Raw genomic sequence first — 45,964 nt, 5'->3', positions numbered from 1 at the left:
AGGACAGTGGCTCCTAGAAGAGTTGAGGGAACTAATACAAACCCTCGGCTCTGGCGACGGGGACAACAACCTTGACCCAGTCCCCGGTCGCCTCTACAGGGTCTGTCGGCTAGCGCAAGCCGCAGAACATCCCAAATTGAAAGCTCTCGCACTCATTGATTTTAAGGGACTGGGATGCTGTAGTTGCATTTGTCCATCATCCTGGACTACCACCTACCAATAATGAAGCTGAACGTGCCCTTAGACATGCAGTGATTGCACGGCGGATTAGCTATGGTACGAGGACTTTTGAAGGCAGTTTGGCTTATTGTTCACTTTTCAGCGTGATTGAAACCTGTCGGTTGAGAAAAGTAGATCCTTGGTCTTACATTGCCCAAGTAATTGCTCTCGGTCGTAAGGGATTATTGCCTCCTCCTATTCCCGTTGCTGCTTGAGGGGGGGAGTGAAAAGTTACATAAACACAGATAAATTTGTACCGATTCAGGCTAGGAAACGCTATATACACGCTTTTTGGCTTTGGCTTGGCTCAATTGTCTATTAATAATATCTATTCTCATTAAGTCTTAAAATACTACTCCAGTCTATAGTTCACAAATACTATTTACTGAAAATTAGTTAAGTACTAATGAACTTGTGACAGTTAGGGTGCGGAATGTGGGTTACTAGTTATGACACAGCTAAATAGTTTAGAACTCCCGGTTCGCCCATTTTTTGATGAGTTAGAAAAATAAGCAGTCAAAAGTATACCCAGCGAGCTATTTACAAAAGCACAGAGTAGGTATAATTTCGGGTTTATGCATACAGAACCTACAATTATAAACGAACGAGTGGATGATATTCCTGTACTGCTAACACAATTAGAGCGTATGGGTGTAAAGCAACTACTTGATCAGCACGGCGTTGCATAAATGCGGGATGATTTAAATTAATACGGGTATTTCCCAATACTTCAGATAATGAAGTAATAATCGAATTGAGTACTTCAGCATATCTACTGATTTAGAATAACATAATGTTTTTCGATGCAGTCGCGCTAGATAATGACGTAAACGGACAATTACCTTCAACTCTTGTCATGTATGTTTTGCTTACAATATGATCTCCCGGCTCAATAAAACTCGGATACACTTTCCATCCATCTGTGACATAGAAATAGCATCGCCAACAGCAAACAATGTCCCATAGAGGTTTGAATGTTTCCGCACTATGATCCCCCAACACCCAAGCCAGAATTCCTTGGCTAAAGTGGTTTACCGCTGTCCAAAGCCAAATTTTGTTTTTTTTTGAACCCACAAAAGTTTCCAATTCACTCAGCTTCAGCAACTTCGGGAATTTCAGATTCAGGTGGTGCATCGGGCAGTTGTTCACCAATCTGTTTAACCCAATAAATGATAGTTGTATGATGAACTCCTGTGGCACGCTCAATTGCACGAAATCCCATGCCGTTAACATACAACTTTAAACATTCAACTTTAATCTCATCGGAGTATCCTTTCGGTGGACTATAGACATCTATAAATTGACGACCGCAGTGGGTACAAATGTAATTTTGTTTACCTCTGCGCTTCCCATTTCTCCTAATCTCAGCTTTACTCACAGTATAGACATTGCACAGTACAATTCCTCAATTCATCCCTCTATTATGCAACGCCCTTGATCAGCACTTCCCCACACATGGAAATTGGCAAGGAGAAAGCTTAGGGAGTATAGCAGTAATTTGGTTGACGCATATACTTTCACAAGCTGATCATCGTTTAAACCATGTGCAAGGATGGGTAGCGAAAAGGTTAGAAACATTAAAAATGTTTGTTGGGGAAAAGTTAGAAGAATTAGACCTTACAGACGACCGTCTGCAATCGCTATTACGTTATCTTAATAGAGATGATGATTGGAAACGATTTGAGGCAGAACTTTCTGGAAACATTATACAAGTTTACGATTTAAATCCAGAAAAGATACGTTTAGATAGTACAACAGCTAGTAGTCACTGTGGCGTAAACACATTCGGACTATTTCAATTTGGTCATAGTAAAGACCATCGACCAGACTTGGCACAAGTCAAAATTATGCTATCGACTTTAGACCCATTAGGTCTGCCAATAGCAACGGAAATATTATCAGGAAATAAAGCCGATGACCCATTATATATTCCAGCGATTAACCAAGTACGTTCGACACTTGAAAAATCAGGAATGTTATATGTTGGTGACTGTAAAATGGCATCAATAGCAACTCGTACTCACATTGCTCTGGGTCAAGATTTTGATCTTTGTCCCTTAAGCGCTAAACAAATAACACGAGAAGAAATTGGACAATATCTTCAAGGAGTTTGGGATGGAGAGCAACAACTAACGACTATTGATTATGATTATGCGGATGGGGAAAACAAGCAAATTGCCGAAGGTTTTGAACGGGAATTAGCTCACACAGTTAAAGTAGATGGTAAAGAATTTACTTGGAAAGAGCGACAATTAATAGTACGTTCTTTTGCCATAGCAGAAACAGAAGAAAAGTCGTTGCGTGAACGTTTACAAAAAACCTCCTCTGCTCTCGAAGAATTGAGAAAGCCACGTCGCGGCAAGAAAAAATTAACATCCCTTGATCAATGGGAAGCATCTGTAGCAGCGATTCTAAAACGTTATCGCACTAATGGACTATTTAAAATTAATCTTCAAATTACAACAGTTCAAAAAACTACTAGGCGATATCTTGATAGACTACCTCAAACTGTAGAAGAAACATCCATTAAGCTAGATTTTGAGATTTTGGAATCAGCTGTTACACAACAAATTAAATTATTGGGTTGGCGTGTTTACGTTACTAATCAAACCTCAACGATCCTGCCTCTTAAACAAGCAGTTCGTTGTTATAGGGACGAGTATTTGACAGAGCGAGGATTTGCTAGACTCAAAGGTTTCCCCTTGTCATTGACACCAATTTACTTGCTTTCGTGTTGACCATATTACTGGTTTGATTCGACTACTTTCCATTGGTTTGCGTGTCTTAACCTTATTAGAGTTCCAGGTACGTTCTAGTCTTAAAGAAAATCAAGAAAAACTTTCAGGACTTTATACAGGTAATCCCAAGCGATCAACTGCACGCCCTACTGCTGAACGCAATTGCTGCTTTTAAAGAAATTACACTAATATTAATTGAGGTGAAAAATGAGGTGTATGCCCATTTAACTAATCTCTCTCCTTTACAGGAGCGTATTCTTGGTTTACTTGGGTTCCCCATCGCTATCTATACTCAACTTGATGGTCAATCTTTGACTCCTGAGTAGGATAAGAGTCGCTCGGACAAGCGTCAAAGGCTGAAACACCAAAATATTGAAATTTTGACAGCAGAAAATATCTGTTTTTAACAACTTAGAAAAGCACAACTTACTTTAAATAAAGAAAAAAACAAACCTAATTTTTACTCCTTATTTGTACACGGGCGCTTACCCAGGTAGGAGAACGTATTCGTCCGCGCTTCAGTGTGTATAAAATGTTTTATCTGACTCTTCGTACTGATTTGTAATTTCTGCCTTTACGCTTTTGCTCACTTTTATCTAACTCCTGAAAAAATAGGCGAACCGGGAGTTAGAACTTACTAGATAGGAAGATGTGAAAGCTTGATTTTTCCAATTGCTGATTACACCTTCAAGGTTGTATAAAACTTTCATAAAGCTCTTGACAACCACTGACATCTCCTGGTTAAATACTGGTATTATCAAGCTAAACAGATTTGTTTGATTGGGTCAGGGGCAGTCAAGTCAGCAGTCAAGCAAATAGACAGATGCACTACAAATTCTAATGCTTAATGGAAGCAGGAGAATATCTGCTGCGGTTTTAGCAGATTGCTGCTCCTATCTGTATGGGAAGCTGAGTGTTTGAGTTATCTACAACAGTGACATGCTTCCACTTGACTCTTAGGTAGCACAAAAGGTTTAAAGTTCTTTAACTTTATAAATATGAGTGGTATTATTCACGGTTGCAGTGGATTGTTGCAATTTAACCATGCTGAAATTCAGCGCAAAATAGTTCACCGAAAACTATTTGGGTTAGATGAATTACAAAACTATTTATTTCGATTTTGTAAGGCTATATTGACGGCTGATGCCTCTATGCTAAGTTATTTCAGTCTTTATGACCTTGCACCATCTGTTTTACTTTATGGACCACCTAATACGGGTAAGACCAGTTTGTGCTATTTTCTTTTTGACCAGATTAAGCAAGAAGTTACTAATGAAATTAACTTTTATACTGTTAATATTGGTCGAATGCTTGATCCGGCTTTAGGTCAGTCTTCACGCAACCTAGAGCAAATATTTCAAGAATTGAGAAAGATTTGCTTAGATGGAACATCAGTATTTTTATTATTAGATGAGCTAGATACATTCTGCATGAGTCGGAGTCGCGCTCAAGAGCATGATGCTGTTCGTAGAGCAATGGCAACTTTGATGCTGGAACTTGATCAACTTAACTCGGCGACTAACCAACGCTTTTTATTATTTGGAATTACTAATGTACCCCAGCTTTTGGACACAGCGGTAGTACGTAGATTTTCTTTGAAAAGGTCAGTAGATTCAAGTTTGTCAAGGGAAGAGTTCAAGCTATACGTTGATTATTTAAATCAACCACTTAAGGTTACACTTACAGAAAAGGAAGCTGATAAGCTATACGCTATTTATCAGCAACGTGAATTCACTGTTGGAGATATAAAGAGCTTGTATAAAGATTTATTAGTTGATAAATTATGTGCTGATAGCTCTATTTATATGCAGGAAAGATTGGTTGAAGTTTTTGAAAAAGGCTTTTCAACCCATCAACACTTGAAAGACGTATTTAAGGAGCTATCAAATGACTGATGAAGATAAGATGATTTACAAATTAATAGTACACAGAAACTTTATTGGCTGGGTTATAGACAAGTTAAAGGAAGAAGGTATTTTTGCTGAAAGAACAACTGGTAATAACCGCAATGGTGACATATTAATTATAAAGCCAGAGGATGCACCACGAGTACAAGAGATAGTCCGTCAGATTCAAAATAAATATAATAGTTAAAATTAATAATAAAACAATGTCTTATATTGAAATTAAGTCTCGTAAAATCATCGATGGAACCTTGGCGCAGAAAATTATAGATAAAGGAACCGTAGTATCAGTTTTAACTACAGGAAAAATTACTAAACAGGCTAAGGAAAAGTTTGACGCCGCCAACATAGCATGGGCAGAGAATATTCCTGAAAGAGAGTTTATGGAGCGTGAAGCTCAGGAGGAAGGCTAATGTTAGAAATCAGCTTTTATTCAAAAAACGGTCATCCACCGCATGATGTAGAATTAATAGATGAAATTTATGAGTGGTTGGCGAAATCTGATTTCTCTAAGATAGGCAAATCTGTACCTAGAAAAATTTTAATAGACGGTGAAAAACAGACACTACCTCTAGTTATGTTATCTAAAGGTAATCGTAAGAAGCTAAAAGCTTTTTTAGGTAAGGAGATTATCAGCGAATGTGACTCTGTGTTAACTAAGCTAGGAGACTCACCTTCAAAACAAGAGTATCAGGATGGAACTCAGCGACTTAGGAAGTTGCAAGAGTTGTTGAAGTGTGTAGATAACGAACACTATGACTATCTTCAACGAGTAAGTTAAATAATCAAGGCTAGAAAAAAATGCGCAAATACCCCTAAAAGTTATGCAAAAGCACAACTGAAACAGCAAGACGTAATGTGTGTCAAGTACCTAAAGAGTTACTTTTCCTCATTGTCCTCGTCGTGTTAGCGATCGCAATCTTCCATTTTCGCGTCGAGTTCACGGCGAGCAGCTACCATAGCAAGATTTATGTTTTATTATCACATTTTTATTAAATTATTTATGATTGCTTACTGTTGGATTTCCTTAACTAGTAACTGTTCGCGTTCTTCAATCCATGCAAGTTTTTTCAAGAGTTTTTGCTTGTAGATGCGTAGTTCATCTAACTGGTTTTGGAGATAATTAGGGTCGATTAATTCTTGAACATTTTTTATTTTTTGTTCTTCAGATATTGGGAGTCCTGATATTGCAAATTGTTCGATTTCATCTAGTTTTTTCCAATGTTCTAGTTGTGCGGGTGTTGGTTGATAGGTTTTCGGTTTTGACATATAACTATCCTTGGTTAATCAAAAGTTGATTTTCGTTTTTGTTCTTGGTCTAGAATAAACATCGATGCGGCATTGGATGTCAGTATCATTTCTCCAGAGCCGTTTGTTTCAATAAATTCTATCTCTTGATAAAACTTTTTGGCTGCTTGGATTGCTATTACTTTTACAATACCACCAAAATCTAGATTTTGACTTTCACGTACTATCCCTTCAATTAGTGATGTAGCTGCTCCTTTCTTTTTCTCTGGTTGTGGGTAGGTAATTGTATTCCAGGGACTATTAGTGAGTTTTTCTATCTCTAAGCAAGACAATGACTGTCCATCAATTTCTACTTCTGTTTCTTGAATGATGCAAGCTGCAGCTAATAAACCTTGATCATCTATTACACCTCTAAAATCTTCTCCTCTTTCTAATAAATCATTGTCAAGCTCTCTTACTTTTGAAATGCAATTGTAGAATGTGGTGTTTCTGGCATTTTCTTCATTACCCTGGTAGTAAATATTTACATAGTCTTTAATTTTTCTTTGCCACATAATCAAACCTTGTTGAAGTTCTTTTGTCGCACCTACAATATATCTAAATTCGTTCATTTTTGCTGTTGTTTTTGATAATCTATTTTACCAAATTAGGCTATGGCAGTCCTAAATCATGCGGTAAAACCAAAAATCCTGGTTTCTCGGAGAAACAGGGGGCAAGAGCGAAAAAACGGCGCGAGTGGCGCGTACTGCTTGACTATAAGTTTTCTACTCAAAGCTGTTTGGTAAACAAGTTGTGGGGTAGTTGGCAATTAAGTATTACAGTGGCAGATAGTAGGATCGCGATCGCCATCTTCCATTTTCGCGTCGATTTCACGGCGATCGGCTGCTACGTATTTCAAAAGCCTAAGTAACATAATAAGTGAAGCAATTTCGCTCTAAAAGCAAATCATGACAGAAAGAACGACGCGGCGTAATTTCATCATCACTAGTGTTGCTGTGGCTGGTGGTATAGTCGGAGGTACTGCTTTGCAAGAAAATGCGAGCAATACTGCTACTCCACCTGCAACAATGCCAGAAAGATTACTAGGAAGCACGGGTGTAAAAGTTCCGATTTTTGGATTAGGTGGAGCGGGACAAACGCCTCTATCCCAGGAAGGAAAAGAAAAAGATTCTGTGACAATTATCGAAAAAGCACTGCAACTTGGCATCCGTTATTTTGATACTGCCGCAAGTTATGGTCCTAGTGAAGATTATCTCGGAAAAGTTTTACCTGCCCATCGTTCAAAGTTATTTTTAGCGAGTAAAACTGATAAAAGAGATCGCGATGGTGCGTGGCGAGAGTTAGAGCGGAGTCTTAAACGTCTTCAAACAGATCATCTTGACTTGTGGCAATTGCATCACGTCTCTTTTACAAATGAACTTGACACCATCTTTAGTGCATCTGGTGCAATTAAAGCTATGGAAGAAGCGATGCAGCAAAAATTGATCCGGTTTACTGGCATTACTGGGCATCACGATCCGAAAGTGATTGCTGAAGGATTGCGTCGCTATCCTTTCCACACAACCCTGATCCCTGTAAATGCCGCCGATAAATATCACCCTCGTCCTTTCCTACCTGTAGTTTTACCAGTGGCGCAGCAAAAAAATGTCGGTGTAATTGCGATGAAAGTACCAGCTTACGGTAGGTTGTTCAAACCAGGTGGATTGCAAGGTATGGAACAAGCTATGGGATACAGTCTTTCTCAACCTGGTGTTCATTGTTGTGTAATTGCGGCTGAGACGGTTAAGCAATTAGAAGGTAATGTGAATGTAGCGCGAGCTTTCCAGTTACTTAATAAAAAGGAACTAGCAGCTATTGAGCAGCGTACTGCCAAAATTTGGGAAGATAGTACATTTTTCCGCGCATGGACATAAAATTATCTACTGGGTAGCATGGACAAAATTTCTTGCGCAGCACGATCGCACACCCCTACTTCTCCAATACTTTGCCGCATTTGCTGATAATCTAGCTGCATTTGCTGTCTACGTTCTGGATTCAACAATAATTCCATCGCGGAAAGAACAATATTCTCTGGAGTTGCTTTTTCTTGAATAAACTCTGGCACAATCTCCTTCATTACAACTAAATTAGTAGGTGAAGCAAAGGGGAAAGAAATTTTCATAATCTTTGTCCCCACCCAGTAAGTAAACGGGTGCAATCTGTACATTACAACTTGCGGCACATTTAACAGCGCTAGTTCCAAATTAACAGTGCCACATTTAGTAATTGCTAAATCCGCTGCCGCAAGTACTTCTTGTTGTTGCCCAGAGACAACGGTGGCTTGTAAACCATATCGTTGTACTGCTTCTTCAATCGGTTTTCGGTAAATTTCTAAAGATAAAGGAATCCAAAAATGTGCTTGAGGTACTTTAGCTTGAATTACTTGAGCCGCCTCAAACATCATCGGCAGCAGATACTTAATTTCTTGACTGCGAGAAGCAGGTAGAAGAGCGATACTTGTTACATCGTCCCCTATTCCTAACAAGGAGCGCGCCACTTCTCGACTAGGATAATCCTGAATTTTATCTACTAAAGGATGCCCCACCCACGTAACATTTGCACCTTGGTCTTGGAAAAATTGAGCTTCTGTAGCAAATATAGCTAATAACTTGTTGCTAATACTGATAATTTGCTTAGTATTACCCGAACTAATGGAACTAACCCAAACTTGTGGGGCAATATAATATACAACTGGTACTTGCGGTAGATGACGACGAATGTAACTACCGATCGCCAGATTTGGTCCCATATAATCAATCAACACCACCAAATCAGGAGGATGTTGCTTGAGGTAGGCGATCGCTTTTCGCTGAATTTGAAGAGTAGGTAAGATAAAAGGCAGCGATTCGAGAATGCCAAAAGAGGCAATACCAGTAGTATTACCCAACAAGGTACCCCCAGCCGCTGCCATCTTTTCGCCACCCAGCGCCACAATTTCTAACTCCACAGCTTGACGCTTGAGTGCTGCAATCAAAAGAGATCCTTGTAAATCACCGGACACTTCGCCAGTGCTAATAAATATACGCATGAGAGAAAAAGTGAGGAGTTAAAAGTTAATCGGTTTGTTACCTCGTCGCCTCGTTCCCAGTCTCTGACTGGGAATGCCCCTTGGGAGGCTCCGCCTCCAGTTCTGGCGGCAGAGCCGCAATGCAAATGCATTTCCTGGTAGAACCAGGAAACGAGATGAGACGAATGTATATCCAGTGAGCTGTCTTCTTACTTGAGCTTTGAGCCGAGAAATTTATTTCTCGGCGGACGAAAAAGCTAGTGTAAGATTTGTCATAACTCCTCACTCTTCACTAATAACTGCTTTGCCCTTACCTGGAATTAAGCCGCGTCTTCCTGGCATTTGAGAAAGTAGCAGAAAGCGACGCAAGTGCTGTAGATATGGAGTATCACCTAGCAATTCCAGTTGTTCCAAAGCTTCTTTAAAAGTTAAGTTAGAACGATACAAAAAGCGGAAGGCTTTTTTCAGCATTTGCAAATCGGTAGGATCGATACCAGATCTTTTCAGTCCGACAAGATTGAGGGTTCGCACTCGTGCCGGATTACCTTCTACCAGCATGTACGGTGGTACATCTCGGTTAATGCGTGCCATGCCTCCCACCATCGCTTGCCTACCGATATGTACAAATTGATGAACTCCCAAAACTCCACCTAGCCTAGCAAATGATTCTATATGAACATGACCTCCCAATGCTACAGAATTGGGAATGATTACATTGTTTTCAATTACACAGTTATGAGCTACGTGGACGTATGCCATCAGTAGGTTATTGTTACCAATTACCGTCGCTTCACTTGCACCAGTGGCGCGGTTGATAGTGACGTACTCACGAATTGAGTTGTTATCCCCAATTTTGACCCAACTGGGTTCTCCGACAAACTTGAGATCTTGGGGTTCCATGCCAATGGCAGCGCCTGCAAAAATTTGATTTCGCGCCCCAATTTCCAGAGGTCCCTCCAGTACAGCATGAGCGCCAATGATAGTTTCACAACCGACTTTCACATGCGCTCCAATCACAGCATAGGCACCGACTTGCACTGTATGGTGGAGTTCCGCATGAGGATGAATGACAGCAGTGGGATGAATAAGTGTTTTCAAAAGTGCATCTCCAAAACAGTATGCGTGCGAAGTATTGTAGAGACGTTCGGTTAGAACGTCTATTGAGCCGAAAGCGTCGGGTTAGCTTAATTGAGCGTGTGAGGGCGGCGAAAATTTAAAATTTACACTATGCTGTTGTGGCTAAAATATTTTCTTGATATCCTTGTTCAGGATTCAGTAAAGGCACATTTGGATAGTGCCAATACCACAACGTTTTTTTATTTAGCTAGAGAAAACATCAGTTCGCCTTCAGCAGCGAGCTGACCGTCAACTTCGGCACGACCTTGCATCTTACCGAAACGACGCTGTTTAACCCACAACAGTTCCACGGTCATTATGAGCTGATCTCCAGGAACAACTTCACGGCGAAAGCGGACTTTATCTATACCAGCGAATAGGAAAAGTCCGCCCTCGTACTCAGGTAATTGGGTCATGACTATCCCACCGACTTGTGCCATTGCTTCTACAATTAAAACTCCTGGCATAAGCGGACGCCCTGGGAAGTGTCCTTGGAAATGAGGTTCATTAAAACTAACGTTTTTAATGCCAACTGCTAGTTTTCCAGGAACATATTTAATTATCCGATCTACAAGCGCAATTGGGTAGCGGTGGGGTAGCAGTTTATGAATGTCTTCTACGGTGAAAACAACTTTATTTTCAGATTGGTTACTGGTGTCATCACCATCTGGCTGATGATGGGAAGATGCAGGTGTGGGAATTTCGATGGTGGCTTCGCTAACTGTTGTCATTGACTCTATGTAAGATTTTGGATTAGGGATTGGGAATGGCTAATTGTTAATGGCAAATCGTTACAATTAACTATTAGCCATTATCCATTAGCCATTGCCAAAATTTCTGTTGCCAGCTGAATGTGTAAGTTGTGACTGGCTTTGTAAGCTACAAAGTGAGCGCAGGGAAAAATTCCCAACAAACTCAAATCTCCTACTAAATCCAAGATTTTATGACGTACTGGCTCATTTGGAAATCTTAATGGTGGATTTAACCAGCCATCAGGTCCACAAACAAGAGCATTATCTAAGCTTCCACCTTTAATTAAACCTGATTTTTGTAGGTGTTCAATTTGATGTAGTAACCCGAAGGTGCGGGCGATCGCAATCTCCGCGACAAAGCTAGAAGAGGCAAGTTGGCGATCGCTACTGAGTGACCAACTGTGCCATTGATTCCCAATAGCAGGTAGCTCAAAATCAATCCCGTAGGTAAAGCGGGTTTCTTGTGCCGGAAGGGCGGCGACAAATGCATCGTCTTGACGTACCCAAATTGGCTCTTTAATGGTAAGCGGGGGAACCTCGTCACTACTTAGCGGCTGTACACCTGCACTAGCAATGCTTTTTGCCCATTCCAGCGCTGAACCATCTAAAAGCGGGAGTTCTGAACCATCAATTTCAATCCGGGCATTATCTATACCCATAGACGATAGCGCTGCTAACAAATGTTCTACAGTGCGCACACTCGCTTCCCCAGAACCTAACTGTGTCGAAAGAACAGTTTGACTAACCGCTGACACGGCAGCCGGAATTTCTGGAGTATCTGGTAAATCTACCCGCACAAAGTAGCGTCCACTGTTTGCTGCTGCGGGTAATATGCGCACGTGGGTAGTCACTCCGCTATGCAATCCTACCCCTATTTGCGTAATTTCCCTACCTATTGTGTGCTGTTGCATAAAATTTTACCAAAAAAAACTGTAGAGACGCGATTTATCGCGTCTCTACGAATTAAAATCTTTCGCCGATACCAAAGTTAATGCGGCTATCACCGTCGTCAGTGATACCATAGTCGATCCGAATAGGTCCGAGTGGAGACTGTACCCGTACTCCAAGTCCATAGCCAAAACCAGTACCGTTTTTATTAAGTACTTCCGATACTCTTGTGCCGGTTCCTAAGTCGCTACCGACATCAAAGAATAATGCGCCACTGACAACAGAGAAAACTGGGAAGCGATACTCAACAGATGCTTGAACGAAACTCCGTCCTGTACCTAATTGTCCTTCGTCATAGCCCCGAACTGAGTTACTACCACCAAGGGAAAAAGCTTCGTAAGGAGGTAAGTCGCCGATAATAGTTCCCGCTTGAATATTGAAAGCTAGGGCTTGTGGTCCTCTGGAAAAGTTAGTGAATCTCACCGGGAAATATTGACTGTAGCTACCTCTGAGCCTGGTGAGAAAAATGCTACCCAGTCCTACGGGTACTGATTGATCGATTCCCAAACGTAGAACAGAACCGCTAGTCGGTTGTAGGGGATTATTACGGCGATCGCGTGCTGCGCCTAATTGTAAAAACAGTAGATCGTCTCTACCTTCTCCAGATGCGCTAAGATCAACACACCGTTCTCTACGGATGACGGGATCATTACAATTATCTTCTAACCTTACCCGTCCAAACCTTCTGACATCACCTTCAGAATCTTGGACTGAAACTCTTTGATACTGCAACCCAGCAGATGCTGTCCACTCTGCATTTTCAAAGACATTTCTGGATAAAGGACGGCTAAAGGTAATACCACCACCTAAACGCACAATCCGGGGGCGATCGCCTTCCTCACTTGGATCGCCTTGGTTAAAGGTTTCAACATTAAAGTCATCGTCACCATCAAAAATTAGTGAAATGGATCGACGACGGAAAATGTTAGCGGTATAAGAAGTTCGATAGGGATCTCCTGCAATCCAGGGATCGGTAAAGCGGAAGTCAAACAGTTGATCGCGCACACCTATTTGTACATCACCCCCCAACTTCTGGTTCCTTCCGTTCAAGTTCTGCTCTTGATAACTGATGCTACCAAACAGTCCACTGGCGGAACTAATCCCCGCCCCTGCCCCGATAGAACCAGTGTTACGCTCAACCACGTTGACAATGACATCAACCTTGGTAGGATCTGTACCGGGGTCAAGGGAGACATTCACATCTTCAAACAATCCTAGACCAAATACCCGTTGTAAGTCTCTTTGTACCGTGTTACGGTTAAATACTTGTCCTGGCTTTAACTGTATTTCCCGTGTAATAATGTAGGGCTGTGTCCGTCCCCGAATTGGTTTGCCCTTTTCATCCGTTTCCTGACCTTCTTTATTGCGGTATCTAATGCGAACATTTTCCACCACCCCTTCTACAACTTGCAGGGTGACAACTCCATTCTCAGATACCTGAGGCGCTCCAACTACGTTTGCTAAAACGAAACCTTGGTCTTGATAGCGCTTGGTTAACTTCTTAATGCTTTCTTGTAATTCCCGCAGGTTGAGGATTCTACCATACTGCGGTTTAAATATTTCATCTACCGCGTTTGGTGGTAGTACTGACTGGATGTTTGTGCCGGGATTTGCTTGTACTTGCACCTTAGTTAACACAGGGTTAGGTCGGACAACAAAACCGATCCGCACACCCAAGGGAGTATCTTCTGGTAATGCTTGGACATTAGAAAAGAATCCAGTGGCAAAAATGGCGTTGATATCTTCTTGTAGTTGAGTGCGGGTTGTTGTTCGCCCTGCTTGGGTACGAATTACTCTGTAAATTTCGTTTTCTAATTCCGGTGATAATTGTCCTGTTTCCGCTCTGATCGAAACTTCAGATACTAGTACCCGCGTTTCATCGGCTGATTGAGACTCGTTTGGTTGAGTATTTTCTGGTTGTGTGGGTTCAGTGGGTTGAGTATTTTCTGGCTGTGTAGGTTGATCCTGAGGCGGTAAGTTAGGCGTTTGTTGCTGCGTTTCTGGAATAGGCGATTGCTGATTCGGAGCGGGAGCTTGTGGTATTTGTTGATTATCAGGAGGGGGAATATCTGGAACTGTGTTGGGGGGAGTTGTGGGATTTTGCGGCTGCGTTACTGGTTCCTCAATAGGCGATTGCTGATTCGGAGTAGGGCTAGGTTGTGGTATCTGCTGATTTGTCGCCGGCGGAATTTCTGGAACCCTATTGCTTGGCGGGTTTTGAGCAGTTGGTGTAGATATAACTACGTCTTTAGCTGTAGAGGTAGGTATAACTACGTCTTTGGTTGTTTTTGGGATAGTTGAGCTTAGCTCCAATACTTCTGGTGAAGTTACGGCTGTAACTCTTGACACCTCAACAAATTCATGCTTTTGATTATTCAGTAAAACTTCTTCTTTCTGTTGAGAATTGCTTGGGGTTTGTGCATTTGCATTCAGTGAGCCGCCAAAAGGCGCTGCAACTGCCACCACAGTTACTAAAAGGGGGGATAAGCGCATTTTATTTAGATTCCTCCTCAAGTCCACACACCAACGATTACGCGATTATATTGCGATCCAAAAAGTTAAGAATAAAATAATTCTTTCTTTTGCCTTTTTACTTTACTAGCCAGACGACAACAGGCATCCATTTAATAAGAATCCTTTATGTTTCTTTTTGATGAAAGCTGATTGCGATTAGCTACCTACTTTAGCGTGGAATCTACTACTTTTAATACTCTTTGTAAAACCTCCTGGTATGCATTCTCTACATTTCCTAAGTCTCGTCGGAAGCGGTCTTTATCTAGTACTCGACTATCGGGATCGCTGTTGAAGTTATCCCACAATCGGCATGTGTCTGGACTTATTTCATCTGCCAAGAGTAATTGCTGTTGTGAGTCCAACCCGAATTCTAGTTTGAAGTCCACTAAGGTAATGTCGCACCGCTGAAAAAAATCTTTGAGAAACTCGTTGACTTGTTTAGCTAGATGAGTAATTGTGTCAACTTGTTCCGGAGTGGCTAGTTGTAGCAGGTAGAGGCGATCGCTTGTCAACAGTGGATCTCCCAAAGAGTCATTTTTATAATAAAACTCAACCAATGGCTTTTTCAGTTCAGTTCCTAGTGGTAGTCCTGTTTGTTGACACAGACTTCCGGCGGCAATGTTCCTGACTACTACTTCTAACGGCAAAATTTTCACTGCTTTCACCCGCATCTGATTTGGTTGCGGAGAGTCAATATAGTGATTTTTAATACCATTTTTTTCTAACTCTTGAAATATCTGACTGGAAATGCTACAATTAATGATTCCTTTATCAACAATACTGCCGCGCTTTTGGGCGTTAAAAGCAGTTGCATCGTCTTTAAATTCAGTCAGTAAGATTTCTGGATCATCCGTTGTATAGAGGATTTTTGCTTTGCCTTCGTATAACTTTGTATGAACTGACATGGTAGAAGTTTAAGTTATGAGCGATCAACAACTTTCTGTTGAGCTTCACCATTTTATCAAGAAAGGCAAAGGGCAGAGGGATTTTATCTTTAGTCCTTTGTTACTTAGTTGCTATCATTCAGAAAAAACAAAGTTAGTAATCATTAACGCGAAGGCATAAACAATAATTAGTATAATTTTACACTTACTCATCAAAGGGTGTTGAGGAAAAAATGACCAACAAAGATGATTATCTCTATCCTCATGGTCGTTACTACGGTCAAGTCAAGCCAGAAAACTTGGTCTTTAATGCTAATTTGCAAGAATTTGCTCAGAAAATCAGCTACATATGCAGTTTAGAAACAGCAGGCAAGTTATATCCAGAAGAAGCTTACAATCAAATTAAAGCTCTTTGGAAGCAACTCAAACAGTCAAAAAAAGACCTTGGTATCGGTGAACACCCATTTGATAGCGATGATGGAAATGGTAACGATCAAACCAATGAGTAGTTCTCCCTCATATCTCTTGTACAGACGTTCCCGCAGAACTTCTGTACTAACTCCCAAAATTACCTAGTATTCCAAACACCATCCCAATATTTATCCGGAGGTTGCATCAGGTAATTATGGGAGCGTTGTAGGTGAATAGCAACGGCTTGATCGTGAGGTTGAATACTTTTAGCGGTTTCAAAATAGGTAATTGCTTGTCGAAAATTACCTTGTAAATAAGCAAAACGTCCGTTTTGATAGTGAGATAAAAATTCTTGGGTTCGTGAATCTAGGGGAGTATTGCGATCGCCAATCAATTCGTAAATTTTTACTGCTTGATTTTTCCCTTTCACCCGTATTTTATCTAATTCTCGCGCCCAAAGGCGATCGCTACACAAATTATAAGTAAATTCACTTAAAATTACGTCACAACCATATTCCTTGGTTACAGCCTCCAAACGTGAACTCAAATTCACACCATCGCCAATCACTGTGTAATCCATTCGTTTGTGTGAACCAATGTTACCCGAAACCACTTCCCCTGAACTTATACCAATTCCGATCCGGATTTGTGGCACATTTTGAGTCATGCGTCTTTGATTAAATTCTGCTAGGCGTTGACGCATATCTAACGCAGCTTCTACCGCCCGCCAAGCATGATTTTCTACGAGTGGTAGCGGCGCACCAAATACTGCCATTAAAGCATCACCAATAAACTTATCTAAAGTACCTTCATGGTTAAAAACTGCTTCCACCATTGTTTCAAAATACTGATTTAACAGCGATACTACCTCAGCAGCGCCTAAATTTTCTGTCAGTGTGGTGTAACCTCTAATATCAGAAAATAAAACTGTTACTTCCTTACGTTCACCTACCATTAACGCATCATCTCCCAATGCCATTACTTGTTCTGCTACATGAGGAGTAAGATAACGGTACATAGTAGTTTTCATCCGTTTTTCCCGACTGATATCTTCCAATACTACTAAGCCACCCCGCACCCCACCTTCTGGATTAGTTAAAGGATTAACGGTAAGATTAAGGCTACGTTCGATAGTTTTAACGTTGTTCCCACTTAGTAGCGCTCTTGATGGTGTCAGAGGTTGATTCCAAGGAATAAAAACATCTGGTTGGGTACTTGAGCGTACTGCCAGAATGTAAATACCTGTATCTTGTAGAGACGCGCCATGGCGCGTCTCTACACACAATTGCACTGTTAAACTTTGTTCTGGGACAAAATGTTTTGCTCCTGTTTTCAAACTATCTTCTAGCCGGAACTGTAAATTATCAATTGGTACAACTTCCCAAACTAGACGATTAATCAAATTTTGTTCCCATAAATGCTTGTTATTTTTCGCGTTAGCTTCTCCTAACGGACAACCTAGTAACTCCAATGCTGCATCATTAATTGTGACAATTCTACCCTCCATATCTGTAGAAATTACAGCATTAGACAAACTTTGCAGAATATCTTTTTGATACTGTTTTTCTAATAATACACTTTCAAAAAGACGGGCATTTTCTAGGGCAATTCCAGCTTGGATATTAAAAGCCCGCATAAATTCTTCATCCGATGCAGTAAAACTACCTTGCTGCTTATTAATTAGCTGTGTCACCCCGATCAATTCATTTGCCGAATTAAATACGGGTAAACATAAAATATTACGAGTTATATAACCAGTCTTTTTATCTGTAGTTGGATCAAAACGTGGATCTTTATAAGCGTCAGTGATGTTTAGTGCTTCACCAGTTGAGGCAACATATCCAGCAATACCTCGATTAGCAGGGATACAAATTTCCATCATTGTTTTCCCGTCAAGAGAAGCCACCTTAGTCCACAGTTCCCCCATTTCTTTACGATACAAAAATAGTGTGCTGCGGTCTGCCTGCATTAAAATCCGGGCTTGTTCCATGACTATCTGCAAAGTTGCTTCTAGATCCAGGCTTTGTCCTAGTGTTTGAGTTGCCCTCAACAAAGCTGTAGCACCCCGCTGATTGCGTGCTGCTACATAGAAAGACTGGCAGCTTTCTAATATAATACCAATAGAAGAAGCAAAGTCTCGAAAGCTCTTTTCATCTTCATAATTAAAAGGAATATTTCCGGCTTTATTTGCCAGTTGTACTACCGCCACAACTTGATTTTTACTACTAACAACTGGCATACATAAAATATTATGAGTCTTATAGCCCATTTGTTTTTCTAACTCTGGACTGAAGAGTGGGTGAGTGTGTGTTTTAGATATATTCAAATATTCAGTTGTACTGGCAACATATCCAGGTATACCTACATTAATGGGAATGCGAATTTCTAGAGGTTTTTGACTGTTATCTTGGGGAACTTTAGACCACAACTGATTTTTATCGTAATCTACTAAAAAAATAGTAGTATGTTCAGCTTGAAGAATCTGTCCAATTTTGAGTGTAATTGCTTCTAAAACTTTTTCTAGCATTGTTTCTAGAGCTTCATTATTAATCAAATCTATAGCTCTAAGAAATTGTTGAAATTCGGCAGTGATAAAATCAAGTAAGCAAACAAATTCGTTTACAGAAAGGTCTTTGACACGGCGTAGCAGAGCGTGAGTGCGATTAACTTGAGTAAGTTCAGTTAATGTAGCCAGGACGCTACCAGTATTAAGGAGTGTCATGGGGATGGGTAGATTTAAGATGAGCGATTTTAGATTCTAATTTCAATAATTGAGATTCACAACTAAAATCTACAAATCCGGACAATAAAGGTGAAAAAATTCACCTTTAATCAAAATCCTGTAGAGACGTTCCGCCGGAACGTCTCTACGGCATGAAATTTTTATGCCGCTTTTGGTAGTTCAGAATAAATAATTCTCTGATAGTACCCAACCAGTTGCTGTGCCGCTGCTGCCCATCCCCAACGTTCAGCATGACGACGAGCATTTTGACGTATAACTTCCCTTTCTGGTTTCCTTTCTAATAGGCGAACAGTAGCTGCGATCGCACTACTTACATCGGCTTCTGGCTCAAATAAATAACCATTAACTCCATCAGTAACAATATCGGGAATACCACCACTACGTGCTGCTACCACCGGACATCCCGCTGCCATTGCCTCTAGTAACACCAATCCCAGTGTTTCTGTACGGGAGGGGAAGATAAAAGCATCAGCGCTGGCAAAAGCAGAAGCTAAATCTGTCCCAGTAAGATAACCAACAAAATAGGTATTAGTCCCAGCAAAATGTTTTTCCAGTGCTTGACGGTGCGGCCCATCTCCCACTAATGCTAACCGTGATTGAGGAATCGCTTCTAATACCGGTTTAATGCGTTCAATTTCTTTTTCAGCAGAAAGACGCCCAACATACAGCAGTAATGGGTTTTCGGGATTATTTTGCGATAATCGCGCCCGCATTTGTTGAGAATACATGTCAGGATGGAATGATTCTGTATCCACTCCTGGTTGCCATAAATCCACTCTTTCAATCCCGTGATTTGTCAGTTCGTCCACCATCGGTTTTGAGGTACACAAATTCAATGCGGCTTGATTATGAGCTGCCTTGAGTAATTCCCACAACAATCCTTCTAGCATTGCCAAGCCGTAGTGCTGAAGATATTGGGGCAAATGGGTGTGGTAAGATGCTACTAAAGGTATATTTAATAACTTACTATAAAATATACCAGCTAATCCCAGTACGGCAGGGTTCACTACATGAATAATATCCGGTTGGAAATTTTCTAGTTCTTCACCAATTGATGGGCGAGGCAGTGCTAGTTTTAATTCTGGATATAGTGGTAAAGGAAAGCCTGAAACACCATATACTTTAGCTCCTTTGTGTTCTGTAATACCACCCTCTGGAGCAATTACTAGTACTTGATGGTGATTGCGTTGGAGATGGTCAATAATGTGACTCAAACGTGTCACAATTCCATCAACCTTGGGCAGAAAGGTTTCGGTAAATAGGGCAATTCGCATATTTAGTCATTAGTCATTAGTCATTAATTACTAGCTGGCTAATTGTTGATGGTTAATAGTTAATTGTTATTAACCATCAACAATCAACTATTAACCATCAACTATCTGTGCCACGATACTTTTGGCAGGATGTGGTGGCGATCTACTCGATTCTGGTACTTAATGGTAAAGTTTAAAAGTGAATCGAGTAGAGAATCAGAGAGATAGTGGGGTTGTAAACCCAAATCTAGGAGTTTAGTGTTTTTGGCGTTGAAGTAATGTTCTTCTTTCTCTACTCTGGGATTATTGAGGTGGTTAATTTCTACATTCAACCCCATTGCAGTTCCGGCTTTTTTCACCATCACTGCTAAATCGCCAACGCTAAATTGTTCGGTAAATTGGTTAAACACGCGGAATTCGCCTGCTTGTGCTGGGTTGGCGATCGCAATTTCTACACATCTCACTGTATCCCGAATGTCGAGAAATCCCCTTGTTTGTCCACCTTTACCGTAAACTGTCAGGGGATGCCCAATTGCTGCTTGAATACAGAAGCGGTTCAACGCTGTACCAAATACTCCATCATAATCAAGACGATTAATGAGCATTTCGTCCATTCCAGTTTCTTCGGTAAGAACACCGTAAACTACACCTTGATTTAAGTCGGTTGCCCTTAATCCCCAAATCCGACAGGCAAAGTGTATATTATGGCTGTCATGAACTTTGCTCAAGTGGTACATTGAACCGGGTTGCTTCGGATAAGGTAGGGTATCTTTACGCCCATTGTGTTCAATGGTGATGTACCCTTCTTCAATGTCAATATTTGGCGTACCATATTCACCCATTGTTCCCAACTTGACTAAGTGACAATCTGGGAAATCTTCTCGCATTGCGTACAGCAAATTCAAAGTGCCGACTACGTTATTCACCTGAGTTAAAACCGCGTGTTCGCGGTCAATCATCGAAAAAGGAGCCGATCGCTGTTCGCCAAAATGTACAATTGCGTTTGGTTCAAATTTGTGCAGCGCCTGTTTGAGAAACTCATAATTGGTAATATCGCCAATTAATAAGTCAATTGATTTACTCGTCAAATCTTGCCAACGCTGGAGACGTTGCTGAATTGACGTAATGGGGGTAAGCGTTTGCACGCCTAGTTCATTATCCCAGTGCCGCCGCACCAAACTATCTAAAATTCCAACTTCGTAACCTTGATTAGAAAGGTAAAGTGCTGTTGCCCAACCGCAATACCCATCACCACCAATAACCAGGACTTTCATTTTCACTAGTTTTTACTCGCTGATAGCTAAATCTATCAGGTTTGTGACCCCTAAAGATGAAGAATTCAGGAGTCTCCTATCTCCTATCTCCTGACTCCTGTCTCCTGACTCCCGTCTCATTTGTAAATAAATGTAACAATAATGCCGTCAAAACGTTTTAGTGTCTTGACAACTAAAAAATAAGCAGATAACGTAAGATACATACCCGGGTAAGACCGTTAAAGAGTAGTATGCAAACGAAGCAAAAGGTAACTTTGTATTTATCGCCAGAACTGCACAGAAGGTTGAAGATTCGATCAGCAATCGATTCAGAACCAATGTCAGAACTAGCAGAACGTGCGTTAGTGTTTTATCTAGCAAATTCAGAGCTAGTAGAAGAAACAGAAGCATCCTATGGAAGAACTCATAGAGTTTATTCCTGTCCAAATTGTGAAAGTTCTCTATTATTACGAGATGGTGAATTGGTAGCAATGGGTAAGTCAGGATTTACCACTGAGCATGTACCTATGGATGAAATAAGGGACGAAACACCCCAAAAGGGAGAATCAGAGTTAGTTCCTTGCTAAAAAATAGGGATTATGAGTGATAAGTTCATAATTCCACAGTATTTAAAAGCCTAAAAGCGATGTCTGAACTGTCTGTTAGTGGTCTCAAGTAGGTCGATGTATGAAAGAAGAGCTCAACGTCCTCATTCAAGCTCAATACCCTTTAATCTACCTTGTGACCTCCGAGGAAGAGCGGGCTGAGCAAGCAATCTCCACAATCGCTCAATCGTTAAAGCCTCTGCGACGAGTATACGTTTGGACAGTAACTCACGGCATCGTTGAGTACGGTCAACCCAGGAATGTCACTCAACACAACACAGTGTCGCCAGAAGCGGCGATCGAGTGGATTATTCGGCAAAGAGAGCCTGGTATATTTATTCTTAAAGATTTACATCCGTTTATAGATGCGCCGCCGACAACAAGATCTTTGCGGGATGCGATCGCTAGCTTCAAAGGGACGCAAAAGAACATTATCTTGATGTCACCCATGCAGCAAATACCAATCGAACTAGAGAAGGAAGTTGCTGTTTTGGACTTTCAGTTACCTGACATGGGTGAGTTAAATAAAGTTTTAACTTATCATCTCGAGCAAAATCGTGGACGCCGACTATCAACAGAAGCGCGGGAAAAATTACTCAGGGCAGCTTTAGGATTAACTAAAGATGAAGCGGAAAAAGTCTACCGCAAGGCACAGGTAACTTCAGGGCGTTTGACGGAAGATGAAGTAGATATAGTATTATCGGAGAAAAAGCAACTAATCAGACGCAATGGTATACTAGAATACATAGAAGAAGATGAAACCATTGAGGCTGTAGGTGGATTAGAAGAATTGAAGAAGTGGTTAAAGCAACGCTCTAATGCTTTCACAGAAAGAGCAAGAGAGTACGGTTTGCCCCAACCTAAAGGAATGCTGATACTAGGAGTTCCTGGTTGCGGTAAATCATTGATTGCCAAAACTACCTCGCGGTTGTGGGGTTTACCACTACTACGCTTAGATATGGGGCGAGTATATGACGGCTCAATGGTGGGACGTTCAGAAGCAAATTTACGCAACGCCCTCAGAACAGCAGAATCAATATCTCCAGTGATTCTGTTTATCGACGAGTTAGATAAATCCTTTGCTGGTACTACAGGTTCTTCTGATTCCGATGGTGGTACTTCCAGCAGGATCTTCGGCTCTTTCCTTACCTGGATGCAAGAAAAGAAATCGCCAGTATTTGTCATGGCGACAGCAAACAGGGTAGAACGCCTACCAGGCGAATTTTTAAGGAAAGGTCGTTTTGATGAAATATTCTTTGTGGATCTGCCTACTCCCGAAGAGCGTCAAGATATTTTCAAGATACACCTCACTAAGCGCCGAGACGATATCGCTCGGTTTGACTTGGAACAACTCGCGAAAATGTCTGATGGTTTTTCTGGGGCAGAAATAGAACAAGCGCTTGTGGCAGCAATGTACGAAGCTTTTGCCCAAGAACGCGAGTTCACCCAATTAGATATTATTGCTGCACTCAAGGCAACACTGCCGCTGTCCCGCACGATGCAAGAACAGGTAACAGCCCTCAGAGACTGGGCTAGACAGCGTGCAAGACCTGCAGCATCTTCCGTCGCTGAATATCAGCGGATGGAGTTCTAAAAGCTTTCCTCTGTAACAACAGAGGCAAAGGCTAGCGCCCAACGCTAGCAGTTATGAAAAAACCGCGTAATAGTGTAAACGCGGCGCCTAAAACAAACCGTTGTCCTTTTCTCAATCTTCTCTGGAGGAAACCCAAATGTCTCATTTTAGCACCCTGCGCACCAAAATCTCCGATGCAGAAATCCTCAAGTCTTCTTTACGCGATTTGGGTATCAGCGTAAAAACTGATGCTGATGTTCGCGGCTACAACGGTCAGCGCGTTCGTTCTGACATCGTTGCAGTTTTAGAAGGTGAGTACGATCTCGGTTGGTCTCGCAACAGCGATGGTTCTTTCGACCTCATCGCAGACCTGTGGGGCGTTGCTAAGAAGCACAACCAGACTGAACTAATTAACTCTATCAACCAGAAGTACGCTGTTAACAAAACTCTGGCTGAAGTTAAGCAACGCGGTCTGCAAAATGCCAACGTTAAGTTGGTATTGCAATAATTAATCTCTCTGCGCGTTCCCAAAGCTGCACGGGTTAACCTAAGTAATAGCGGTTAGCCCGCTTTTTTTCCCAGAAACCCAGTTTCTTAAAGAAACTGGGTTTCTTTCAATTCAATTCTGAATTTATCATTTTTTTATGGCAATTTAAGTTGCTGTTCATTCAATGGAAAATTAGACTTGTGTTCAAAATGAGCAAAATAGTTAACAATGAAAAGCTTTTCAGTAAAGTTTTAGAGACAGATGAAGCGGTAGTTATTAGCCAACCAGATGGTAAAAATGTTGTCTTGATTTCCGAAGCAGAATACAACAGTTTATTAGAAACTCTGTATTTACTTCGTTCACCTGCTAATTCTGCTCGTTTGCTCACTGCTCTGGAACGCGCAAAAGCGGGAATGATTCAGCCTCAAAATGTTAGAGAACTGTATGAGAAGTTTGGGTTAAACGAAGATGACGCGGATAGTGATATTGCCTTCTCTAGTTAATATTGCATTTACAAATGAGTAAATCAAGCAGATACATGGGATGCTGGTTTATTGATTCGTATGTATTTGCATATGTCTGTAATTTCTTGTGCTACTGTTGTTGTTCCCGCTACAACTGCTAATTTGGGACCTGGATTTGATTGCATTGGTGCCGCTTTAACTTTGTATAACGAGTTTAAGTTCACTAGGCACAATGAAGAAGGAGTAAAGATCGCTGTTACTGGTGCTGAGGCAGAGAAGGTAAAGACTGATGAGAGTAATCTTCTTTATCAGGCTTTTGTCAAGTTATATCAATATATTGGGCAGGCTCCGCCGCCTGTGAAGATGTCCATTAATCTTGGTGTTCCTTTGGCGCGGGGTTTGGGTAGTTCGGCGACGGCTATTGTTGGTGGGTTGCTGGGTGCGAATTTTTTGGCGGGTGAGCCTTTGAGTCGGTTGCAGGTGATGGAGTTGGCGATCGCTTTGGAGGGGCATCCTGATAATGTTGTGCCTGCTTTATTGGGGGGTTGTCGTTTGGCGGCGACGGGGTTGGGGGTTGAACCGCCAAGACGCCAAGAGCGCCAAGAGTGGGAGGTTTGTGAGGTTGGTTGGTGTAATTCGGTTGTTCCTGTGGTGGCGATTCCTGATTTTGAGTTGTCTACTCAGGAGGCGCGGCGGGTTTTGCCGAGTGAGGTGAGTCGTGGGGATGCGATTTTTAATGTGGCGCATCTGGGTTTGTTGTTGCGGGGGTTGGAGTCTGGGAATGGGGATTGGTTGCGGGCTGGTTTGCAGGATCGGTTGCATGAGCCTTTTCGTCGGGAGTTAATTAGGGGTTTTGATGCGGTGTATTCGGCTGCTGTTGCTGCTGGTGCTTATGGTTTGGTGATTAGTGGTGCTGGACCTACTCTTTTGGCTTTGACGGATCGATCGCAACAAGAGGCTGTGCGGGTGGCAATGGCTGCTGCTTGGCAATCGGAAGGTGTTGAGGTTGATGTGCGATCGCTCTCGGTTGATTTCCACGGATCAAGAATTTCTACTCCTGACTCCTGACTCCTGTCTCCTGCCTCCTATTTTTATTACAATTTGTAACGGTTGCGCTAGCGCCGTTTTTTATTGACTTTACACAAGTTTACATTTAGGGTAAATTATGCCGAAAAACAAGTATTTATTACTAAAGTTTTCGTAAAGATAGTGGCTTTAGGAAGAAATTACGTTTACAAAACTCAAAAATGCTTAATATAATGTAACTAAAAGTAAATAAGTCAATTGATTGTCAGTGATGAATGCTATTGAAATGCCTTGGTTAACAACCATTATTCTTTTGCCACTGGTGGCTGCCTTAGCCATCCCTCTGATTCCGGATAAAGAAGGTAAAACAGTTCGCTGGTATACTTTGGGAGTAGCGATCGCCGACTTTGCTTTAATGATTTATGCTTTCTGGCTCAGCTACGATTTTCACAATAGTGCTTTTCAACTAGTAGAAAGCTATCCTTGGGTTCCGCAAATAGGTTTAAATTGGTCAGTAGCGGTTGATGGATTGTCGATGCCGCTGGTACTACTTACAGGTTTAATCAATACTCTGGCAATCTTCGCGGCTTGGAAAGTAACAAACAAGCCGCGATTGTTTTATGGTTTGATGCTAGCGATGTACAGCGCCCAGTTAGGGGTGTTTGTTGCCCAAGATTTGCTGTTGTTTTTCTTGATGTGGGAAATCGAGTTAGTACCTGCCTACTTGCTAATTTCCATTTGGGGAGGGCAAAAGCGTCGCTATGCAGCAACTAAGTTCATTCTCTATACTGCTGCTGCTTCAATATTTATCTTGGTAGCGGGTTTTGCAATGGCATTCTCTGGAGATACAGTCACCTTTGACATGGCGACTCTGGGAATGAAAGAATATCCTAAAGCTTTTGAATTGCTGGTTTACGCAGGTTTCTTAATTGCTTTCGGGGTAAAGCTACCGATTTTCCCTCTACATACTTGGTTACCTGATGCTCACGGTGAAGCTTCAGCGCCAGTTTCGATGATATTGGCGGGTGTGTTGTTGAAGATGGGTGGTTATGCTCTCATCCGCATCAACATGGAGATGTTAACTGATGCTCATGTTTACTTTGCTCCTGTGCTAGTGATTTTGGGTGTAGTGAATATTGTTTACGGTGCTTGCTGTGCTTTTGCGCAAACAAATCTCAAGCGTCGCTTGGCATACTCTTCGATCGCTCATATGGGGTTTGTACTGATTGGAATTGCTTCCTACACAGAGCTAGGTATCAGTGGCGCTGTGCTACAGATGGTTTCCCACGGTTTGATTGCTGCTAGCTTGTTCTTCCTCTCTGGTGTCACCTACGAGCGTACTCACACCTTGATGATGGATCAAATGGGTGGTATAGCGAAGGTAATGCCTGTAACTTTTGCTCTGTTTACTGCCGGTGCAATGGCTTCTCTCGCTTTACCAGGAATGAGTGGTTTTGTTGGAGAATTGATGGTGTTCTTGGGTATCACTACCAGTGATGTCTACAGTTCTAACTTCAAAGTTGTCGTCGTGCTACTGTCAGCAGTTGGTGTGATATTAACTCCGATTTACCTGCTGTCGATGTTACGTTCTATTTTCTACGGCAAACAAAACGAAAATTTGGTACTGGATAAAGTAGTAGCCGATATTAAACCTCGCGAACTATTTGTAACTGCTTGTCTTTTGGTTCCTATCATCGGTATCGGTTTGTATCCCAAGTTGGCAACACAAACTTACGATGTCAAAGCAGTGGCAGTAGCGGCTCATGCTCGTCAGGTTCTGCCAGTTGTAGCTCATCAACAACCAACAAGTCTATACTCTCGTATTTTTACCGCGCCGACATTGGCTAATTCACAGGTTTCAATGACGAATATTGCTGAGTAAATATTTTTTCATCAGGGCTGGTGCTATTAAAAAATCATAGAAAGATTATGTGGGGGTAGTTTTGATAACGCCCCCACTACTATTTGTATGCGCTACATATTCGGTTTGTGGATGAAAAACTATTTCAGCTTCCAATTGTTCAATTTGTTGCTTGAGCCATTCATTAAACAAGTCTGTGAGAATTTTTGAGCGCAGCATCTCGTCTAACTCTGGCTGAATGATTTCCTCAACAAAAATCAAATGTACACCCTTAGAGGTAACGATTGGTTTGAGAATCTGCGGTGGAGTTGCTGCAAATACAGCGGCGGAAATTTCTGGTTTTAAATCTGTGCGACTCACCATTCCTTTATATCCTCCAGAACGACGTGCTTCCTTATCCTGAATATATTGGTGTGCAACAGAGGGAAAGTTTATTTCACCTTTAGCAATTGCATAAAAAAGTTCCATCGCTAAGTCTTTGTCATCTAAAACCACTTCATACATGGCAACTTGTGTATAATCCAACTGATTTTTAACAAAAAAAGCTTCAACTTTTTCGGCAAATAAATGTTCTGTCAACTTTGAGGAGATGACAGTATAATAAATTAACTCTTCAAAATCATCTAAAAAGAGACTATGTTTTTTTAACCATGCCCAAGTGGCGTCAGCACAGTGAAGATTGCTGATTAACCGCAAGTTGTCTGCTGCCTGTTGAAGTTCTTCTCGCTCTGCTTTAATACCTGCTTCTTGTGCTGCATCTATAATAATTTTGCGAGTGAGGATACCTTCAACAACAGCAGGAATTTGGCAAGAAAGCTTGATTTGATGAATGATTTCGTCTGGATGAATAGTGTAAATTTGGGACATTTCTATAACTCCTTGTAATTATACCATTTCTCCAAAAGCTGGTTACACAAGATCTCTTCTTGCCCCCCTTTTAAGGGGGGTTGGGGGGTAAAAACGTGTGGTAACTATAAGAAGAATTGGTAGTTACTTTAAAATGAACCGCATAGCCCCAGGTTTAAACCTGAGGTAGCAGAAAACCTAAAGGAAAAATTTTTACGAATTGGTATTACTCACGCTAGTAGCCGTAACATTGAGAAACCTGGATGGAGCCTGACGCTCCCCTTGAAAAAGAGGGGTTTGATACCCCCCTTTTTCAAGGGGTTGGGGGGATCAAGTCTTATCCGAACTGTATTGAGTTCTAAGTTGCTTTTTGAGCGTGGGTATGTTGAAGCGGGTGAGCGATCGCAAATAATCTCCCGAAATTAGGCTCGGCATTTGATGGTAAGTTACCAATAGTAATGTTGATATCCTTTTGGCTTGAAGAATATTTCTCAGTTGTGTTGTCTTTTGGTCGAGTGGAAAGCCCCATTTCCTTAAGCAAACGGTTGATGTGACAACTGCTTAGCTTCATGCCCAATTCTTTCTCCAGATGCTTGCTTAACCATTGCGCTGTCCAACGTTGAAATGGATAGCCATGTTCACGGGGGCTATGACTTGCCAGTTCTTTCAACCGAGCGAGATATTGTTCATTCACAGTTTTAGGGCGTCCCATGGGGCGAGCGCTCCAGTTATGAGCTAACCCAGCTTGTGCCATAGCAATCCAATACCGTGCAGTTTCTGGAGAACACAAGAGAGTTTCACAGATTTGTGCTTGAGATTGACCTGCATCTGCCAGCAGCATGATTTCAACACGACGGCGATATTCTGGACGTAAATCTCCTTCTAGACTCTTGAGCAGAAGCTTGTGCTGAAAAGATGTTAAGTAAAGTCCCTGATTTTCCACAGCAAACCCTCCTAGTAGAACTTGCGGAACCGAAAGTTTGTTTGGATGCTCTGTAGCGAACCTCCGCTTACTTATCGGAATCAAAAGTCCTGGAATTCCACAACTCGTTATAAAACTTCACAATCTGCGATCTGCGGTGAGAAGTTAGGCTTTTCCGGCTACAATTGCCTACTAGCTACGACCTAAAACAACGAATAGCGCAAGTTATGAGCAAGAAGATAACGGTTGTATTTGATGGAAATGTTTTGCGTCCAGACAAGCCTTTGGATTTGACACCGAATACGCGCTATGTCATTACAATTCAAGAGTCGATTTCACCACCCATAGCAGGTGATGCTTGGGATGTGCTGGAGGCGATGACGGGAACAATAGAAGCACCGACAGATTGGTCTAGTGAACATGACCATTATTTGTATAGTACGCCCAAAGGTGAGACAGAAGGCACTTCATGAGTGATGAACGCTTATTTCTGGATACGGTGTTTATCCAAGCTTTGTTAAATAAACGCGATCAGTATCATGCATTAGCTAGAGCGTTTCTGCCCAGAGTGCGAGCCGCCGCAGAAGTTTGGGTAACGGAAGCGGTGTTGGTGGAAGTTGGTAATGCCTTGAGTGCTGTCAATCGCCCTACAGCGGTGCAGTTTATCCAGCAATGTTACAATACGGCTAATTTGAAAGTGGTAGCAGTGGATACCTTATTACTCAACCGTGCATTACAGCTTTACAGTGACTCATATCTTGCACCTCTGTGGATAAACCACAAGTTGGTGAAAAAGAGCGTAAAACTATGACTTGGGAACAATCAAAAAGTCTAAGTGAGTAATAGTTGTTTATTCAACATATAAGTATAGTAATTTTACGTGTAAACCTCTTCCGTACCTAGTTTTAGTGAAAATGATAATTATAGAGGGAGTGGCAGATCCTAACCGGAGCCGCCACTAGAAAAGAATTTAAATAGCGTTGATCAACGTTCATTACGGCAAAGCCGTTGGCTACCGCTTTTATGGTAATGATTATCATTATGATTGAGCGGGTCAATTTGGTGTTTAGGCAGAGTAATCAGATTTGCATTGAAGTACCAAAATATGAGAAAAAGGGCGTTGAAATACATCTGAATTAATTCAGCAAGAAAAATGGTTTCAATTCTTGCCCACGCCCAAAATTTAGTGTACACCTTGCTGTCATTGATGCCTTCTATTTACCAGCAAGAAAATCTTGAAGCGATGTTGGGATTGTTCTTGCAGGCACAGGGGTATCCTCTACCTGAACACAGTAAAAGTAAGTCAGCCAGCGCCTTAAGTCGATTTCTCAACATCTACGACTGGTCAACACTAGGTGTAATTCGTGCTACTCGTAACCGTGTTATTAAGGAGATTTTGTCTGAGTGTCCTAAGGGGCGCAAACCATTTCTACAAGTGATTATTGACCTGACAACTCTAGAAAAAGTTGGCAAATTTAAGGGGTTTGAGAATTTAATCCGTGTATACAACGGAAAACGAGGTTTGCATTTGGTTGTGCTGTATTTAGTTGTTGGTCGGTGGCGAGTACCTTGGAGTTTCCGTGTATGGAAGGGAAAAGGAACTCCTTCCCCCGCACAATTGGGATTAAAAATGGTCAGAACTTTGCCCAAAAGATTAACCAAGAACTTCCAGGTGATGGTTCTGGTAGATACAGCCTTTGGTAGTGTGGAGTTTATTCATGGTGTCCGAAAGCGGAGATACCATGTGATTGCGGGAATCGCTTGTACCCGTAAGTTGGTTGATGGTCGCTGTGTTGCTCGACTACATAAACGAGGGCAACAGCTTCGCCTTCAGAGTTTGAAGTTTCCTGTCTATGTATCCTGGTACTATTTTAAACGTGATGATGGCAAGTATGAAAAACGGTTTGTCATTGAGACCATTGCTCTCAAAGCTAGCACTATTTCTTGGTGGGGTAAACGACGTTGGCAAATAGAGGGTTGGTTTAAAACTGCAAAACACCGTTTCGGCTTGCACCGTTTTGGACAAGGAACACTTTTAGGTGTTTATCGTTGGTTAGTCTTATCCCTTATTTCTTATATTTTAGCCCATTGGGCTTATTTATCCACATCAATCGGCTCTACGAATCTACCTAATTGGGGACAAGCCGCTCTAATCGCGTTCCAAACTATATTTCCACACTTAGTGGTGTTACTTCTTTTACAAGACATTGAAAGCAAAAGAGAGCTAGCACTTAGTCAAGGAATTGACATTCAAATTTCCAGGTGCAAGATATGAGGTGAGCGTCCTGATAAAACTTGGGGTTTGACAGACTGCATTTCTTTTATAGTAATGTGGGAGCAAGGTTTGACTGATGCAGTAACAGTTGATGTGCATTTTGTTCAAGCTGGGTTTCGGGCGTTGTTGCGGGAGTGATTGGGGACAAAGCGATCGCAAACAATCTCCCAGAGTTGGGCTTGGCGTTCGATGGTAAATTACTAATCGTAATGCTGGAATCCTGTTTGCCTGAGATTTGTTTCTCAGTTGTGTTGTCTTTTGGTCGAGTTGAAAGCCCCATGGACTTGAGCAGACGGTTAATGTGACAACTGCTTAGCTTAATGCCCAATTCTTTCTCCAGATGCTTACTTAACCATTGGGCTGTCCAACGTTGAAATGGATAACCATATTCACGCGGACTATGGGTTACAAGTTCTTTCAAGCGAGTAAGATATCGATCGTTAACAACCTTGGGGCGTCCCATCGGGCGATCATCCCATTTATGAGCCTGCCCTGTCTGTGCCATAGCAATCCAGTATCGTGCAGTCTCTTGAGCGCACAAGAGTGCTTCACAGATTTGTACCTGAGAATAACCTGCATCTGCCTGCAGCATGATTTCAATACGACGACGGTATTCTAGGCGTAAATCAGTTTCTAAATTCTTTTGCAAATGCTTGCGCTGAAAAGGTGATAAGTAAAGTCCTTGCTTTTTCACAACAAACCCTCCTAGTAGAACTTACAGAACTGGAAGTTTTTCTAGATGCTCCTTGCAAACCTCCGCCTACTTGTCAGCATCAAAAGTCTAGAAATTCCACAACTATTTACAAAAATTCACAATTCTCTGACGAACGGTTAGAAGTACTGCTTTTCAGGCATTAGTAATTTGACAGGACAAAAACAGCACTATTTGCAAGCACAGACATAGCTTCATTTTCAAACTGCATAATTTGGAGTAGTGAGAGCGCATCACTGCACTTTTATTGGGAAGACAAAAGTATCTTTATAAAAGATTTAAAAAATAAAAACATAACTCCTGGAGTTATGCATAAAAAAGAAGTTTCAAACACTTGAAATACTCAATTAAATCTTAGAATATTATTGAAGTCGAATTAAGTGGTTCAATCAACTACTGCTTCAAATGGAGGTGCAATGTCCGAAAAGACTCGATGTAGGCGGCGTTGGAACTGGAAATTCGTGCTTTGCGTGTTGGTTGATGGGAAGAGCGGGGCAAATGCAGCCAGTGTCACGCCTCATAGTTCCTAGCAGACTCCAACAAGAAGGTGCGCCTAAAACTTCCTCTTGAACCGTGATGCATTGACCTCAAAAAACGGCGCTACGCTTATGAAGCAGGTTAAAAAGAAATTCGAGGCAGGAGTAAAATGGTTAGCCTGGTCAGGAGTTTTGGCTACACTTAGCGTCGGGGGTGGACTGCTGTATGTCCATCGAAATCAGCCGTCTACAAAGTCGGTAGCGCTGCCTGTTGTTACTGTAGAACGTGGCAACATTGAAAACACTATCAATGAAAGCGGTACTCTTGAACTGCGTGGTCAACAAACTCTGAAGTCTCCAGCAGAAGGCGCAGTTGATCGCGTGTTAGTGCGGCTTGGGGATCAAGTCAAATCCGGTCAACCGCTGATTTTTCTGCGTAACCCTGACCGACAAACTATCCTCGCCAACCAGCAATTGCAGATTCAAAAGCAAGAACTGACTATGGCGCGTAACCGCCAAAAACTTATCGAAGCCCAGGAAAAGCTAAAAGCAACTAAAACAGAAAACCAGAACAACAAGCAGCAGTTGCAAATTAAAAAACAAGAACTCGCCTTAGCTAGTAACCGCCAAAAACTTATCGAAGCCGAGGAAGATCTAAAAACCGAGGAAAAGAAACTTCAGGAACTTGAGGCTCTAGATAAAAGGGGCTTCATTCCCAAAAATGAACTTCGGTCGCAGGAGGAACAAGTCCGCCGTGCCAAGTCGGTAGTGTGGCAAGCTCAATTAACGGTCAATAACGATACTATCGAACTCCAAAACCTTCAGTTTGAGATCCAAAATACGCAACAGCAAGCGCGGGACAAAGTCACGCAAGCGGAATCAGCCCTGGAGGACGCTCAGTTAGCTGTTAACAACGATATCCGCGAACTTCAGCGCCTTCAGCTTGAACTGCAAAAAATCCAGCAGCAACTCCAGAATAACATCGTGACAGCACCAATTAATGGTAAGGTTCTTGACATCAAAGTTAAGGATGGGGAAGGGATTCAGGTGCGTACCGACTTGATAACTCTGGGCGATCCTACTCAAGAGGTCGTGTCGCTTCGACTTTCCACCCTCAATGCGGTTAAAGTGCGGGTCAATCAATTGGCTCGCGTCAGTGTCATAGGTCCCAACGCTCAGACATTCGAGGGACGGGTACAGTATTTGTCTCCCATAGCAACCACTTCTTCCGGAAACGACACCCCAAGCAGTAGTAGTCAACAATCAGGGCAAGCAACGGTATCTGCAAAGGTAAAACTTAATACACCTTCTCGCAAGGTGATTCCTGGTAGCCATGTCAATGTCGAAATCGTTCTGCAACGGCGGCAAAACGTAGTGGTTTTAAATACGGATGCGATTCAGCGTTCTGAAGAAAAGCCTTTTGTGTGGGTGCGGGATAAACAAGGTAAGGCGCAAAAACAAAACATCACTTTAGGGCTAGAAGGGTTGACTAATCTGGAGGTGACCTCTGGTTTACATCCAGGAGATCGAGTGGTACTGCCCTCAGCCGATTCAAAATTGGAACCAGGAACGCTGATTGCTCCCCAATCCAACTGAACCAGAAGGCAAAGAACAATGAGTCTCAAACCTCTCGACTTACTAAATCTGACATACCGCTCTCTAAGTAGCAATCCTTTGCGTTCTACCTTAACCTCACTAGGTGTTTTCATGGGTGTCACTGCGGTGACAGCAACGCTTCAGGTTGGCAGCATTAGTCGGGCAGTGATTGCTCGTCAAATGGCTGAGCGCGATTCCCCTCAGGTTATAGTCTACCCGCAACAGTCCCAACTTCGACTAGAAGATATGAAATTCTTGCAACAAAGGCTGACGGGCTTGCAAGCAATCAGTGCGTCCAGTGTTCCATTCTCTTCCCCAACCGTATTTCAAGATCGGGAGGCGAATCCTTCAATGTCAGGTGTTTCCCAAAACTTCTTGCTGACATCTGGTAAGCAGTTAGCAAAGGGACGGTTCTTGACTGAGGCAGATTTTGCTAGCTATAGACCTGTAGTGGTTATCGATCAATTTCTGGCAGAAAAACTTTTTCAAGGTCAAAAGCCTATAGGTCAACGCATCTATGCTAATCGTCAACCTTATATTGTCGTGGGAGTAGTACAAACTAATCCTGGAACTAAGGTACCTGAAGGTGAGTTACTCATACCGATGTCGGTATTCAACGCTCTGATGGGTAGTCAGGATATTGGAACTATTTGGATACGTCCCCGCAAACTTGAAGACTTGAAAAACTTGGAAGATCGGGTAAAAAAGCTGTTAGAACAACGCTCCTTTGATCAGAAATTTTATGTTTCAAATAATATAGAAGATATTCTGGAGCAACAGAAAACCCTTGAATCTGTTTCGCGGGCACTAGCAGCGGTGGGAGTCATTTCTCTACTAGTGGGGGGTGTCGGTATTGCTAATATTACGATCGCCACTGTAGCGGAGCGTACTTCTGAAATTGGTCTTTTGCTGGCAATAGGGGCAACCAAGCAGGACATCATGTTGCAGTTCATTCTCGAAGCAGCGCTGTTAAGTGTGTTGGGGGGAACTGTGGCGATCGTTGCAGTACATGGGTTGACAGTGGTGGCTGCCAGTACTTTTAATTTACCCTACCAATTTGAAAGCACCACAGCAGCCTTATCCTTCAGTTCAGCACTGTTGGTGGGGGTAGGGGCTGGTTTTCTCCCCGCCCTCCGAGCTAGCCAACTCAATCCAGTTGCAGCTTTGCGTAGCAGCTAGTGCTTGCCTCAGATATTTAATAAATCACCCCACCTGATTTTAAAATTCTGGTGGGGTAGTACTCTGTCAAGTTTGAATTGAGGGGTTGCGTTCTTCAGATTCCCGACATCTTAAAGATGTCGGAAATCTAGAACACCATCAAAACTAATGACATGAATCAGTAGTTTATTTACTCAAAAGATTCGGGCAGCAAAACCGTCTCTAATGCATTCTACTTGCTACCTATGAATAACGCAAAACTCCATTATCATTGTAGATTCCCCGAATCAGAATTGATGTGTTGTTGAATGTGCCATTTATTCTACGACATTGTGCTGTTAGGGTAGCTCCAGAAACACCAATGTTCCGACAGGAACTTTGATAACTACTAGCGGCAGTTGCATTACTCGTATAGCGCAGAACTCCATTATCATTGTAGATTCCCCGAATCAAAATTGATGTATTGTTGAATGTGCCATTTATTCTACGACATTGTGCTGTTAGGGTAGCTCCAGAAACACCAATGTTCTGACAAGAACTTTGATAACTACTAGGAGAGGTGGGTGCTGCAAAAGCAGGATTAGCGGGAATTGTAGCCACGATTGCACCACAAGCTGCAAGAGTTATTAAACGTGGTGACTGACTTAGTTTTGCGAGAAAAGACATGAGTATTCTCCTTTGAAAGATTGAGTTTGATTGTCAGAATTTGTCGCGTACATTGTTCTTACAACTACCTCATAAAGGACAATATAAATACCAGCAAATGCTGTGTTATTATGCCAGAATTACTTGCCGATTCTTGGTAGTGAAATTGCTATTGGAAGTTAAAGCAAACTCTCGTTAGAACTTGCTTTTTATATTAGAAGATGTGCTTTATTTGGTAAGCTCACCTACTTTTTTATGTAAGTTAAGCTGTTAATACTTAACTTACTTGATTTCAGTTTGCAAGAAAAAATATTTAATAGCAAGGCTGTTTAGTCTTTTTAAAAATCATAAAACCTGTAGTTATGTTTTTATTTTATAAGTTTGTAAAAATGAAATAATAATTTTTATTTAAATAATTAATATTTATAAAAATCATATTGAGAAAAAATAACAATTATAAATCATTCGGGAGAAACGAGATACCCGACAACTTCTGCAAAGTTGGGGATTTAGAGATCGCAATTCTCACAAGTCAAATAGGATTGCTATATTAATTTCTTGAACTCAAAACTAAAGCACTTTTGTTTCAGAACCTTATAAAGAAGGTAAGAAGAGCAGTGTAAAGTAAAAATCAAGACTAGAATTCAGATAGTAGCAATGGGTTTTAGTAAGCTGAACTACAACTCAATGCAATTTCTAAGTCTGACATCGCCAACTTGATAGTGGTGGTATCTCAAGACCTAACCACTTAATTGAAAGGGAATGGTTTTGTCTAGACGGAGCCGAAAGTTAGTCCTAGTTTTAAAAAGTCAGGCTATGCAAAGCAATTTACTAAATTTAACTCATTATGCAGAAGTCACCTAACCAAGACTCCCAAGGTCAAAATCTATATAAGTATTTATCTTTCCACTCCGTCAGCTTCTTTTTACTTCATGTGATCGTTGTTCTAACTGCGACTTTAGCTACGGCTCACATTCTCACCATAGTTTCTAAATCAAAGATACTCAAATCTAGTGCTAGCGCTGAAACAGCAGTTAAACCGCCAAATAATGTTCAACCTGTAGCTTATGAAAACATCAAACCGATCCAAAGGAAAAGTAAAGACAATCATCAACTTAGCAAGGATGAGGCGATCGCTTTACCTTTGAAAAATCTTTTAGAAACTTCTACAAAGCGAAAACATCAACAGCCAAAAAGTAGGAGCGTACACGACCCCTCAAGAAAGCCCACAGCCAACACAAAGAAACTCATAACTCATTCCCTACCTCAACACTCAAACGGTCAACTGCTTCCGTTCAACCACAAATCGTCGCAGGATTCTCAAAAGCGATCGTCGCACGTTGTCTTCGAGTTGACAACTCATACGCAAAACCAGCATCGTACCGAATCGCAAGACTTAATAGCACGATTGCGCGAAGCGAAGCGCCCTCACGAGCGATCACAAAGCGTCTCCAAAGGAGAATCACCTATTAACTTTAAATTAACGACTGATATGCAAGTCCAAAAAACCTTAGTAGCAGAGGTAATTTCTCAGAATCAATCTCTTGGAGCAAAACAACTAAATAGAGTGGCTGCAAATAGTTTGAAACAGAATCAACAGCAACCATCACCGAACAGACGTTCTCTTACACTGAAGCTCTCTGATACTGTAGTTTTGGCTTTGGCAAACAACAGATCTATTAAAAATGCATATCTTGAAAGGATAGCTCAAAGACAAGACCTAGCAGTGGCAGAGGATAAATTTGCACCTGATTTCACACCCTCTTTATCAATGTCGCTTGCTCAATCTGGATCAGATGGAACCACAACAACTACTAATGAAGTTGGTCTTGGGGCAAAAATGAAGATTCCTACAGGGGGAGATCTCAGTGTTGAGTGGACAGGTAACTCTCTCGCGCCAAAGATAGAATTTAACCAACCCCTATTGAGAGGATCTGGAATTAAGGTAAATAGAGCTTCGATTGAGACTGCGCGGTTGAACGAAAAAATCAATGTCCTTGGTTTAAAATCGACATTAACCAACACCATTACTGATGCAATCCTGGCATATCGAAATTTACTTCGCGCTCAGGAACGACTAAAAATTGAGCAGCTTTCGTTAAAAAGTGCCCAAGAAATTCTGGAAATTAACCAGGCTTTGATCGAGGCGGGTAGGTTGGCACCAGTCGAGATTATCCAGAGTCAGACAGCGATCGCGAACCGACAAGTCAGTTTGGTGGCTGCCCAGAATACTCTTGAGTCAACAAGGTTAGCTCTACTTCAGATTCTTGATATCGATCAAAATATCAATCTTATGGCAGCAGAAGTGCCAAAGGCGTCACCTATTACGTTAAACTCAAACAAACAGCGGCAATTAGCGCTGTTGAATCAGCCAGAGTATTTGCAGGCACAGCTAAATCTGGACAAAGCTAAACTTGACCTGTTAGAAGCAAAAAATGACAGGCGCTGGGACTTGGGTTTGAAAGTCAGTTATGGCAACACAGGAGACATGACAGCCGGATTAAATATGACTAGAACATTCGGCGACCTGACAAAGAACCAGAGATTTCAGCGAAGCCAGATTAGTTTACAGCAAGCAGAGAACAATGTGAATGACCAGCGTGAAAGTTTAGAAATTCAGGTAACAGACAGGATTAGAGATGTGAATTTGAGTTTCAAGCAGGTGCAACTTGCCCGACAAGCTAGGGAATCTTCTGAACGACAACTAGAGATTGAAAGAGAAAAACAGAGATTGGGAAGGGGATCTGGAGTCTTCGAGATTGTCAGTCTGGAAAATAGTTTAGTAGAGGCAAGAAACGCAGAGCTTAATGCAACAATTGAATATCTCAATGCTTTGACAAACCTGGATCGAACTGTCGGAACTACATTGGACACTTGGCAGGTATCAATTGAGACGAATAAAAAGTGAGTTTTCTACGGTTGCGCCCCTATCTACAAATTCTAGCACCACTACTGGCTAACAAGAGTGCAACAAGCGCGTTCGCATCTTAATTATTCGTAATTATCTTCAGTAATCTTATCATTTGTTTCCCGTTTATGTCACCCTCGTCAACCTGCTTTTTCTCCCCGCCTTGCGCCACAAAACCCGCAACCAGATTGTCTTAGGTACGGAAAACCAAGGCTTTCTCGTCGAAACTTTTCGTGGTGTCCAGGTGCTAAAAACTACCCAAGCCACCCCTCAAGCTTGGCAAGAGTATCAGAGCAATTTTGGTCGTCTTGCTAATCTGGGCTGGAGTACGATGAAGTTGGGGCTTTACAGCAGCACAATCACTGGTATTCTTTCCAGTTTGACTAGTATTGCCTTACTCTGGTTAGGTTCGCACTTAGTGATTGATCGCACCTTAAGTATTGGTCAGTTGCTAGCTTTTAACGGTATGAGTGGCAACTTTCTGGGCTTTCTCGGTTCAGTCATTGGGTTAGTTGATGAATTTATCACTGCTCAGATTGTCATCCAAAGATTAACCGAGGTAATTGATGCTACCCCAGAAGACGATAATGATTTTAAAAAGCCTTGGGCAGAAATTCCTGGCAATGCAGACATTACCTGCACTAACCTTAATTTCCACCACGCAGGTAGAGTTGACCTCTTGCAAGATTTTTCCCTAATTATCCCTGGCAGTCAAGTAATTGCCCTAATTGGTAAATCTGGTTGTGGCAAAAGTACTCTCGCTAAAATGATCGCCGGATTATATTCTCCGCAATCAGGTAATATTCGCTATGGTATTTATAATCAGCAAGACCTTTCTTTAGAATGCCTACGACAGCAGGTGGTGCTAGTGCCTCAAGAACCTCACTTCTGGAGTCGCTCAATTATTGACAATTTCCACTTCAGCTATCCCCACGTCAGTTTTGAACAAATTGTTAGGGCTTGCCAGATTGCTGGTGCAGATGAGTTTATTAGTAAACTACCCGACAAGTATCAAACAGTTTTAGGAGAATTTGGCGCAAATCTCTCTGGTGGGCAAAGGCAAAGATTAGCAATCGCCAGAGCTATAGTTACTGAGCCGCCGATACTCATTCTAGATGAATCCACCGGCGCTCTTGACCCAGTAAGTGAAGCCCAAGTGCTAGACAAATTATTGTACTACAGAAAGGGCAAAACCACAATTATGATTAGTCACCGCCCCAAAGTTATTCAGCGAGCCGATTGGATTGTGCTGCTGGAGGAAGGGCGATTGAAAATTCAAGGTACTCCCCAAGAGCTACGCCTTCAACCTGGTGAACACTTAGAATTCCTAGACGAAGTTGCCCCATCAACCAATGGTTTTGTTTTGAAATCCTCCAAATCTGATTCTAACGGTAAATCAAGAGCAATCATACAATCATGACGCTTAGCTACTCCAACTCAGACTCTCTGCCCCCAGTTCAAGAAAACGAATTTCTACCGCCACTTGGTCGTTGGACTACTGTTGGCGGAATGGTTATGCTTTCTTTTATCGGAATAGCGATCGCTACTGCATCTGTTGCCAAGTATAAGGTAACAGTCAAGGCTCAGGCGAACCTCCGTCCTGCTGGTGAGTTGCGGATTGTTCAAGCTGCAACGGAAGGTTCAGTTATGCGTGTTTCTGTCAAAGAAAATCAAGTTGTTAAAAAAGGTGATATCATTGCTACTATCGATGACTCTCGCCTTCAAACCAAAAAGAGTCAATTGCAAAGCAATATCCAGCAGAGTCAGTTGCAATTTGTTCAAATCAACGCCCAAATTAGTGCGCTTAATAGTCAAATTAGAGCTGAAACTGATCGGATCAACCGTGTTATTGCTGGTGCTAGTGCTGAGCTAGAGCATCGCAGCCGAGACTATCGAGACAAGCAAATTATCACCACCGCTGATGTCGAAGAAGCAGAGGCGAATGTTAAGATAGCTCACAAGGAATTGCAAAAAGCCACCGCTGAATTAAAATCAGCCGAAGCGGACTTAAAGTCAAGGGTTGCTGGCTTGTCAGCAGCACAGTCGAAGCGGAACCGATATCAGAAAATAGCCAAAGTTGGAGCGCTTTCTCAAGATCAATTTGAGGAAGCACAACTAGTTGCTAGTCAGCAAGAACAAGCAGTGGAGGCACAAAAAGCAGTAATTCAGGCTCAGAAACAAACAATTGAACGGCTACAACAAGCAATCTCGGCAGCAAGTGCTAGAGGGCGACGCGCAGTAGCGACACTCAATCCAAGTAAAGCAGAAGTGGCGATCGCACTTGAGCGCATTGCCCAAGAAAAAGCCTCTCTCAAAGCCAACCAAGCTACATTAGACAAAGAACGCAAAGCCCTCATCCAGCAAAGGATTGGCATTCAGCAAACCATAGAGCGCGACAGCCGTGAACTCAAACAAGTAGAAATTGACCTCAGTCAAACTGTCATCACTGCCACAGCAGATGGTATAATATCCAAACTCAATTTGAGAAACTCTGGTCAAACAGTGCGCCCAGGAGAGGAAATCGCTCAAATTGTCCCTAGTGATGCTCCCTTAGTAGTTAAGGCAGTGGTAGCATCTGAAGAGAAAAGCAAGTTAAAAGAAGGACAAAACGTTTTAGTGCGGGTTTCTGCTTGTCCTTATCCAGATTACGGCACTCTTAAAGGTAAAGTCAAAGCGATTTCCCCAGATGCTTTCATCCCTCAAGCAAATGGTGCTGCTGGAGTTGCTTCCACAACAGTTGCCAGCCAAAAAGCAGCAGTTGTTGGTGCCTTCTATGAAGTAACAATTGAACCAGAAAGCCTTTTCCTTTATAACGGCAAAAAACAATGTTCCATCCAATTAGGGATGGAAGGCAGAGCCGATATTATTTCTAGAGAAGAGACGGTACTTCAATTCTTTCTGAGAAAAGCAAGGTTGATTGCGGACTTTTAAGGCTTCCAAACAAAAAACAGCATATAACTAAATGCTTTTGAATCTATTCTGAAACTTGGAGAAATTTATATTTTTGACTTTGTTAACTAAAATAAAGTAACTACAATAGTAGTGTAAAAAATAAAAATACCCCTATGACGACCCTAGTCATTAAACCCTCATCCTGGCTTACGACTGGTATTAGAGTCGAAAAAGTCAATAATCTTAATCTTTTCAAATTTACTGAAGAACTAGGTTCGCGCCTTCAAGAACTTCTGGATAAGAAAAAAGCTGATTTACTTACACCAGAAGAAGCCGCTGAACTAGAGGCTATAGGAGAATTAGACATGATTTTTAGCTACATAAATGCTACTATTGCATCTGGGTCGTGAAAATTCCTCATAATATCCAAGAATTTGTACGGAACCGCGCTAATTTTCGCTGTGAATACTGCCATTATCCTGAATTTCTCAGTACATCTCCTCTGACAATTGACCACATCAAGCCACAGTCATTGGGGGGTGAGGATCACGTAGATAACTTGGCTTTAGCTTGTCGTCGATGCAATGAACGCCACTATAATTTTACAGTTGGGACCGACCCAGAAACGGAGCAAAAAGTCCCCTTATTTAATCCCCGTCAGCAACAGTGGGCTGAACACTTTATCTGGTCGGCAGACAGTACAAAGATTATCGGCATCACACCTACAGGTCGAGCTACTTGTAACCGACTTGATTTAAATGATGAACGGCGTCGCGATCGCTTTATACAAAAATCTCGGCAACTTTGGGTACAAGGTGGTTTTCACCCAAACCGTGAAGACCCGTGCCAAGAAAGCTCGAGTTTACCGAGAAATCAAAGTTTATGAAGACATTTATAATGAAGTTCAAATCAACGCCCAGATTAGTGCGCTTAATAGTCAAATTAGAGCCGAAACTGATTGCATTAACCGTGTTATTGCTGGTGCTAGTGCTGAGCTAGAGCATCGCAGCCGAGACTATCGAGACAAGCAAATTATCACCACCGCTGATGTCGAAGAAGCACAGGCGAATGTTAAGATAGCTCACAAGGAATTGCAAAAAGCCACAGCCGAGTTAAAATCAGCCGAAGCGGACTTAAAGTCAAGAGTTGCAGGCTTATCAGCAGCACAGTCGAAGCGGAACAGATATCAGAAAATAGCCAAAGTAGGAGCGCTTTCTCAAGATCAATTTGAGGAAGCACAACTAGTTGCAAGCCAGCAAGAACAAGCAGTGGAGGCGCAAAAAGCAGTAATTCAGGCGCAAAAACAAACAATAGAACGGCTACAACAAGCAATCTGGGCAGCTAGTGCTAGAGGGCGACGTGCAGTAGCTACACTTAATCCTAGTAAAGCAGAAGTGGCGATCGCTTCTGAGCGCATTGCCCAAGAAAAAGCCTCTCTCAAAGCCAACCAAGCTACCTTAGACAAAGAACGCAAAGCCCTCATTCAGCAAAGGATTGGCATTCAGCAAACCATAGAGCGCGACAGCCGTGAACTCCAACAAGTAGAAATTGACCTCAGTCAAACTGTCATCACTGCCACAGCAGATGGTATAATATCCAAACTCAATCTGAGAAATTCTGGTCAAACTGTGCGCCCAGGAGAAGAAATCGCTCAAATTGTCCCTAGTGATGCCCCCTTGGTAGTTAAGGCAGTGGTAGCATCTGAAGAGAAAAGCAAGTTAAAAGAAGGACAAAAAGTTTTAGTACGGGTTTCTGCCTGTCCTTATCCAGATTACGGCACTCTTAAAGGAAAGGTCAAGGCGATTTCCCCAGATGCATTCGTCCCTCAAGGGAATGGTGCTACTACAGTTGCTTCCACAACAGTTGCCAGCCAAAAAGCAGCAGTTATTGGTGCTTTCTATGAGGTAACAATTGAGCCAGAAAGCCTTTTCCTCAATAACGGCAAAAAACAGTGTTCTATTCAATTAGGGATGGAGGGCAGAGCCGATATTATTTCTAGAGAAGAAACTGTACTACAATTCTTTTTGAGAAAAGCAAGGTTGATTGCAGATTTTTAGGGCTTCCAGATAAAAAACAGCATATAATTAAATGCTTTACTAGCCAGGAAAAGATAGCTAAAGGGAAACCGGAAGCGTCTCTATTTATTTGAGTAACCAACAGTTGAATTTATCTAGCGCGTGAATTTAGTAAACTTTTGTGAAGAAAATGGGGTTTTTATGTAAAACTTCGCGCCTAAAGCTGAGTAATAAGTAGAGCTTGTTTAAGTAAAGAGATTACAACCATAGGTAGCGATGAATCTAGATGAGGAACACTTGTCCAGGATTTTGTTTGCACCAAGTGGAAGAATACTAAGGCTTCAGTACTTTCCTAAAGTACATGAAATTTACTTAGTAGTAGTACTAAACTAGCTTTTATTATAGCAAATTCTTAATTCATAAGGAGGGGTGCAATGTCCGGTTTCAAGAGTATTCGGAGTCGCTGGTTCTTAGGGATTGGAATGAGTGCTGCGATTGGCGTAGCCTTTTTGCAGACACTTGGGTTTTCTGGAAATTACGCTCTTGCCCAAAGAATTCGCTCCTCCCCTCCCTCTCTAGATTACAAAAAAGCGACTTCTGATTTGCAAACAGACATCAAGAGTTTGAAGTTAAAGCGCCTTTTCGCTCAAGGATTTGAGAAGTTGCTGAGGGGAGACTACCAGGGATCTGTTGAGGATTACAATCAAGTACTAAGCATTGAATCAAACTATGCAGAAGCACACTTTAACCGAGGTGTTGCCCATCAATCTCTTGGTAATTATCAAGAAGCTGTTAAAGATTTTAAGCAGGGAATTGCTAGCTTGACTCAGTTACTAAGTACTAATGATGAGAAGGCTTTTAAATATAACAACCGAGGCTTTGGTCGTGTGCTACTAGGAGACTATAAAGGAGCCATTGAGGACTTTAACCTAGCTATCAAAGTAGATCCTAGTAATTACACATTTTATCTCAACAGAGCTAGTGTCCGTACTAAGCTTGGCGACTATAAGGGAGCACTTGAGGATTTAGATCGGGATTTACGTAACGCTCCTAATTTATGGAAATATGGTTATTATGTACTACGGGGTATTGTCAACTTTGGTATTGGTGATCATAATCGAGCAATTGAAGACTTTACTCAAAGTATTACCCTCATGCCTAGCACTACTCAGTTTACCAGTGAAGCTTATGTTGCCAGAGGAATGATCTACTTAAAAAAAGAAGACAAGCAGCGAGCTGATAAAGATTTCAATCAAGCTCTAACTATTCTTCCTAATCTTGCCCAAGCTTACTATAACAAAGGTCTTTTCTACAAAGAACGGGGTGTTAAACAAGAAGCTGTTGATAATTTACAAAAAGCGGCTGCCCTCTTTTCTGCTCAAGAAAAAACATTAGAGTATCAAAAAGTACAAAATCATATTAAGGAATTGCAGCTATAGATAATCAGAGCTTCAAAGCCCAAGATTGCACTTGGGCAGAGGATAAACAAAACCCTTGGTTTAACCCTGCATCTTGCTCTGCAAGACACTCAGCCAAATAGCAACAATGTAATTATTCGTAACTATTTTTAGAATCCTATAGTCAATTTCCCTTGTATCGTAAAGGTTGTAGTTAACTTAACTGCTGCTTATTTGGGGGGTGCAATGTCTAGATGCAAACAGCTGAGGTGCTGGAAATTGGTACTGGGGAGTTGGTTGGTGGGTAGTGCGATCGGCTTAGCCGTGTCGCAGACATTCGCCTCTAGTGATTGCGCTTTTGCCCAAATTACCCCTGATGGTACTCTACCCAATAATTCTCGTATCACTCCATCTGGCAATAGTAGCATTATTGAAGGAGGAACTAGCGCGGGGAGCAACTTGTTCCACAGCTTTGAACAGTTTTCTGTTCCCACTGGAAGTACGGCTCACTTTAACAATGCCCTAGATATTCAAAACATCATTAGTCGGGTAACAGGTAAATCTATCTCTGACATTGATGGTTTGATTCAAGCTAATGGCACAGCTAACCTGTTTTTGATTAATCCGAATGGAATTGTCTTTGGTAAAAATGCCAGCTTGAATATTGGCGGTTCATTTGTTGCAACTACTGCCAATGCGATTGGGTTCGGCAATCAAGGTTTTTTCAGTGCAACTAATCCGAATACTCCTGAATTGCTGACCGTCAATCCTTCGGCTTTTCTCTTCAATCAAATGTCTGCTGCATCGATTCAAAATAACTCAGTAGCACCAGCAGGATTAGATCCAACAGGTGCAAAGACATATGGTCTACGTGTTCCTAATGGGCGGAGTTTGCTGCTTATTGGTGGCAATATCAACATGGATAACGGAAAATTGAGAGCTTTTGGTGGGCGAGTGGAGTTGGGAGGACTGGCAGGATCTGGAACGGTTGGGCTAAATGGGAATGATAATAATCTGAGTCTAAGTTTTCCGGATGGGATAAGCCCATCAGATGTCAAACTTACCAATGGTGCTGGA

At 41.9% G+C, this 45,964-nt stretch carries 39 protein-coding genes and 5 pseudogenes (1 of these 44 only partly in view); 28 read left to right on the top strand and 16 right to left on the bottom strand.

What is annotated here, in order from left to right:
• Window positions 1-158: 158 nt before the first annotated feature.
• A pseudogene (locus ICL16_RS47990) lies at window positions 159-434 on the top strand (IS66 family transposase); the annotation flags it as partial.
• 486 nt (window positions 435-920) lie between these two features.
• Here the strand turns inward: ICL16_RS47990 and ICL16_RS44720 are convergent.
• A pseudogene (locus ICL16_RS44720) lies at window positions 921-1,613 on the bottom strand (IS1 family transposase).
• Window positions 1,614-1,652: 39 nt separating this feature from the next.
• Here ICL16_RS44720 and ICL16_RS44715 point away from each other — a divergent pair.
• From ICL16_RS44715 to ICL16_RS44695, 5 genes and pseudogenes are all read left to right on the top strand, one after another.
• A pseudogene (locus ICL16_RS44715) lies at window positions 1,653-3,283 on the top strand (IS1634 family transposase); the annotation flags it as partial.
• Window positions 3,284-3,955: 672 nt separating this feature from the next.
• Window positions 3,956-4,852: an ATP-binding protein gene (locus ICL16_RS44710; RefSeq protein WP_190839220.1), complete on the top strand. Its 897-nt coding sequence runs from the start codon at window positions 3,956-3,958 to the stop codon at window positions 4,850-4,852.
• Window positions 4,845-5,051, top strand: a complete 207-nt coding sequence (locus ICL16_RS44705; RefSeq protein WP_190839218.1) for a hypothetical protein — start codon at window positions 4,845-4,847, stop codon at window positions 5,049-5,051. Before ICL16_RS44710 ends, ICL16_RS44705 begins: the two co-directional genes overlap by 8 nt.
• A 16-nt stretch (window positions 5,052-5,067) precedes the next feature.
• Entirely contained in the window at window positions 5,068-5,274 is a 207-nt protein-coding gene (locus tag ICL16_RS44700) for a hypothetical protein (protein ID WP_190839215.1), read from the top strand.
• Window positions 5,274-5,642 carry a hypothetical protein gene (locus tag ICL16_RS44695; RefSeq protein ID WP_190839212.1) on the top strand — a complete coding sequence of 123 codons (369 nt, stop codon included), beginning with the start codon at window positions 5,274-5,276 and terminating at the stop codon, window positions 5,640-5,642. Before ICL16_RS44700 ends, ICL16_RS44695 begins: the two co-directional genes overlap by 1 nt.
• 230 nt (window positions 5,643-5,872) lie before the next feature.
• Here ICL16_RS44695 and ICL16_RS44690 read toward each other — a convergent pair whose 3' ends face one another.
• Together ICL16_RS44690 and ICL16_RS44685 are read right to left on the bottom strand one after the other, a co-directional pair.
• Window positions 5,873-6,130 (bottom strand): hypothetical protein, encoded by a 258-nt coding sequence (locus tag ICL16_RS44690; RefSeq protein WP_190839210.1) that lies wholly within the window; start codon window positions 6,128-6,130, stop codon window positions 5,873-5,875.
• 14 nt (window positions 6,131-6,144) lie between these two features.
• On the bottom strand, window positions 6,145-6,720 hold the full coding sequence (locus ICL16_RS44685) for a hypothetical protein (RefSeq protein ID WP_190839207.1): 576 nt from the start codon (window positions 6,718-6,720) through the stop codon (window positions 6,145-6,147).
• A 14-nt stretch (window positions 6,721-6,734) separates the two neighbouring features.
• Between ICL16_RS44685 and ICL16_RS44680 the strand changes: the two genes are divergently transcribed.
• Together ICL16_RS44680 and ICL16_RS44675 are read left to right on the top strand one after the other, a co-directional pair.
• Window positions 6,735-7,019 carry a hypothetical protein gene (locus ICL16_RS44680; RefSeq protein WP_190839205.1) on the top strand — a complete coding sequence of 95 codons (285 nt, stop codon included), beginning with the start codon at window positions 6,735-6,737 and terminating at the stop codon, window positions 7,017-7,019.
• 37 nt (window positions 7,020-7,056) lie between these two features.
• On the top strand, window positions 7,057-8,022 hold the full coding sequence (locus ICL16_RS44675) for an aldo/keto reductase (RefSeq protein WP_190839203.1): 966 nt from the start codon (window positions 7,057-7,059) through the stop codon (window positions 8,020-8,022).
• Between the two features lie 2 nt (window positions 8,023-8,024).
• Here ICL16_RS44675 and lpxB read toward each other — a convergent pair whose 3' ends face one another.
• The 6 genes from lpxB to purC form a co-directional block, all read right to left on the bottom strand.
• Complete coding sequence (lpxB, locus tag ICL16_RS44670; RefSeq protein ID WP_190839201.1) at window positions 8,025-9,176, bottom strand: lipid-A-disaccharide synthase; 1,152 nt, start codon at window positions 9,174-9,176, stop codon at window positions 8,025-8,027.
• Window positions 9,177-9,437: 261 nt separating this feature from the next.
• Window positions 9,438-10,253 (bottom strand): acyl-ACP--UDP-N-acetylglucosamine O-acyltransferase, encoded by an 816-nt coding sequence (gene lpxA / locus ICL16_RS44665; RefSeq protein ID WP_190839199.1) that lies wholly within the window; start codon window positions 10,251-10,253, stop codon window positions 9,438-9,440.
• A gap of 218 nt (window positions 10,254-10,471) precedes the next feature.
• Window positions 10,472-11,002 carry a 3-hydroxyacyl-ACP dehydratase FabZ gene (fabZ, locus tag ICL16_RS44660; RefSeq protein WP_190839197.1) on the bottom strand — a complete coding sequence of 177 codons (531 nt, stop codon included), beginning with the start codon at window positions 11,000-11,002 and terminating at the stop codon, window positions 10,472-10,474.
• 80 nt (window positions 11,003-11,082) lie between these two features.
• Window positions 11,083-11,934 (bottom strand): UDP-3-O-acyl-N-acetylglucosamine deacetylase, encoded by an 852-nt coding sequence (lpxC, locus tag ICL16_RS44655; RefSeq protein ID WP_190839196.1) that lies wholly within the window; start codon window positions 11,932-11,934, stop codon window positions 11,083-11,085.
• 52 nt (window positions 11,935-11,986) lie between these two features.
• Window positions 11,987-14,464, bottom strand: coding sequence for a BamA/TamA family outer membrane protein (locus ICL16_RS44650; protein WP_190839195.1), 2,478 nt, complete (start codon window positions 14,462-14,464; stop codon window positions 11,987-11,989).
• A gap of 185 nt (window positions 14,465-14,649) precedes the next feature.
• On the bottom strand, window positions 14,650-15,390 hold the full coding sequence (gene purC / locus ICL16_RS44645) for a phosphoribosylaminoimidazolesuccinocarboxamide synthase (RefSeq protein WP_190839194.1): 741 nt from the start codon (window positions 15,388-15,390) through the stop codon (window positions 14,650-14,652).
• A gap of 212 nt (window positions 15,391-15,602) precedes the next feature.
• Here purC and ICL16_RS44640 point away from each other — a divergent pair, with 212 nt between their 5' ends.
• Window positions 15,603-15,878 (top strand): DUF7219 family protein, encoded by a 276-nt coding sequence (locus ICL16_RS44640; RefSeq protein ID WP_190839193.1) that lies wholly within the window; start codon window positions 15,603-15,605, stop codon window positions 15,876-15,878.
• A gap of 59 nt (window positions 15,879-15,937) precedes the next feature.
• On the opposite strand, the gene ICL16_RS44635 is transcribed toward ICL16_RS44640, so the two are convergent.
• The 3 genes from ICL16_RS44635 to ICL16_RS44625 form a co-directional block, all read right to left on the bottom strand.
• A complete protein-coding gene (locus ICL16_RS44635) occupies window positions 15,938-18,502 on the bottom strand; it encodes an adenylate/guanylate cyclase domain-containing protein (protein WP_190839191.1) in 2,565 nt (854 codons plus the stop codon).
• Window positions 18,503-18,663: 161 nt separating this feature from the next.
• Window positions 18,664-19,797: a glycosyltransferase family 4 protein gene (locus ICL16_RS44630; RefSeq protein ID WP_190839190.1), complete on the bottom strand. Its 1,134-nt coding sequence runs from the start codon at window positions 19,795-19,797 to the stop codon at window positions 18,664-18,666.
• A gap of 101 nt (window positions 19,798-19,898) precedes the next feature.
• Entirely contained in the window at window positions 19,899-21,050 is a 1,152-nt protein-coding gene (locus tag ICL16_RS44625; protein WP_190839281.1) for an NAD-dependent epimerase/dehydratase family protein, read from the bottom strand.
• Window positions 21,051-21,280: 230 nt separating this feature from the next.
• Here ICL16_RS44625 and ICL16_RS44620 point away from each other — a divergent pair, with 230 nt between their 5' ends.
• From ICL16_RS44620 to ICL16_RS44595, 6 genes are all read left to right on the top strand, one after another.
• Entirely contained in the window at window positions 21,281-21,616 is a 336-nt protein-coding gene (locus ICL16_RS44620; RefSeq protein WP_190839189.1) for a slr0373 family blue light stress response protein, read from the top strand.
• Between the two features lie 100 nt (window positions 21,617-21,716).
• Window positions 21,717-23,228, top strand: coding sequence for a stress-responsive protein Ycf46 (gene ycf46, locus ICL16_RS44615; RefSeq protein WP_190839188.1), 1,512 nt, complete (start codon window positions 21,717-21,719; stop codon window positions 23,226-23,228).
• Between the two features lie 136 nt (window positions 23,229-23,364).
• On the top strand, window positions 23,365-23,715 hold the full coding sequence (locus ICL16_RS44610; protein ID WP_190839187.1) for a DUF1257 domain-containing protein: 351 nt from the start codon (window positions 23,365-23,367) through the stop codon (window positions 23,713-23,715).
• Window positions 23,716-23,903: 188 nt separating this feature from the next.
• A complete protein-coding gene (locus ICL16_RS44605; protein WP_190839185.1) occupies window positions 23,904-24,197 on the top strand; it encodes a type II toxin-antitoxin system Phd/YefM family antitoxin in 294 nt (97 codons plus the stop codon).
• Between the two features lie 72 nt (window positions 24,198-24,269).
• The gene (gene thrB, locus ICL16_RS44600; protein ID WP_190839183.1) at window positions 24,270-25,226 is read left to right on the top strand and encodes a homoserine kinase; all 957 of its coding nucleotides are present in this window, start codon (window positions 24,270-24,272) and stop codon (window positions 25,224-25,226) included.
• 229 nt (window positions 25,227-25,455) lie between these two features.
• Window positions 25,456-27,066 carry an NAD(P)H-quinone oxidoreductase subunit 4 gene (locus tag ICL16_RS44595; RefSeq protein WP_190839181.1) on the top strand — a complete coding sequence of 537 codons (1,611 nt, stop codon included), beginning with the start codon at window positions 25,456-25,458 and terminating at the stop codon, window positions 27,064-27,066.
• Window positions 27,067-27,111: 45 nt separating this feature from the next.
• Here ICL16_RS44595 and ICL16_RS44590 read toward each other — a convergent pair whose 3' ends face one another.
• Window positions 27,112-27,912, bottom strand: a complete 801-nt coding sequence (locus ICL16_RS44590; protein WP_190839179.1) for a peptidylprolyl isomerase — start codon at window positions 27,910-27,912, stop codon at window positions 27,112-27,114.
• A gap of 337 nt (window positions 27,913-28,249) precedes the next feature.
• On the bottom strand, window positions 28,250-28,834 hold the full coding sequence (locus ICL16_RS44585) for a helix-turn-helix domain-containing protein (protein WP_190839176.1): 585 nt from the start codon (window positions 28,832-28,834) through the stop codon (window positions 28,250-28,252).
• A 206-nt stretch (window positions 28,835-29,040) separates the two neighbouring features.
• Between ICL16_RS44585 and ICL16_RS44580 the strand changes: the two genes are divergently transcribed.
• The 3 genes and pseudogenes from ICL16_RS44580 to ICL16_RS44570 all read left to right on the top strand — a co-directional run.
• Complete coding sequence (locus ICL16_RS44580) at window positions 29,041-29,286, top strand: antitoxin family protein (RefSeq protein WP_190839175.1); 246 nt, start codon at window positions 29,041-29,043, stop codon at window positions 29,284-29,286.
• The gene (locus ICL16_RS44575) at window positions 29,283-29,624 is read left to right on the top strand and encodes a type II toxin-antitoxin system VapC family toxin (protein ID WP_238361228.1); all 342 of its coding nucleotides are present in this window, start codon (window positions 29,283-29,285) and stop codon (window positions 29,622-29,624) included. Before ICL16_RS44580 ends, ICL16_RS44575 begins: the two co-directional genes overlap by 4 nt.
• Before the next feature lie 342 nt (window positions 29,625-29,966).
• Window positions 29,967-31,034 (top strand): annotated as a pseudogene (locus ICL16_RS44570) (transposase); the annotation flags it as partial.
• A gap of 100 nt (window positions 31,035-31,134) precedes the next feature.
• Here ICL16_RS44570 and ICL16_RS44565 read toward each other — a convergent pair.
• Window positions 31,135-31,782 carry a helix-turn-helix domain-containing protein gene (locus ICL16_RS44565; protein ID WP_190839173.1) on the bottom strand — a complete coding sequence of 216 codons (648 nt, stop codon included), beginning with the start codon at window positions 31,780-31,782 and terminating at the stop codon, window positions 31,135-31,137.
• Window positions 31,783-32,408: 626 nt separating this feature from the next.
• Between ICL16_RS44565 and ICL16_RS44560 the strand changes: the two genes are divergently transcribed.
• On the top strand, window positions 32,409-33,872 hold the full coding sequence (locus tag ICL16_RS44560; protein ID WP_190839172.1) for an efflux RND transporter periplasmic adaptor subunit: 1,464 nt from the start codon (window positions 32,409-32,411) through the stop codon (window positions 33,870-33,872).
• Between the two features lie 18 nt (window positions 33,873-33,890).
• Window positions 33,891-35,051 carry an ABC transporter permease gene (locus ICL16_RS44555; protein ID WP_190839171.1) on the top strand — a complete coding sequence of 387 codons (1,161 nt, stop codon included), beginning with the start codon at window positions 33,891-33,893 and terminating at the stop codon, window positions 35,049-35,051.
• A gap of 222 nt (window positions 35,052-35,273) precedes the next feature.
• Here ICL16_RS44555 and ICL16_RS44550 read toward each other — a convergent pair whose 3' ends face one another.
• A complete protein-coding gene (locus ICL16_RS44550; protein ID WP_190839170.1) occupies window positions 35,274-35,696 on the bottom strand; it encodes a CVNH domain-containing protein in 423 nt (140 codons plus the stop codon).
• An 826-nt stretch (window positions 35,697-36,522) separates the two neighbouring features.
• Between ICL16_RS44550 and ICL16_RS44545 the strand changes: the two genes are divergently transcribed.
• The 8 genes and pseudogenes from ICL16_RS44545 to ICL16_RS44510 all read left to right on the top strand — a co-directional run.
• Complete coding sequence (locus ICL16_RS44545) at window positions 36,523-38,583, top strand: TolC family protein (RefSeq protein WP_190839169.1); 2,061 nt, start codon at window positions 36,523-36,525, stop codon at window positions 38,581-38,583.
• 130 nt (window positions 38,584-38,713) lie between these two features.
• Window positions 38,714-40,003: pseudogene (locus ICL16_RS44540) on the top strand (peptidase domain-containing ABC transporter); the annotation flags it as partial.
• Window positions 40,000-41,514, top strand: a complete 1,515-nt coding sequence (locus ICL16_RS44535) for a beta-barrel domain-containing protein (protein WP_190839168.1) — start codon at window positions 40,000-40,002, stop codon at window positions 41,512-41,514. The pseudogene ICL16_RS44540 and the gene ICL16_RS44535, both read left to right, overlap by 4 nt.
• A 134-nt stretch (window positions 41,515-41,648) precedes the next feature.
• Window positions 41,649-41,885, top strand: coding sequence for a hypothetical protein (locus tag ICL16_RS44530; RefSeq protein ID WP_190839167.1), 237 nt, complete (start codon window positions 41,649-41,651; stop codon window positions 41,883-41,885).
• Window positions 41,882-42,361, top strand: coding sequence for an HNH endonuclease (locus tag ICL16_RS44525; protein WP_190839165.1), 480 nt, complete (start codon window positions 41,882-41,884; stop codon window positions 42,359-42,361). Before ICL16_RS44530 ends, ICL16_RS44525 begins: the two co-directional genes overlap by 4 nt.
• A complete protein-coding gene (locus ICL16_RS44520; RefSeq protein WP_337907240.1) occupies window positions 42,309-43,532 on the top strand; it encodes a beta-barrel domain-containing protein in 1,224 nt (407 codons plus the stop codon). Before ICL16_RS44525 ends, ICL16_RS44520 begins: the two co-directional genes overlap by 53 nt.
• Before the next feature lie 392 nt (window positions 43,533-43,924).
• Window positions 43,925-44,929 carry a tetratricopeptide repeat protein gene (locus ICL16_RS44515; protein ID WP_190839163.1) on the top strand — a complete coding sequence of 335 codons (1,005 nt, stop codon included), beginning with the start codon at window positions 43,925-43,927 and terminating at the stop codon, window positions 44,927-44,929.
• 204 nt (window positions 44,930-45,133) lie between these two features.
• Window positions 45,134-45,964, top strand: partial view of a two-partner secretion domain-containing protein gene (locus tag ICL16_RS44510; protein ID WP_190839161.1) — the 5' end (the start) only. The gene runs 2,526 nt beyond the window's last position; 831 of the gene's 3,357 nt are visible here — the first part of the coding sequence; its start codon is at window positions 45,134-45,136; its stop codon lies off the right edge, out of view.

Source organism: Iningainema tapete BLCC-T55, assembly GCF_014698965.1.
Classification (GTDB): Bacteria; Cyanobacteriota; Cyanobacteriia; order Cyanobacteriales; family Nostocaceae; genus Iningainema; species Iningainema tapete.
The sequence above is the reverse complement of the archived record's forward strand: the minus strand, read 5'-3'. Positions and strand labels throughout refer to the sequence as shown.

Excerpts from the sequence above, each read along its gene's own strand:
- ICL16_RS44710 (WP_190839220.1), top strand. The coding sequence starts at position 3,956 with ATGAGTGGTATTATTCACGGTTGCAGTGGATTGTTGCAATTTAACCAT.
- ICL16_RS44705 (WP_190839218.1), top strand. The coding sequence starts at position 4,845 with ATGACTGATGAAGATAAGATGATTTACAAATTAATAGTACACAGAAAC.
- ICL16_RS44700 (WP_190839215.1), top strand. The coding sequence starts at position 5,068 with ATGTCTTATATTGAAATTAAGTCTCGTAAAATCATCGATGGAACCTTG.
- ICL16_RS44695 (WP_190839212.1), top strand. The coding sequence starts at position 5,274 with ATGTTAGAAATCAGCTTTTATTCAAAAAACGGTCATCCACCGCATGAT.
- ICL16_RS44690 (WP_190839210.1), bottom strand. The coding sequence starts at position 6,130 with ATGTCAAAACCGAAAACCTATCAACCAACACCCGCACAACTAGAACAT.
- ICL16_RS44685 (WP_190839207.1), bottom strand. The coding sequence starts at position 6,720 with ATGAACGAATTTAGATATATTGTAGGTGCGACAAAAGAACTTCAACAA.
- ICL16_RS44675 (WP_190839203.1), top strand. The coding sequence starts at position 7,057 with ATGACAGAAAGAACGACGCGGCGTAATTTCATCATCACTAGTGTTGCT.
- lpxB (WP_190839201.1), bottom strand. The coding sequence starts at position 9,176 with ATGCGTATATTTATTAGCACTGGCGAAGTGTCCGGTGATTTACAAGGA.
- fabZ (WP_190839197.1), bottom strand. The coding sequence starts at position 11,002 with ATGACAACAGTTAGCGAAGCCACCATCGAAATTCCCACACCTGCATCT.
- lpxC (WP_190839196.1), bottom strand. The coding sequence starts at position 11,934 with ATGCAACAGCACACAATAGGTAGGGAAATTACGCAAATAGGGGTAGGA.
- ICL16_RS44650 (WP_190839195.1), bottom strand. The coding sequence starts at position 14,464 with ATGCGCTTATCCCCCCTTTTAGTAACTGTGGTGGCAGTTGCAGCGCCT.
- purC (WP_190839194.1), bottom strand. The coding sequence starts at position 15,390 with ATGTCAGTTCATACAAAGTTATACGAAGGCAAAGCAAAAATCCTCTAT.
- ICL16_RS44640 (WP_190839193.1), top strand. The coding sequence starts at position 15,603 with ATGACCAACAAAGATGATTATCTCTATCCTCATGGTCGTTACTACGGT.
- ICL16_RS44635 (WP_190839191.1), bottom strand. The coding sequence starts at position 18,502 with ATGACACTCCTTAATACTGGTAGCGTCCTGGCTACATTAACTGAACTT.
- ICL16_RS44630 (WP_190839190.1), bottom strand. The coding sequence starts at position 19,797 with ATGCGAATTGCCCTATTTACCGAAACCTTTCTGCCCAAGGTTGATGGA.
- ICL16_RS44625 (WP_190839281.1), bottom strand. The coding sequence starts at position 21,050 with ATGAAAGTCCTGGTTATTGGTGGTGATGGGTATTGCGGTTGGGCAACA.
- ICL16_RS44620 (WP_190839189.1), top strand. The coding sequence starts at position 21,281 with ATGCAAACGAAGCAAAAGGTAACTTTGTATTTATCGCCAGAACTGCAC.
- ycf46 (WP_190839188.1), top strand. The coding sequence starts at position 21,717 with ATGAAAGAAGAGCTCAACGTCCTCATTCAAGCTCAATACCCTTTAATC.
- ICL16_RS44610 (WP_190839187.1), top strand. The coding sequence starts at position 23,365 with ATGTCTCATTTTAGCACCCTGCGCACCAAAATCTCCGATGCAGAAATC.
- ICL16_RS44605 (WP_190839185.1), top strand. The coding sequence starts at position 23,904 with ATGAGCAAAATAGTTAACAATGAAAAGCTTTTCAGTAAAGTTTTAGAG.
- thrB (WP_190839183.1), top strand. The coding sequence starts at position 24,270 with ATGTCTGTAATTTCTTGTGCTACTGTTGTTGTTCCCGCTACAACTGCT.
- ICL16_RS44595 (WP_190839181.1), top strand. The coding sequence starts at position 25,456 with ATGAATGCTATTGAAATGCCTTGGTTAACAACCATTATTCTTTTGCCA.
- ICL16_RS44590 (WP_190839179.1), bottom strand. The coding sequence starts at position 27,912 with ATGTCCCAAATTTACACTATTCATCCAGACGAAATCATTCATCAAATC.
- ICL16_RS44580 (WP_190839175.1), top strand. The coding sequence starts at position 29,041 with ATGAGCAAGAAGATAACGGTTGTATTTGATGGAAATGTTTTGCGTCCA.
- ICL16_RS44575 (WP_238361228.1), top strand. The coding sequence starts at position 29,283 with ATGAGTGATGAACGCTTATTTCTGGATACGGTGTTTATCCAAGCTTTG.
- ICL16_RS44560 (WP_190839172.1), top strand. The coding sequence starts at position 32,409 with ATGAAGCAGGTTAAAAAGAAATTCGAGGCAGGAGTAAAATGGTTAGCC.
- ICL16_RS44555 (WP_190839171.1), top strand. The coding sequence starts at position 33,891 with ATGAGTCTCAAACCTCTCGACTTACTAAATCTGACATACCGCTCTCTA.
- ICL16_RS44550 (WP_190839170.1), bottom strand. The coding sequence starts at position 35,696 with ATGTCTTTTCTCGCAAAACTAAGTCAGTCACCACGTTTAATAACTCTT.
- ICL16_RS44545 (WP_190839169.1), top strand. The coding sequence starts at position 36,523 with ATGCAGAAGTCACCTAACCAAGACTCCCAAGGTCAAAATCTATATAAG.
- ICL16_RS44535 (WP_190839168.1), top strand. The coding sequence starts at position 40,000 with ATGACGCTTAGCTACTCCAACTCAGACTCTCTGCCCCCAGTTCAAGAA.
- ICL16_RS44530 (WP_190839167.1), top strand. The coding sequence starts at position 41,649 with ATGACGACCCTAGTCATTAAACCCTCATCCTGGCTTACGACTGGTATT.
- ICL16_RS44515 (WP_190839163.1), top strand. The coding sequence starts at position 43,925 with ATGTCCGGTTTCAAGAGTATTCGGAGTCGCTGGTTCTTAGGGATTGGA.